Below are 51,409 nucleotides of genomic sequence, written 5' to 3' on the forward strand. Positions count from 1 at the left end.
TGCCGCGACCCAACGGAGCATCGTGCCGAAGAGCGGGACATCCTTCGCTCCGTCGTGCGGCCGCGGGACTGCGGCGAACGGGAGGACCGCGGGCATCGTGCCCTCCGGGTCCCACTGCCCGCAGAAGGTCCACTCCGGCGTGAGCTCGGCCGGAGTCGGAGAGAAGTCGGCGTCCTGCAGGTTGTCGGCGAACCAGGGGCGATCGCCGTCGTCTCCGCGGCAGCCGTGGAAGAAGGCCCGTGGCTCCCACGCATACGACTCGGGCGCGGAGGGCTGGTAGACGGGCAGGTCGGCCATCGCTCCCGAGAAGGCGCAGTCGAGGAGGTAGAACTGCCCGTCGCGATTGTTGCGCCCGAGCGGAAACCCGGGATCGCCGTCGAAGCGCGAGGCGCGGACGACGAAGCGGTGGTCGCGGTCCTTGCTCCCGTCGTGCCAGATCGCGGCGGTCAGGTTGTGCGCGACGAATCGGCTGTTCGTGACGAAGCTCGATCCGCGCGGGCAGACGAAGTCGACCCAACCCTCGAAGGTGCAGTACGCGTGGTAGGTCATCCCCGTGAAGGCGTTCCAGAGGCTCACCGTGTCGCCGCCGTCCGCGAGGACGTTCGCGTGGAGCAGGACGATACGCGTCGCGTTCCCGCCCGACCGGATCGCGAACTGATGGTCGTGGTCGCCGTGACGTGACCCGAAGTCGTTTCGGATCGTCAGGTTCGCGAGGATCAGGTCGGTCACGTCGTCGCCGACGTTCACGACGGCGGCCCCCCAGTCGTCCGGGTGCGTCGCGCGCCACTCGCGGCGGAGCTGGGCGAACTCGATCCGCGTCGCCTCGCGGTCCTCCCCGACGATCGCGACCCGGCTCTTCCTCACGAAGAGCTTCTCGCGGTAGACGCCCTTCCTCACGAGGACGACGCGAGTACGGATGGCCGAGGCGGGAAGGGCGTCGAGAGCGCCCTGGACGGTCGTGAAGTCGCCGCTCCCGTCCTCTGCGACGACGAGGTCGACCCCGGCGGGACGGGTTCGCGCGGGCGCGTCGCTCGCGGTCCGGGCTGCGATTGCGACGGGCGAGGTCGCGACGAAGAGGCCGATCGCCCCGGCCAGGACGACCCCGAGCGCCGCCGAGGGAGGTCCGGTCTGAAGCCGCGCGCGCATTCTCACTCCACCCGGAACCAGTCGACGTCGGTGAAGTCCGTCGGGGCGGGGTGTTCCAGCGGTGACGTGAAGAGGGCGAGCCGCGCCCCCACCCACGCCGCCTCGCGCGCGACGACCTCCCCGCCGATCGGCGTGAAGAGCGTCCCGTCCTCGCTCGTGGCGAAGCGCAGGCGGGCGCCGGTCTCGACCGTGACGCGAAGGTGCAGGCGGCCGGAACGGACGGAGCGGCGCGCGACGACGCGCTCTGATCCGCCTTCGAGAACGTCGACGCCCGAGGAGAAGACGGCCTCCCACCCGTCCGCCGTCCGGGCGACGGCGACGAACGCCGTGTCGCGCCCGAGGACGGCCAGGCCGCTCGCGGCCCCTGGCGTCTCGCCGCGGAGCTCGACGAGGGTTGTGGCGACGAGCCGCTCGGCGGAGAGGCGCGTGCGGAGGACGTTCGGCTGGTGGGCGAGCGCGGCCGGAGCGTTCGCCACGCGGGAGGCCGGGAAGAGCCGGAGCGCACCCGAACGCGCCGCCAGCGAGGACCAGCCGGGCGAGGGGTTGGCGTTCCACGCCCACATGGGGGAGAGCGCGGGGCCGTCGAACTCGTCCGAGACCTGAGGACTTGCGGGAGTCGCCGGGATCGCAGCATGCCCGCGACGTCCGGCGTCCGGCCGGGGGTGGACGAGAACGGGCTGGCCCTTCCCGTCGCCGTCGGGGTCCTCGCCGATCACCGGCCAGCCGTCCCGCCAGGCCACCGGCTGGAGGTGGGTGATGCGCCCGTACGGCCCGCGGTCCTGGAAGTGGACGAACCACCACTCGCCCGAGGGGGTGTCGACGAGACCCCCCTGGTGCGGACCGTTGACGGGCGTTCCGCCCTGGTCGAGGACGATCCGCTCCTCGAAGGGCCCGAGGACGCTCTTCGACCGCAGTACCGTCTGCCAGCCGCTCTTCACGCCGCCGGCCGGGGCGAAGAGGTAGACCCACTCGCCGCGCCGGTAGAGCTTCGGCCCCTCGATCGTCGGGTGGCGGGTGCCGCCGTCGAAGACCTTCACCCCGTCGTCGACGACGGAGAGCCCGTCGGTCGAGAGCCGGTTGACGGTCAGGATTCCGTTGAATCCCGCGCGGCTCTTTGCCCAGGCGTGGACGAGCCAGAGGGAACCGTCGGTGTCGCGGAACGGGCACGGGTCGATCCAACCGCGCGCGTCCTTCACGAGGCGGAGCGGCTCCCACGGGCCGCGGGGGTCGCGGGCCCGGGTGGTGAAGATCCCGAGGTCGGGGTCTCCGTACCAGACCTGGAACCAGCCGTCGTCGTACCTGATCGACGGGGCCCAGACGCCCCCGCCGTGCCGCGGGACGTCGTATCGGGGAGAGGGGAGCCGCGGCGCCGCGTGCCCCGCGACCGTCCAGCGGACGAGGTCCTTCGAGTGGAGGATCGGCAGCCCCGGCACCTCGTGGAAGCTCGACGCGACGAGCCAGTAGTCGTCGCCGACGCGGAGGACGTCGGGATCGGACCAGTCGGCGAACAGGATCGGGTTCCGGAACGTGCGGTCGACGCGCCCGTCCGCGGAGGCCGGTTTCGCGGCCGGCGGCGGAGCCGAGGACGACTCCTTCGGCGGGTCGGCGAGGAGCGCCAGGGCCGCGCCGAGGAGGAAGCCCGCCGCGACCCAGAGAAGCAGCCGCCCGCGGTGGCTCTCCCCGGTCGGGAAGGACGCCGGCGTGGCTCCGGAGCGCATGGCGAGAGTCTACCAGTGGTAAGACCATTGTGCCAGCGAGAATCGTGGGCTAGGATCGGCCGGCATGGCCGAGCACGCCCGTCGATCTCCAGCAACATGCGGTTTCGTGAGCCTTCGGGTGCTCGACGACGTGCGCAGGCCGGGTCCCGAGGGTCCGGCCAGGGCCTCGGGCGAGTCGCGAACGCGATCAACCGAATCGAGATGTGGATTGACCATTCCGGAAACGGGAGGCCCCCAATGCCCGGTCGTGATTTCCTCGTTCCCGCCCTCGTCCTCGTCCTCGTTCTCGTCCTCGGCGCCGCGTGCGGCGCGCCTCTCGCCGCCCAGGCCCCGGGCTCTGCCGATCCGGTCGTGACGACCGGGCGGAGCGAGGCAACGTTCCAGCAGCCGTCCCTCGCACCGGGCGTGGACTACACGCTGCCGAAAGAAGAGGAGATCAAGGCGGTCCTCGACCGGGTCCGCGGCCACTTCGAGAGGGCGACGCCGTACGCGATCCTCGATTCGGAGACGGGCGAGAAGGTCACCGACCTCGGCAAGCCGCGCAAGAGCGTCGGGATCGACAACCGGCACGGCGAGTACAACGACTGGACCTACTCGATGGGGGTCGTCCTCGCCGGGATGATCCAGGTGACGGAAGTGACGGGCGACGAGCGCTTCGCCGCCTACACGCTGAGGAACTTCGACTTCATCTTCGACCACCTCCCGTACTTCCGGGCGCAGGCGAAGGAGTTCGGGCCGCAGAAGGACGGCTACCGCCGCCTCCTCGACATGCACGAGCTGGACGACTGCGGCGCGATCGGCGCGGCGCTGGTGCGGGCCTACGGGCGGAAGAAGGACCCGCGCTACCGGGAGGGAATCGACCTCGTCGCCGCGCACATCGCGAAGAAGCAGCCGCGCCTCCCCGACGGGACGCTCTGCCGTCCGCGGCCGCAGCCCGTCTCGCTCTGGATCGACGACGCCTACATGAGCATCCCGTTCCTCGCGCAGATGGGGGCGTTCACGGGCGAGAAGGCGTTCTTCGACGACGCCGCGCGGCAGGTCATCGGGATGTCGGCGCGCCTCTTCCACACCGACGCCGGGCTCTACGACCACTCCTGGTACGAGAACGCGCTGCCGACCGACCCGACGTTCTACTGGGGGCGCGGCGCCGGCTGGATGCTCATGTCGATGGCCGAGCTCCTCTCCGTGATGCCCCAGGACCACCCCGACCGGCCGAAGGTCCTCGACCAGTACCGGCGGGCGGTCCAGGGGGTCGGCGCGGTGCAGGGGGGGACGGGGCTCTGGCACCAGCTCCTCGACCGGGAGGACAGCTACCTCGAGACGTCGGCCTCTGCGATGTTCACGTTCGCCATCGCCCGGGGCGTGAACCGCGGCTGGCTCTCGACGGCCTGGGCGCCGGTCGCCCAGACCGGCTGGCAGGCCGTCGCGCGGCGGGTGCGCTCCGACGGGCAGATCGAGGGGATCTGCGTCGGCACGACGGCGGCGTACGACGCGGTCTACTACTACAACCGCCCGACGGAGCTGGGCGCGATGCAGGGCTACGGGGCGACGCTGATGGCCGGCGCCGAGGTGATGACGATGCTGCGCTCCTTCGACGTCGAGAAGAAGCTGAACACGTTCCACTGGCGGGTGCGCAAGAAAGCCCGCGCGGAGGGGTTCGGGGAACCCGGCGTCCGGGTTCCCCGAGAACAAGGACAGCAAAGCCCCCGTGTCCCCGGTTCACCGCAATCGCGGGGCGAGCGCAGCACGGTGGGAAACTAGGAAGACCGCCGTGAAGCTCGAGCACGTCGCCCTCCTCGTCGCCGACCCGCCCGCCATGGCACGCTGGTACGAGGATCATCTCGGGATGAAGGTCGTGAGGAAGAGCGACGAGGCCCCTGGCTTCGCGCGCTTCCTGGCCGATGCGGGCGGGGAGTCGATCCTCGAGACGTACGCGTCGGACGTCCATCCCGTTCCCGACTATCGAGGCGTCGACCCCGCGCTCCTGCACGTCGCTTTCGCGACGACCCAGATCGCGGCGACACGCGGCCGGCTGATCGCCGCGGGGGCGACACCGGTGGGAGAGATCACGGAGAATGCTGCCGGGGACCGGTTCGCGATGCTGCGCGACCCCTGGGGGCTCGCGCTCCAGCTGGCGCAACGCGTGCGGCCGCTCGCCGGCTGACGCACAGGAGGAATGGTCGTGACGAACGGAACTTCGGGGATCGCGGAGACGGCAGACATCGGCCTCGTCGGCCTGGCGGTCATGGGCGAGAACCTCGTCCTCAACATGGAGAGCCGCGGGTTCACCGTCGCGGTCTTCAACCGGAGCGTCGAGAAAGTCGACGCCTTCGTCTCGGGGCGGGCGAAGGGAAAGAAGATCGTCGGGACGAGGTCCATCGCCGAGCTCGTCTCCTCGCTGAAGCGGCCGCGGCGCGTCATGCTCATGGTGAAGGCCGGAAAGCCGGTCGACGACCTCATCGAGCAGCTTCTGCCTCTCCTTTCGCCGGGCGACATCGTCATCGACGGCGGCAACTCGCACTTCCCCGACTCGATCCGGCGGACGAAGGACCTGGAGGCGAAGGGCTTTCTCTTCGTCGGGACCGGCGTCTCGGGCGGAGAGGAAGGGGCCCTGCTTGGGCCGTCGATCATGCCCGGCGGCTCCCCGGCCGCCTGGCCGCACGTGGCGCCGATCTTCCAGGCCATCGCCGCGAAGGTCGAGGACGGGACGCCCTGCTGCGACTGGGTCGGCAGCGACGGCGCCGGCCACTTCGTGAAGATGGTCCACAACGGGATCGAGTACGGCGACATGCAGCTCATCTGCGAGGCCTACCAGGTCATGTCGCAGCTCCTCGGGATGGGCGCGCCCGAGATGCACGAGGTCTTCGCCCGGTGGAACGAGGGCGACCTCGACAGCTACCTGATCGAGATCACGCGCGACATCCTCGCCTTCCGCGACGCGGACGGGAGCCCGCTCGTCGACTCGATCCTCGACACGGCGGGGCAGAAGGGGACGGGCAAGTGGACGAGCGTCACCGCGCTCGACCTCGGCGTCCCGCTCACGCTCATCAGCGAGGCGGTCTACGGCCGCTGCCTCTCGGCCATGAAGGACGAGCGGGTCGCGGCGTCGAAGGTCCTGACCGGTCCCGGGCCGTCCTTCACCGGCGACCGGGCGGCGCTGCTCGCCGACCTCGAGAAGGCGCTCTACGCCAGCAAGCTCGTCTCCTACGCGCAGGGCTTCGCGCTGATGCAGGCCGCCGCAGTCGAGTACGGCTGGAGCCTGAAGTACGGCAGCATCGCGTTGATGTGGCGCGGCGGCTGCATCATCCGTTCCGCCTTCCTCGGAAAGATCAAGTCGGCGTTCGACGCGTCGCCGGACCTCCCGAACCTGCTCGTCGACCCGTACTTCCGCGGAAAGGTCGAGGAGGCGCAGGCCGCCTGGCGCCGGGTCGTCTCGGCTGCCGTCCTCGGGGGCGTGTGGGTGCCCGCCTTCTCGACCGCGCTGAACTACTTCGACGGCTACCGCTGCGCGCGCCTCCCGGCGAACCTCCTCCAGGCCCAGCGCGACTACTTCGGGGCCCACCAGTACGAGCGCGTCGACCGGCCCCGCGGCGAGTTCTTTCACACGAACTGGACGGGGCGCGGCGGATCGACGGCGTCGTCGACGTACGGCGCCTGAGGCGTCCCCGGGGGAAGGCGCCTACTTCAGCTCCGCGAGCCATCCCGAGGCGAACGCGCGCGCGGCGTCGCAGGCCTCGCGCCCGGCGCGGTAGCACGTCTTCCACGCCCTCGGCTTCTTCTCGTAGTCGGCCCTCTCGAAACGGCGCGCTCGCGACACCGGCTTCGTCTGCGCGGCGAAGTCGACGCCGGAGGTCTCGTCGAGGAACAGCTTCAGCGCCTTCCTGAGCGAGACCCGCGGATCGGGCGAGAGGGCGGCGGGGTCGGGCGGCCGGCTCCTCGCCCTCTCGTACCTCGCCTTCTCCTCGGCGGCCTGCTGCGCGGCAGCCGGGCCGACGGTCGCGAGCTGTGCCTTCAGCTCCGCGCGCACCTGGACCATCGCGGCCTCCGCCTGTTTCCGGGCGTCGCCCTGGAAGTCCTTTACGGCCGCCTCCATCTCGGTCAGCCCCTTCTGCATCTCGGTGCGCATCGACTTCTCGATCTCCGCAGCCGAGCGGGGCGGGCGCAGGTCGTCCGGAAGCGACGACTCGACCTCCCTCCCGTATCGCGCCGCGAACTCGGAGGTGCCGACGAAGGCCTTCGCCGCCGCGCCGAGCGCGTTGACGACCGCGGCGCGCTGCCCGGCAGGCACGCTCTTCAGCTTCGCCGAGAGGTTCGGCACGTAGAGGGCCCCGTCCTTCAGGGAGTTCACGAGCGCGTCGGCCCACGCCTGCCGGTCCAGTCCGTACTGCTGGAACACATCGACCGCCGCCGCCGCTCCGGAAGCCAGCATCACCACGAGGAATGCCTTCGACGCCCACCTACGAGCTGCCATCTCGTCCCTCCACGGAGCCGTGTCCGTGTCGACCCCAGAGTGCCGGGCTCCAGCCAATCTACCGCAGATCCGGGCGGCAGGCCGAGCGCTCTCCGATCGCGCCGGGCGCGAACCCCGTCAGAGCGCGGACCTGAGCCGGGCCGCCAGCGCCGCGGTGTCGGCCTCGGAAAGCAGGACCCTCGGCTCGGGCATCATCCGGAAGGTCGAGCCGTAGTCCGGTCCGTCGACGTACTTGGGCACCAGGTGCACGTGCAGGTGGCCCAGCTTGTCGGAGAAGGCGCCGTAGTTGACCTTGGCGGGCCCGAAGGCCGACTTCATCGCCCGGGCGGCGTCCGCCACATCCTTGCAGAAGGCGTCGCGCTCGGCGTCGGCCAGCTCGAAGAGCTCGCTGACGTGGTGCCGGTAGGCGACCAGGCACCGTCCGGAGTAAGTCTGCTCCCTGAAGACGAACAGGCTGCTGACCGACAGGTCGCAGACTTCGACCATCAGGTCGGCCTGGCGCTGATCCGGTTCGCAGTAGAAGCACTCGGGGTGGCTCATGATCTCTTCGGCATCGGGCGCGACGGGGTCACGCCCCCAGCGCCGCTTTCTCTGGCAGCGGCTCGAAGCGCGGCGACAGCAGGTGGTGGATGACGAACGCCACGAGGTAGGCCGAGGCGCAGATCGCGAAGAGGATCGTGTATCCCTGCGTGGCGGGCAGCCGGTCGAGGAGCCAGCCCGAGAACCAGGGGAAGAGGATGCCGCCGATGGAGCCGGCCATGCCGCCGATGCCGATGATCGTCGCGATGTCCTTCTTGGCGAAGATGTCGGAGACGGTCGTGAAGAGGTTCGCCGACCAGGCCTGGTGCGCCGCGCCGGCGAGGCCGATCAGGAGGACGGCCGGCCAGTCGCCGACGCGCGTCGCGAAGAGGATCGGCAGGACGCAGAGCGCGTAGAGGAACATCCCGGCCTTGCGGGCCTTCGTCACGCTCCAGCCGCCCTGCGTCAGCTTCCCGGTCAGCCAGCCGCCCGCGATGGAGAGGACGGTGACGATGGCGTAGATCGTCACGAGGTGGACCCAGCTCTGCTTGATGACGAGGCCGCGGGTCTTCTTGAAGTAGTCGGGGAGCCAGATGAGGAAGAACCACCAGACCGGGTCGGTCATGAACTTCGCGATGATGAACGCCCAGGTCTGCCGGAGGCGGAGCGCGCCGCCCCACCCCATCGGCGTGCCGCCGGGCCGGGCCTCGTCGCGGTCGCCCTGGATGAAGGCCAGCTCCTCGGGGGACAGCCCCTTGCGCTTCTCGGGCTCCTCGTAGAACGGGAACCAGAGGAGGAGCCACAGGAAGCCGATGAGACCCGCGAAGATGAAGGCCCACCGCCAGCCGAGGTTGATGGCGATGATCGGGATGAGGGCGGGCGCGATGATCGCCCCGACGTTCGTTCCGGAGTTGAAGAGGGCCGTCGCGAAGGCCCGCTCCTTCCTCGGGAACCAGAGCGCGACGGCCTTGATGGCAGAGGGGAAGTTGCCGCCCTCGGCACCGCCGAGCGCCATCCGTGCGACGAAGAAGCCGGCGACCGAGCCGACCGCCGCGTGGCCGATCGCCGCGAGGCTCCAGAGGACGATGGAGACGGCGTAGCCGATCTTCGTCCCGTAGCGGTCGACGAACCACCCGAAGAGGAGGAGGCCGACGGCGTAGGCCCCCTGGAAGGCCGAGTTGACCATCCCGAACTGCTCGTTCGTCCACCCCAGCTCGATGTCGAGGAACTCCTTGACGAGCGCCAGGATCTGCCGGTCGATGTAGTTGATCGTCGTGGCCAGGAAGAGGAGGCCGCAGATGATCCAGCGGACGCGGCCCATGGGCTCGTTGGCAGCGGGCGCGGGCGCGGTTTCTGTGACGGACATCGGGCGTCTCCCTTCGATAGGTCCTGTCCGGGTCACGCCACGAGGTCGCGCTCGAAGGCGTCGTGGTCGGGAAGGGCGGCGAGCCGCTCGCGCGCCGCGGCGACGCGGGAAGCGGGAGCGAGCCCCGTCGTCTCGGCGAGGAACAGGATGTACCCGGCGACGCCCCTGGCGTAGAGGAGGCGCGCCTCGTCGCTGACGCCGTAGAAGCGGGCCCGCTGCGCGTAACCGGCCGCCCCGTGGTCGCCGAGGCGCGACGTCGAGCCGCCTGCCGCGAGGACGTAGAGAAAGTTGTACTCGAAGAAGAACATGTGGTCGGGCGACGGCACGAAACCGGAGAGAGCGGCCCGCAGCGCCTCCGGCGAGGCGAAGGCGCCGTCGCCTCCGCGTCCCTCGTGGGCGAGCGCGTGAAGGACGAACTCGCGCGCGTAGCGCTGCCGCACGGGGTCGGCGGAGAAGGCGCCCTCCACCGCGAGACTCCGGGTGAAGCCGTACCAGTCGTTCCAGAGAGCCGCGTCGCGCGGGTCGGTGGAGCGGGAGAGGGCGACGCCCATCTCGTAGGTGTAGCGGCCCGAGGTCTTGATCTCGAGCCCCTGCCGCGTGACGTCGCCCGCGACGCCGTAGTTTCCGGCGGACTTCCCGCTCCCCGAGTGGAAGCCGATCGAGACGCCGAACGCGCGGGCCACGGCGGTGAGGCTCTCCACCGTCCGGCGCAGCTCGGCGTCGTCGGGATAGGGGAAGTTCTTCTGGAAGCCGATGGCGGGGGCGACGTAGTGGATCTCGACACCGAGGGCCTCGGCGAGGGCGAGGCAGACGGCCAGGGTCTCGGGAGAGGTGCGTCCGGGGAGCTCGTCGATCGAGAGCTCGCGGAAGTAGCGTCTCCCGATCTCCGTCGTGAAGAGCTCGCGACGGACGCGGGCGTAGGCCTCGTCGCGGCGCACGAGCTTGCGCATCGCGGGCAGGAGCGTCGCGAAAAGCCGTCTCGCGGCGGCCTCGTCGAGCGAGAGGCCGAGCGGGGCGACGCGCGCGAGGACGCGCCCGAAGAGGCCCGCCGCGTCGAGCGCGGCGAAGGCGCGGGCGACGTCCTCGGGAGTCTCGAGGGGCGCCGTCGCCGACAGCTCCGGGGAGAGGTCGAACGTGATGTAGCTCGCGAAGGCGCAGCCCTGCGCCAGCTCTTCCTCGATCGCGTCGAAACGCCCGCCGATCGGCTGGTGGTCCGCGTTGAAGCCCCAGGGGATCCGCCGGCGGTGGAACCCGTACTTCAGGTAGGTCACGACGGCGGCGTGCGTCATCCCCTCGACCGACTGCCCCTGGTGCCCCTCGGGGACCGTCCCGCCGATGAACGGGAACGGGACCTCGACGAGCCGGTCCTCGAGCATCGCGTCGACGTCGTAGACGAGCTCGCGCGGGATCGAGTTCTGGTTCGCGGTGAGCGAGAGGCCGAGCTCCTTCATCGCCCAGGCGACCGCCGGCCAGTGGAGCGTCGTGAAGCGGGCGCCGATGCCGAGGCTCGAGCGGGAGAGGGTGCCCCGCGCCACGGGGAAGACGGTGCTGCCGGGGTCGTCCGCCAGGAGGAGGTTCTTGAGGGGCGCGAGCCCCTCCCAGAGGAGCGGGACGAGCTGGAGCCCGTCGCCGAGCGGGACGGCGGCCGGGAGCGGAATCGGACCGGCACCCTCCACGAGGAGGCCCGCGTCGCCCGTCCCGCGCTCCTCGACGACGAGGAGGCGCCACGGCCCGACGAGGAGCTCGGAGGCCGGGAAGAGGTCGACGAGCCCGGCGCTCCGCCGCACAGGACGGTCTCCCGCCGCGGCGTCGCGAAGGAAGGTGCCGAGCTGGGGGAGATCCGTCCGGACGGCCTGCTCGAGGGACTGGGGGTCGAGGCAGAGGTCGGGCGAGATGGCCGGGTTGCTTCGGATCCGAAGGCCCAGGCCGAGGAGGAAGCGGTTGATGGCCCGTGTGTCTCTCATGTTCACCTCGCCGGCGCGTCCGCGCGGCCGGTCAGATGCTCGTGGCGTGGAAGCCCCCGTCGACGACGATCTCGGCGCCCGTGATGAAGGAACCGGCCCGCTCGGAGGCGAGGAGGAGCGTGGCGCCGACGAGCTCGCGCGCCTCGCCGAAGCGCCCGGCGGGCGTGTGCCCGAGGATCGACGCGACGCGGTCGGGGGTCAGGACCTTCCGGTTCTGCTCGGCCGGGAAGAAGCCCGGGACGAGGACGTTCACCCTCACGCCGAGCGGCGCCCACTCGCGGGCCAGGTTCTTCGAGATGCTGTGGACGGCCGCCTTCGACGCGGAGTAGGTGAAGACGCGGGAGAGCGGCGTCAGGGCCGACATCGACCCGACGTTGATGACGCTGGCACCCGTCCCGTCGGCGCGGGCCCTCTCGACGAAGTAGCGGCCGAAGACCTGGCAGGCGAGAAAGACGGCCTTCACGTTGACGGCGAGGATCCGGTCGATCTGCTCCTCCGGGATCTCGAAGAACGGCGTCGCCGAGTTGATTCCGGCGCCGTTCACGAGGATGTCGGCGCGGCCCGAGCGGGCGAGGACCTCCGCGAGGAGCGCTTCGAGCGCCGGCTTCGACGTCGCGTCGCAGGAGGCGAACGTTCCGCGCCCCCCGGCCGCCTCGATCCTCCCGAGGCGCGCGCCGGCTTTCGACGCGTCGCGGCCGACGAGGACGACCTCGGCGCCGGCAGCGGCCAGCCCCTCGGCCATGGCGCCGCAGAGCTCGCCCGTGCCACCGACGACGACCGCCACCTTCCCGCCGAGATCGAACAGGTCGTTCATCGTTCTCCTTCCGGCCCCTCGCCCGGATCCCTGAACCCCGTGGGAGGAGGAGCGGCGAGATCATAACTGGTAAATCCACTTGGCGCACCCTGGATGTATGTGAGCTTACCGAAAATTTCGCGCGGGGAGGTGCCGGCGCGTGTCGTGGCCCCCGGGGCGCCGCTCCCGCGCGACGGGGATGGACGTGGGTCTCACGCGGCCCGAAGCGCCTCCACCCGCGGAGAATTCGAAGACGGATCTCGTTTCGTGGCAGAGGCGCCGGACTCTCCGCCTGGACGTTCATGGAGCCCCACTTCCTGACCATGTGACGCCGTCTCTTGACAAATGGTCATTCCACTAGCATCTTGGGCGGGCCGGCCGGACCATTCCGGGGTCCCGGGAGGCCGGCGGGCGGGACGGGAGCGCGCGACATGCGGATCGGACACGGACACGTGGATCGGCCCCTCTCGACGGAGGAGGTCGGGGCCATCGTCGGGCAGGCGGTCGCGGCTCTCGACCGGCGCTGGCGGCGCATCCTCGTCCTCGTTCCGGACGGCACGAGGACGATGCCGCTGCCGCTCCTCGTCGACCTCCTGGAAGAGATGCTCGGTCCCGCGACCGATGCCCTCGACTACCTCGTCGCCCTCGGGACCCACCGGCCGATGACCGACGAGCAGCTCGGGCGCCTGCTCGGCCGGCGGGTACGCAACGGCAGGGCCGGACGGAGCCGCGTTTTCAACCACGCGTCCGACGCCGGCTCGCTGACGCGCGTCGGGACGATCTCCGCCGCGGAGGTGGGGGAGATCACCCGGGGGGCTCCTGCACGAGGAGGTCCCCGTCCGCGTGAACCGCCTGGTGTTCGACTACGACGCCGTCCTCGTGTGCGGCCCGGTGTTCCCGCACGAGGTCGTCGGGTTCTCCGGGGGGAACAAGTACTTCTTTCCCGGCATCGCGGGGCCGGAGGTGATCAACCTGACGCACTGGCTCGGGGCTCTCCTCTCGAGCTACGAGGTCATCGGGTCGGGCTACACGCCGGTGCGCGCCCTCATCGACCGCGCGGCGGCGCTCATCGACCGGCCCAAGGCCTGCTTCTCGGCCGTCGTCACGCACGAGGGTCTGGCCGGGCTCTTCTTCGGCGATCCGCACGAGGCGTGGCTCGCGGCGTCCGAGCTTTCCTCCCGCGTCCACATCACGTGGGTCGGCGCGCCCTACCGACAAGTCGTCTCGGTGATGCCTCCGATGTACGAGGACCTCTGGACGGCAGCGAAGGGGATGTACAAGGTCGAGCCGGCCGTGGCCGACGGCGGGGAGGTCGTCCTCTACGCGCCGCACCTCTCCGAGGTGAGCTACACGCACGGGCCCGCGATCGAGGAGGTCGGCTACCATTGCCGCGACTACTTCCTCGCGCAGTGGGAACGGTTCCGCCACCACCCGTGGGGCGTCCTCGCGCACGCGACGCACCTCAAGGGGCTCGGGCGCTACGACGCGTCGACGGGCGTCGAGACGCCGCGGGTCACGGTCACCCTCGCGACGGCGATCCCCGAGGGGAAATGCCGGAAGCTGAACCTCGGATACCTCGATCCGGCTTCGGTCGACCTCGAGGCGTTGAAGGGCCGGGAGGGCGAGGGGATTCTCGTCGTTCCGCGGGCGGGAGAACGGCTCTACAAGGTCCGGCGGGACGCCGGGGCCTGACGAAAGGACGGAGGCATGACGCATCCCTCGGTGACGGCTTCCAGGGGACAGCGATGAAGAGCCCGCTCGAGATCCGACCCGGCGGCGCGTTCGACTTCGTCTCACTGGGGGCGCTCGTCCACCGCCTCGACCCCGGCCTCATCCCCTTCCGCAAGGCGACCGAGTGCCGCATCCACGTCAGCGGTGGCGAGTTCAACTGCGCCGCGAACCTCGCGGACTGCTTCCGGATGAAGACCGCCGTCGTCTCGGCGATGGTCGACTCCCCGATCGGCGGCCTCATCGAGGAGCGCGTGAGGGCGATGGGCGTCAAGGGGATCTGGCGCCGCTTCGAGCACGACGGCGTCACCGGCCCGAACATGGCGGCCGTCTACAGCGACCGGGGCTTCGGGGTCCGTCCGCCCGTCGTCTTCTACAACCGGGCCAACGAGGCCGCCGCGCTCCTCGCCCCGGGCGACGTCGACTGGGACGGCCTCTTCGCCTCGGGCGTCAGGTGGCTGCACAGCGGCGGCATCTTCGCCGCGCTCTCCGAGACGACGGCCGAGCTGATCGTGGAGGGGATGAGGAAGGCCCGCGCGGCGGGGGCCGTCACCTCGTTCGACCTCAACTACCGGGCCAAGCTCTGGAAGATCTCCGGTGGCGAGGGGCGGGCCGTCGAGGTGATCCGGCGGATCGTCGAGAACGTCGACGTGCTCGTCGGGAACGAGGAAGACCTGCAGAAAGGGCTCGGCATCGCGGGACCGGAAGTCGCCGCGACGTCGAAGCTCGACCCGGCCGCGTTCTTCGGCATGATCGACACCGTCGTCTCCCGGCACCCGGGCGTGAAGATCGTCGCGACGACCTTGCGCGAGGTCCTCTCGACGAACCGGCACCGCTGGAGCGCCGTGGCCTGGGTGGACGGCACGACGATCGCGGCCCCGACGGCCGATCTCGACGTCCTCGATCGCGTCGGCGGGGGGGACGGCTTCGCGTCGGGCTTCTTCTACGGCCTGCTCTCTGGCGAGACGCCGGAAGAGTCGCTGAAGCTCGGCTGGGCGCACGGCGCGCTTCTGACGACGTTCCCCGGCGACACGACGATGGCGACGCTCGAGGACGTTCGCGCCTTCGCGAAGGGGGGCTCGGCCCGGATCCAGCGCTGAGGTGGCACCGGAGCAGGCGGGCTCGGTCGGCCGTCCCGTCAGATGCCGGTTTTCAGCACCGCCCGGAGCACCTCGCCCACGCTCCAGGCCTGCGCGACGCAGCCGCCCGGGCGGTGCGGCGGGTCGCCGTCGAAGACCTCCGGGAGCTGACCGAGGCCGGGCCCGAAGAGGTGCTCGACGAGCGGTGCGAGCCACGCGGAGGCCGCCCGGCGGCTGTCGGGGGTGTTCCCGCGGACGGCGAGGTGGGCGTCGACGAGCGGACCGAGGAGCCAGGGCCATGCGGTGCCCTGGTGGTAGGCGGCGTCCCGTTCGACGGGCCCGCCCTCGAAGCGGCCGCGGTAGTCGGGGTGCGCGGGGTCGAGGGTCCGGACGCCGTACGGGGTGAGGAGGCGCTCTTCCACGACGCGCAGAACACTCGCGGCGCGGGCGCCGGTGAGGAGCGGCCGGTGGAGCGACAGCGCGAAGAGCTGGTTGGGACGGAGCGTGAGGTCGCGCGACCCGTCGGGCGCGACGACGTCGGCGAGGTAGCCCGCCCGCTCGTCCCAGAAGAGGGCGCCGAAGCTCTCGCGCGCCTGGTCGGCGAGCGCGAGGAGGCGCGCCGCGGTGAAGGCGTCGCCGAGGTTCGCGGCGTAGAGGGCGACGGTGCGCAGGGCGTTGTGCCAGAGCGCCTGGACCTCCACCGGCTTGCCGGTGCGCGGGGTGACGACGCGTCCGTCGACCTTGGCGTCCATCCAGGTCAGCTGCTGGCCGGGCTCGCCGGAGGTCAGGAGGGCGTCGACGTCGGCGCGGATGCCGAAGCGGGTTCCCCGCAGGTGCCGCTCGACGATCTCGACGAGGAGCGGGTAGACCTGACGGAGGAACGACTCGTCGCGGGCCGCCTCGTGATAGGCGCGCACCGCCTCGACGAACCAGAGAGTCCCGTCGACGTTGTTGTACTCGGGCTCGGTTCCCTCGTCGGGAAAGCGGTTGGGAACCATGCCACGGTCGACGTACCGCGCGAAGGTCTCGAGGACCGACCGGGCGACGTCGAACCGGCGCGTGGCGAGGAGGAGACCCGGCAGGGCGATCATCGCGTCGCGCCCCCAGTCCGTGAACCAGGGATAGCCGGCGATGATGGTCCAGCCCTCGCCGCGCTTCACGACGAACCGGTCGGCGGCCGAGCGCAGGAGTCGGAGGAGGCGGCGGTCGGAGCCGGCGCCTTCGACGCGCCGGCGGCGCTTCTCCTCGGCGGCCCGCAGCGCCGGAACGTCTCCGGCCGTGCGGTCGCCGAGGGTGGCGACGAGCGCCGCCTCCCCGCGGGCCGAGAGGTCCCACGTGCAGGAGAGGGGCGAGAAGAGGTCCTCGGTGAACTCGAAGCCGCGGTCGCGGTCGAGGTCGTACTCCAGCCCGCGGTACCAGAAGAACGTCTCGGAGACGCTCCCGGCGTCGTGCGCGAGGCGCAGGTCGGGGAGGTCGGCGCACGGGTGGAGGCGGATGGAGTCCTCCTCCCTCACGACCGCGGGGTCGCAGGGCGTCTCCGGCCCGCGCAGGTCGTGGTGGCCGCGGTAGACCAGAAGCGGCCGGACCTCGAGGCGGACCGGTTCCGCGGACTCGGATGTGAGCTCCCAGCAGACGACGGCGGTTTCCTCCCCGTGGACGAGGAAGAACGTCCGCTTCAGCTTTACGCCTCCGGCCTCGTACTCCCACGTCGGGAGCGGATCGATGCGGAAGGTGCGCAGGTGGAGGTCGCCGCGAGGGTGGAGCCGGCCGGCGTAGCGGTTGACCGAAAGGTCGTACCGCTCTTCGCCGACGACGAGCGTCTCCTCGAGCTTGCCGAGGAGAACGGCGCGCCCGGTCGGGGGCGAGGTGGCCGCGACGAGGAGGCCGTGGTACCGGCGTGCATTGCGGCCCGAGACGGTCGACAGCGCGAAGCCGCCGAGACCGTTGGTCTCGAGCCACTCGGCGTCCGGGAGGAGCGGGAGTCCGTTCATCGTCTGCGGTAACCGACGAGACGTTACACCGGGAGGGCGCCCGAGTGCACCCTCAGCGGACCCAGACCGTCGTCCGGAAGGTCTTTTCCGGCGGCGCGCTCCTGGCCGTGGCGTAGAAAGCGACGAGGTCGGTGACGCCCGGCCGGCGCGCGTGGAACGGGATCCGGACGCTCGCGCCGCCCGGCTGCTCTTCTGCAGGTCCCTTCCGCTCGAGGACCTTCTCGTCCACCTCCACCACGAACCACTTCGCCTTCGAGCCGGGTGTGAGGGCCAGGTCGAGGAGGAGCTCGTCGCCGCTGCGGGCCTCGAGAGTCTTGCCCTCCGAGGCGGCGTTCGCGAGCCAGACGCTTCTCCCCTCCCACGGGCAGCTGCACGCACCGAGGAAAAGCCCGAGGGAGAGCGCGGACGTGGCGAGGAGTCGTCTCATGGGTCGGAGTTTAGTCAGGTTCGGCGGTCCGCCGCGCTATTGTCAGGGGTCGTGAGCGCCCCTTCCCGTTTCTCCCGCCGCCACCGTGTCGTCGCGGGGGACCCGCCCGGCGCCGCCGACGTCCTCGCCCGCGTGACCGGACTCTCGAAAGGTGTCGTGAAGGACGCGATGCGCAAGGGGGCCGTCCACGTCGGCCGGTCGGGCCGTTCTCCGAACCGGCTACGCCGCGAGACGGCGACGGTGCGCCCCGGGGACGTCCTCGAGATCCACTACGACCCCGAGCTCCTCGCCCTTCGCCCGCCCGAGGCCAGGCTCGTGAAGGACGCCGTCCGCTGGTCCGCGTGGGGCAAGCCGGCAGGCCTCCTCTCTCAGGGGACGGAGTTCGGCGACCACGCCTCGCTCCTGCGCCAGGTGGAGAAGCTCCTCGATCGTCCGGTGTTTCCCGTCCACCGGCTCGACCGCGAGGTGGAGGGGCTCGTCCTCGTGGCGCACGACGCGACCGCCGCCGCGGCGCTTTCGGCCCTGCTGAGGGAAGCGAAGGTGGTGAAGCGATACCGCGCCGAGGTCATCGGGAACGTGGAGGCCCGCCGCGGGACGTCGGGGACGATCGACCTTCCCGTCGACGACAAGCCGGCGCGGTCGGCGTTCCGGGTCGTCTCCTGGGACCCCTTGCGCGACACGACGACGCTCGACGTGACGATCGAGACGGGACGGCACCACCAGATCCGGCGTCACCTCGACGCGATCGGCCACCCCGTCCTCGGCGACCCGCGCTATGGATCCGGGAACAAGAACCGCGAGGGGATGCGCCTCACGGCCGTCTACCTCGCGTTCCGGGACCCGTTCACGGGAAAGGACGTCGAGCTCTGGTACGGAGAGGAGCCGGTGGCTCCCTAGCCTCGCCGCACCCTCACGGCTGCTAGAAAGACCCCGAGAGCGTCAGGATCGCCCCGCGCCCGGGAGCGAGGACGCTCAGCTCGTCCGCGGAGTCGGCGTAGGCCTTGTCGAAGACGTTGCGCGCTGAAACCGTGACGGTGAGGAGATCGGAGAAGCGCCAGCCCAGGGAGAGGTCGAACCGGCCGTACCCGGCGACGACGATCTCGCTCGCGCCGGGCCTTTCGTCCCGCGACATCGCCAGGAAGCGCGCCCGCCAGAAGAAGCCTCCGAAGGGCTCGTGGTCGACCATCAGCTGGGCCGTGGGAGGGAGGATGTCGGGGGCCCACGTCCCGTCGTCGAGAATCCGCCCCTGCGAGAGCGAGCCGGAGAGGCGCACGACGAGGCGCGGCGCGACCCGCACGTCCGCCTCGAGCTCGATGCCGGTGATCTCGGCCTCCCCCCGGTTCCTGAAATGGAAGTCGTTCCCTTCGCGGTATCGCTCGATGAGGTCCTCGATCCGGTAGACGTAGCCCGAGAGGCCGAGGTTCACGACGCCGGCCCGGCCCCGCAGCGAGAGGTCCCACTGGTTCGACGTCTCGGCGGAGAGGTCGGGGTTGCCGACGACGAACCCGCGGCCCGAGACGCCGCGGAAGTAGCGGTCGGAGAGCGTGGGGTCGCGGAAGCCGCGGGAGAACTGCGCCGAGAGGTTCCACGCGCGCGCGAGGGCCCACGACAGCGTGGCGAAGCCGGACAGGGCGCCGTCCGAAGTGGACCGCTCGCCGTAATACCCGCCGGTGTTCTCCGTCGTGACGTGGTCGCCGCGCAGTCCCGCGGTGAGCGTGAGCTTCTCCCCCGCGAGGGGCAGGTCGCCTTCGACGAACGCCCCGAGGTCCGTCCGCGCCGCGTCCTCGACGGCGACCTCGGTGGCCGTCGTCGTCGGGCTGCCGGCCGCGTCGAACTCCTCGACGATGTTCAGGGCGACGAGGCCGCTGCGCCCGTTCACGTCCACGCCCAGCCGCAGCCCCGCCGCCCCGAACGAACGCCGGCCGAGGAGCCGGACGGAGAAGTCCTTCGCGTCGACGTCGGAGAGGGCGTTGCGGAGCGTCGTCGTCGCGGTCGGCCGGCGCTGCCGGTTCGTGACGATCCCGTAATCCCCGAAGAACGCCCGCAGCTCGAGAGACGAGAAGCCGGCTACTGCCGGGACGTCGAGCCCGAGGCTGAAGCGCGACGAGTTCTCGCTCGGGTAGAACGTCCGCGTCGTCGGGAGGTCGGCCTGGGGCTTGCCCATGTCGCGGACCTGGTCGAGCTGGTAAGAGGCCCAGAGTCGCGCCGGGCCCAACGGCATCAGGCCGCGCAGGACGAAGCCGCGGTCCCACACCGCGGAGTTGTCCTGCGTCCCGGCGGGGGACTCGTAGTCGCCCTGGCTCCGCTGGTAGAGATTCAGCGAGAAGGCGCCGCTTCCCACGGGGATGTTCGCCCCGACGCCCCCGGTCGCCTCCGGGCTCCCGCCGGTGCCGGCGGAGAGGCGGTACCGGAATCCCAGGACGTCGAGCTCGGGCATCGGCGTGCGGGCGTGGACGATCCCGCCGAGGGCGTCGGAGCCGTACGCGACGGAGCCCGGGCCGCGCACGACCTCGACGGCCTCGAGGGCGAACGGGTTGAGGTACGACGCGGAGGCCCCGGCGCGCCTCTCCGCCGAGACCCGTCCGTCGTCGAGCATCACGAGCGTCCGCCCGCGCGCCAGGCCCCTCACGACGGGGACGGCGCTCGACGACTCGTCGCTGTTCGACACGCCCGGGAGGCCCTCGACCGCCTCGGCGAGACGGTTCGGCTGCCGCTCGTCCAGCTCCCTCTTCGAGACGAGCGAGACGGGGTTCGCGGGGGGCGCGAGCAGGGAGGCGGCCGTCCCCGCGGAGACGAAGACCTCGGTGCTGCGGGCCGCGGGAAGGACGAGGTCGCGGAGGGAATCCGCAGGCGTCCGGCTCTCGACGCGGACGATCCCGAGCCACGCGCCGCTGGGGGAGAAGACACCCAGCTCGAACGGCGGTGGCGGCTCGGGCTCGAGCGTCACCTCGCCCTTCGGATCGGCCGCCACGGAGCCCGCACGGCCGAGGACCGAGACGCGAGCGCCGGGCACCGCCTTCCCGTTCTCGTCCACGACGCGATAGCGCGCCGCCGCGAGCGGGAGGGTGAGGAGCGCGAGCGCGAGCGCGAGGGCTGCCGGGGCCGGTCGGAGCGGGACGGCGAGAGCGTGGCGCATGGGGTCAGCGGGCGAGGATCCAGAGGTAGTACCCGGCGAACGCCGCCGAGAAGACGATCCCCGAGACGCTCCAGGCGGAGAGCGCCGGAGACGGACGGTGCTCGGGCGGGACCTCTGCTGCGTGGATCGCCCTGTGGTTCAGGAACGCGAGCGCGGGAGCCGTGAGGAACGAGAGCGACGTGGCGAGGTCGACGAGCGACTTGAACGCGGCCCCGCCGCGCAGCGCGTACCCGATGATTGCGAGCGACCCGGCGCCGAGGACGAGAAGCGAAGCCCAGTAGACGCTCCCGCGCGTCGTCGCCGCGCCGGGCGTCTCGGGGCCGCGCCACCGGGCGGCGAGACCCGCGAGGGCGCGTGGGAAGCCGTCGGCGACGGTGAGGGTCGTCGAGAACATGACCGTCCCGGCGGCCAGGCCGATGAGCGGCGCCGCCCACTCGCCGAGGTTCTTCGTGTAGAGGGCGATGACCTGCTGGGCGAAGACTGCGGCCCGGTCGTCGAACGCCTCCCCCGAGCCGTACATGACGCCGGCACCGAGGAGAACGAAGCAGAGGGCGAGGAGCACCGTGCCGACGTAGCCGACGTTGAAGTCGAGGACCGATTCCTTCACCCGTGGGGCATGCCCCGTCTGCTCGCGTCGGGCGAGGGTCCAGAGGGAATGCCAGATGGAGATGTCGAAGGCGGACGGCATCCACCCGACGAGGGCGACCATGAACGCGATGGAGCGCGGGTCCGTGAAGGCGGAGGCGTCGGGAAGCCAGGGAATCGTCGACCAGGGGATCTTCGGGATCACGAGCGCCGTCGCGGTGAACGTCGTGAGCGTGAGGACGAGGACGATGACCTTGTTGATGGCGTCGAGCCAGCGGTAGTGCCCCGCGAGGAGGAGCGCGCCGCAGAGGAGGAGCAGGAGGACGGCGACCCAGAAGGCCGGCGGGAAACCGAGGAGCGGAGCCGTCCACCCGAAGAGCGCCGCGTAGAGGACGGCCGTGACGAGCGTGACGACGGCCTGGATCGTGAACATCGTCCCGGCCGTCAGCAGACCGTAGAGAACGAGCGCCCAGCGGCCCTGTCGCCGGTAGCCCTCGAGGAGGCTCGTGCCCGTGGCCGCGGCGTAGCGCGGCCCGAACTGGAACGCCGGGTACTTGAAGAAGTTCGCCGCCAGGACGACGACGACGAGCCCGAGGCCGAAGCTGGCTCCCGCGCGCGTGCTCTGGACGAGGTGCGAGACGCCGACCGCGGCGCCCGCCCAGAGGAGCCCGGGGCCGAGGGCCTTCAGAAAGGAACGTTCTTCTCCGCCTGTCATGGGCCGGGATTGTTCCCCGGCGCGGGCCGGGGAACAACCCCGCCGGGCCAGCGCTACTTCTTGGCGACCTCGAGGAGGTCGACGACCTTCTTGACGCCGGGGACCGACTTCACGGCGTCACGGGCGATCTTCAGGCGCGCGTCGTCGGGCACGGTGCCACGCACGGAGACCGTTCCGCCGACGTTCTCGACCTCGAGGTTCTTCCCGTGCTCGCCGAGCTCCTTCTTCAGGGCGCTCTCGACGGCCAGCTCGAGCTTGCCGTCCGCGGCCTCCTCTCCGATCTTCCCGCCCGTGAGGGACTTCTCGGCCTTCGCCTTGACCTGGTTGTCGACGCTCGACACGCCGGGAACGCTCTTCGCCACCTCGGCGGCGAGCTCCTGCGTGTCGCGTCCCTTGACCTCGCCGACGAGCACGACCTTCTTCTCGACGACGGCAACCTTGATCGTCTTCGCGTCGTCGCCCAGCTTGTCGACGAGCTTCTGCTGGATCACTGCGTCGAGGGCGTCCGCCGCGAGGGCGGGACCGGCGACCAGGGCGGTGGCGAGAGCGAGGAGGACGAGGGAATTCCTGAGTTTCATCTGCTGCTCCTTCGGGGTCTTTCCCCGAAGTATCCCCCCGCGGAGACCTCGAAGGGATGCCCTGCCATGCCCGCTTCGGGCAGCCGGCGGGTCAGAACGCGTGGCCGAGGGCGACGTGGAAGACGGTCCGGCTCTCGCCCTCGCGCTTGTCGATGAGGTATCCCACGTCCACGCGGAGCGGGCCGACCGGCGTCCGGAGCCGGAGGCCGGCCCCCGCGGCCCAGCGGAGATCCGTGACGTCGATCCGGCCGAGCCAGGCGTTCCCCGCGTCGAGGAAGAGCCCCCCTTCGACGGGCCCGAGGAGCGGAGCCCGCAGCTCGACGTTCGCGAGGAGGTACGTCTCGCCGCCGAGGCTCGACCCGTCGTCCCCCTTCGGGCCGAGCTCCTGTTCCCTGAACCCTCGGTGCGTGCTTGCCCCGCCGACGTAGAACCTCTCGCCGACGGGGAGCGTCGTTCCCCCGTGGGCCTGCGCGTAGCCGAACCGGAGCGCCCCGGCGGCCACGATCGCGCTCCCGAGGCTCCGGAAATACCGGGAGTCGCCCTCCAGGCGGTCGAAGTCATTGCTGCCGCCGAGAAAGCGGCGGGAGACCTTGTCGCGGACGAGAAAGTAGGTGCCGGTCGTCGTCAGGAACGGGTCGTCGCGCTGGTCGAGCGAGACGCTCGGCGTGAGGGACCCGATCGTTTCGGTGACGGGCAGGAGGGCCTCGTCGACGTCCGGCTGGACGTCGAGGGGAAGCTGCTCCTCGATCTTGTAGATGAGCGTCACGATGTGTTTCGGGTCGAACTCCCACGAGAACCCGGCCTGGGCCCCCATCGTCTGCAGGGAGAAGCCGTCGTAGGTCGTGTCCCAGGTGTAGGTCCCCTTCACCGTGCCGAAGAGCCGGGTCCCGAAGAGGGCAGGCTGGCCGATCTCGAGGACGTAGCTCTGCCGCTTCTTGCCGACGAGCGCCGAGAAGGCGCCGTTCGTGGCGTTTCCGAAGAGGTTTCTCTCGCCGACGGTCCCCGCGAGCTCGAGGCCGCGCTGCGTGTTGATGTCGAGGCCGTACTCCACGTACCGCGTCGAGCGCTCGACGACGGCCACGAGGACCGATTTCTCGGGCGGGCTCGACCCCGGGACGGGTGCGCTCGTCACGGAGACCGTGTCGAAGACGCCGAGGCGGGAGAGGTGCGACTGGTGCTCTGCGAGCTGGATGCCGTCGAGCGGCTTGCCGGGGCGCTCGTCGCCGATGGAGAGGATCTTCCTCGTGGTCGTCTTGGTGTTCCCGCGAACGGTGATCGTTCCGAGCCGGTAGGCGGTCCCCTCTGCGATCTCGAACGCGAGCGGGACGCGGCCCTTCTCGTCCGGAGCGCCGGGGCGGGGCGTCACCGTCGCCTCGTCGTAGCCGCGGCGGGAGTAGGCCCTCCGGATCTCGCCGGCGGCCTCCGCGTCGCGGCCGGGCACGTAGGGCCTGCCCTCCTTCAGCTTCGCGATGCGCCTGAGCTCGTCGGCGTCGATCACCTTCGCACCCGGGAAGCTCAGGGTTCCGATCGTCCGAAGAGGGCCTTCCTTCACCCGGAAGACGATCGTCCGCTTCTCTCCGCTTCCTTCCATGGCCGCCTCGACGGTCGCGTCCGGGAAGCCCGAACGGGAGTAGAGGTCGACGAGCGCGAGTCGGCTCTCCTCGAGGATCTGAGGCCCGGGATGGGACTTCGAGAGGCCCAGGAGCTGCGGCTCGTGGAAGGGAAGAGCCTTCTCGAGCCTCTTCCGGGGAATCGAGACCGCTCCCTCGAAGCGGATCGTCTCGACGGCGAGGCGGAGGCCGTGGTTCGCGGTCAGGACGACGGCCTTCTTCTTCGCGTCCTGCCGCTCGGACGGCGTCACCGTCACGTCGACGTAGCCTCGCTCGGTCATCCCCGTCGCGGCGGCCCGGGCGAGGCGGTTGACGACGCCTTCGGAGAGCGGGACGTTCCGCCGCTTCCACGACGCGGTCACCTCCCTCATGACGGGCCCGTCGATCCCCTTCCCCTCGAGGCTCTCGCGCAGGCCGAGCTCAAGGGTCACCGCGACGGACCGTGCACCGTCCCCCTCCGGAGGCTCCTCCACGATCTGAAACGTCGCGCCCTTCCACCCCAGGCCCCGGAGACGCCTCTGCTCCTTCTTCAGTCCCGATTCGAGGTCCTTCCGGTTGAACCGGGAGAGCTTCGCGTCGAGCCTGAAATAGAGGACCTTCCCGCGCGTGGCGAGGCTGGTGAAGAACGGGAGGCCGTCGAGGTCGACGTCGAACGTCTCGAGGCGGGGGAGGGGCGTCTCGACGACGTCGAGCACCACCTCGACGGCACCCTTCGCGTCGGGCTCGCCGACCGTGACCGAGACCATCGGCGCCGGCAGGCCGGCCCGCGTGTACGCCTCGGCGACCTGGGCGGGGACCGACACGGCGGGGTCGGCCGGCAGGGCCCGCCACGTCTTCAGGTCGATCCGGTCGCGAAGGACGCTCTTGCCGAGCTGCTTGACGCCCCTCAGCTCGATCCTGCGCACCCAGACGGGCGGGGCCTCGGCGGCCGCGCCGTGCGCGAGGAGGAGGAGGGCGAAGGCCGCGACTGCGGCCCGGACGCTAGTCGAGATCACGCCGGATCCGGAAGCCGCCTGACAGCGAGCCGTCCTGGTTCTGCCGGAGGCGCCCGCGGGTGCGGGAGCTGAACCGCCATTTCAGCTCGAAGACGTCGGTCGTCTCGCCGCTCACCCCCTTGTAGTAGGTGGCGGAGAGCCCTCCGCCCAGGTCCTTGCCGACCGAGAAGAGGAACTCCTCCCCCTCGGGCGTCGTCGGGAGCGGGATCATCTCGAGGTCGGTCCGGGCGCCGAGCGCGCCGAGGATGGGGGCCGCGGCGCCACGCATGGCCATCCGGGCCGCCGCGGCGCCCAGCTCGGACGAGCCGGTTCCCCCGGAGCCCCCGAGGAGGACCGAGACGATGTCGGCCTGGCTCCTCCCCTTCGAGGACGTGAGGAGGAGCTGGGCCTTCGACGCCTTCCCGTCGATCCGGACGGTGATCTCCTCGTCGTTCTTCGTCGTCGTCGCGACGATGTCGAGGTCCGGGTCGATCGCGTGCGGGTCGGAGAAGTCGAGCCGGGCGCGGGACAGGTCGAAGCTCGACCCGAGGACGTAGAGCTCGCCTCTCGTGGAGGAGATCGACCCGAGGACGACGGGCTCCCCGATGGTCCCCTTCACGCGGAGGTTCCCGCCCAGCTCCGCATCGCCGAGATTCCCTTCGAGGTGGATGGCGTCCCGGGCGATGACCGCGACGTCGAGCGCGAGGCCCCGCACGAAGGGAGGAAGGGTGCTCTTCGAGGCGGTGGCCCTGCGCCCGCGCTCCTTGAACGCTTTCAGCAGTTCGCCGGCGTCGAGGCTGGGGGTGTAGACGACGTCGTCGAGCCGGACCTCGCCGGAGATGGCGGGCGAGGGCCAATCCCCCTTCGCCGCGAGGTCGGCTCCCGCCCGGACCTGGACGTCCTTGCCGGCCTCGAGCTCGAGATCGCGGGCCCGGAGCGTGGCGTCGATGCGGCCCAGCTTCCGCTCCGAGAGGCCGGCGCGGCCCGCGAGGGAGACCGTTCCGCCGCCGATGCGGGCCGTGATCCCGTCGCTGTGGATCTCGCCCGGCTCGAGAGTGACCGTCCCGGTCAGCTGCTCGACCGGCGTGGGGAAGTCGGGACCGTCGAGGAGCGCGTCCTTCACCGCGACGCTTCCCGTGGCGACGGGCCTGCCGACCGTCCCGGCGACGTCGAGCTTCGCCAGGAGGCGCCCCGAGGCCCGGTCGAGCGCGTCGAAGAACGGCAGGAGGATCGCGAGGTCGAGGGACGAGGTGAGCGAGAGGCGGCCGCTCCCGGGGCCCTCGAAGGGAAGGCCTCCGGTCGCCTCGAGCTCGAGGCCGGTGCCCGAGAGCCGAAGCGAGCGGACCTCGACGCGGGAGTGGTCGACGACGAGGCTCACCGGCTGGTCGGCATGGACGGCCCACTTCGGGTGCGTCGCCTCGAAGGCGTCGAGGGTGAGGTCGACCGCGACGCCGCCGAGGTCGGCGACCGTCCCCGCGCGCGCGCACCCGCCCCGTCGCTTCGCCGTGACGTCCGCGGAGATCCCGGCGGCGTGGAGGAAAGGAGAGAGGTCGAGCGCGTCGAGCGTCGCCGTGGCGTCGAAAGGCCGTGCGCCGGCGATCGAGCCCGTCGCCTTCACGCGGAGCCGGCCTCCGAGAGCGTCGCCGTCGACGGTGAGCGCCCCTCCCGCGAGGACGGCGTCCAGCCTGGCGTCCTCGACGCGGTACGCGCCCCACGAAAGACCCGCCAGCGTGACGGCGGCGACGACCCGGCCCTCGTCGGTCGGCGTCAGGGCGGCATCGAGCTTCGAGAGCGCCCCTCCGAGAGCCACGAGGTCCCGGACCTTCACGGTTCCCGTGAGCCCGGGGCGTTCGAGCTCCCCGGCCATCCGCACGTCCACCGACACGCTTCCACCGAGCACCCCGGACCTGGATTTGGGGTCAGTTCCGTTTTCCGTGGAAGCTGGCTTCGCCGCGCTTCTCGATTCGGGCGGGAGGAGCGGCTCGAACGCCGAGAGATCCGGGACCTCGAGACGGACGACGACGTCGAGGGCGCTCCCGTCGAGGTTCCCGCCACCCGAGAGGGTGCCGTGGCTTCCGTCGTCACCCTTCAGCTCGAGCCCCGCGAGGTCGATCCGCTCTCCACGAACGGTGGCCTCGCCTCCCGACGTCGAAAGCCGGCGGCCGGCCGCGGCGACGAACGCGTCCCCGAGGCTCACCGTCGCCTCGAGCGGGCCGTTACGGGACCGCTTCGCCGCGAGGTGGCCCGACACCTCGCCGTGGAAGTCGGCGAGGTGAGAGGGAAGGACAGCCGCCAGAGGGGAGAGGTCGAATCGCACGAGCGTGGCCTCGGCCTCGAAGCCGCCGCGAGCGGGCGCGACGGCCTTTGCCGTCAGCCGGCCGTCGGCCGTGCCGAGCCGCGCCTCGACCGTCGCGCCGAGGGCGGCGTGCGCGTCCACGTCGGGGAAGGGGTGCCTGCGGAACAGGATGCCGCGGACGCGCAGGTCGATCTCGGGGGACTTCACCCCCGGAAGGGGCAGGCGTCCGTCCCCCTCCATGCCGGCGGTGACGTCGTACGCGGCGGCCGAGCCGTTGAAGACCGTGAACGTCGCGCCGTTCGCCTTCGCATCGAGCTCGACGCAATCGATCCGCGCGCCGGCGACGGTCAGCGCGCGGGCGCGGAGACGGCCGTCCAGGACGGGGCGCACCACGGGCCCGCCGCCGCTCAGGTGCGCGGTCAGCTGGCCCTTCCCTTCGATTCCGAGCATCGCGAGCCACGGGCCGACGTTTCCGGATTCGACGTCGACGCGACCCTCGAACGTCCGCTGCCGATGGTCGTAGCGGCCGCTCAGCTCGGCGGTCGTCTCCCGTTCCGTCAGCTTCACCGTCTCGGCCGTCAGAATCCCACCGGACAGGCTCAGCCGGGCGCGGGCGTCCGGGGCGAGCGTGCCGCGGGCGGCTGACCGTGCCCCGGCGAGGGCGAGGTCGGCCGTGGCCGTGATCCCCTCGAGAACCGGACGCGCCAGGGTTCCCTCGACCGTGCCGCCGAGCGTTCCCGCGAGCTTCGGTGCTCCGGCTGGAAGGACGAGGAGCCGCGCGAGGTCGAGCTTCTCCGCCCGAATCGAGAACCTCACGTCCTTCGGTGCGGGGTGAACGGTCCCCGAGGCGTCGGCGTGGAGACGTCCCTGGCCGGACGCCAGTTCGAGGCTGCCCTTCCGGAGGATCCCTCCGGCCACTTCTCCCGCAAAGTCGACACTTTCGAACGTCCGGCCGAGCAGCGTGAGCGTTTCGGCCCGCGCCGTCGCGGTCGCCGACGGCGGCGCCGTCCCTGTTCCCGAGGCGACGATCCGGGCTTCGATCGTCCCCCCGAGGCCGAGATCCGGCGCGAGCCTCGCGGCGAGCGGGCCGAGCGTTCCCTCGGTCGTGAGGGTCGCCGTGTAGCTTGGCGTCCCGGAGAGGTCGCGGACCGCGGCGTCGAGCCCCGCCGCCAGTCCCGCATCCTTCGCGACGAGCCGGGCCACGAGGTCGAGCGCGTCCTCGCGCGTCGTCCAGCGGGCCGTGAGCGACGAGCCCCGCAGCGGCTCGTGTCCCGCGGCGGAGACGTCGATGGACCCCAGGGTCAGGGTGCCGGTCGACGTCAGGTCCCGGAGCCCCAGGCGTCCCTCGAGGGCGAGGTCGCTGCCGTCGATGCGCCGGGCGGCCTTGCCGCGGTCGAGCAGCTCGAAGGAGCCGTCCGTGAGCCGGAAGCTCCGCACGTCGACGTCAGGCCGGGCCGTCGGCTCCTCGTCTCTCGTCTCCGGGATCCGGAACGGCAGGATCACCCGGCCCTTCTCGTCGAGCGCGAGTCGCGCGAAGGGGCGCTCGACGATGGCGCCGAGGACGACGACGCGACCGCGGAGATATTCGGGTACGGATATGCGGATATGCGCCCGCGAGACGGAGATCTCCGTCCCGGCCCGTTCCCCCTCGCCCCTCAGGAGAAAGTCCCGAACCTCGAGCGTCCCCGTGAGGGCGTTCCACCGTATCGAGCCGGTGCCGACCGAGCCTTCGAGGATCCGTCCGGCCTCGCGAACGGCGGCCCGCGACGCCGCCCGCTGGACCGCCGGCAGGTGGAGCAGCCCGAAGAGGAGAGCGGCGAGGCCCAGGAGGACGAGTACGGCCCAGCCCAGCGCCCGCGCGGCGCGGCCGATCCACCGGCGGCGAGGCTTCTCGGGGTCGTTCATGGAGTCAGCCGCGAGGCGGCGTTCGTGCGGAGCTTACCGTCCGGGGAGGGCCCCGGCGCGCTGCGAGGATTCCCGTCAGGCTTGCGGCCTGACCTGGGCGGTCCACGGCTCCAGCCGAGTCCGCCTGCCGCCCCGGACCGCCCTACGTTTCTCCTCCCCGCCCGCTCTGCTGGATCAGCTTGGCGACGAGCGCCGTCCAGCCCGTCTGGTGGCTCGCGCCGAGGCCGCGGCCGTCGTCGCCGTGGAAGTACTCGTGGAAGAGGAGGAGGTCCCGGAAGGCGGGATCGGACCGGTGGCGCGCGTCACCGCCGAAGGCGGGACGGCGGCCGTCCCCGTCGCGGAGGAAGAGGGAGATGAGCCGGCGGGAAAGGTCGGTCGCGACCTCGTCGAGCGTGGCGCGGCGTCCCGAGCCGGTCGGCATCTCGACCGTGAACGCATCGCCCAGGAAGTGGTGGTACTTCTGCAGCGACTCGACGAGGAGGAAGTTGACCGGGAACCAGACCGGGCCGCGCCAGTTCGAGTTGCCGCCGAAGAGAGGCGTGGTCGACTCGGCCGGCTCGTAGCCGACGCGGTGCTCCGTGCCGTCGAGGCGGAGGACGTACGGCCGGTCGCGGTGGACGCGCGAGAGGGAGCGGACGCCGTGCGGCGAGAGGAACTCGCTCTCGTCGAGCATGTACCCGAGGACGGAACGGAGCCTCTCGCCGTTCACGAGGGAGAGGAAGCGCCGGATCCGGCCCCCCGGCTCGGTCCGCGTCTCGACGTGCGCGGCGAGCTCGGGACGGTTCTGGAGGAACCACTGCATCCGCCTCTTGAAGCGGGGGAAGCGGTCGACGACCTCCGACTCGAGCGTCTCGACGGCGAAGAGGGGAATGAGCCCGACCATCGAGCGCACGCGGAGCGGGAAGTGCCGCCCGTCGGGGAGGTGGAGGACGTCGTGGAAGAAGCCGTCCTCGCGGCTCCAGAGCTCGAGATTCTCGCTGCCGACGTTCGACATCGCCCGGCAGATGTAGACGAAGTGCTCGAAGAACTTCGAGGCGACATCCTCGTAGGCGGGGTTCTCGCCTGCCAGCTCGAGCGCGATGGCGAGCATGTTGAGGCAGTACATCCCCATCCAGCTCGTCCCGTCGCTCTGCTCGAGCCGCCCTCCGGATGGGAGCGCCGCGCTCCGGTCGAAGACGCCGATGTTGTCGAGACCGAGGAACCCTCCCTCGAAGACGTTCTGTCCGTCCGCGTCCTTGCGGTTCACCCACCAGGTGAAGTTGAGGAGGAGCTTGTGGAAGACCCGCTCGAGGAAGAGGCGGTCGCGGCGGCCGGAGCGGGCCGCGTCGATCTTGTAGACGCGCCACGCGGCCCAGGCGTGGACCGGCGGGTTCACGTCGCCGAGGGCCCACTCGTAGGCGGGGAGCTGCCCGTTCGGGTGCATGTACCACTCGCGGGTCAGGAGGACGAGCTGCTCCTTGGCGAAGTCGGGGTCGACGAGCGCGAGCGGGACGCAGTGGAAGGCGAGGTCCCACGCCGCGTACCAGGGGTACTCCCACTTGTCGGGCATCGAGATCACGTCGGCGTTGAAGAGGTGCGTCCACTCCGCGTTCCGGCCCTTCCGCCGGGAGCGGGGGGGCTCGGGGCCGGCCGGGTCGCCCTTCAGCCAGCGGGCGACGTCGTACGCGTAGTACTGCTTCGACAGCAGGAGGCCGGCAAACGCCTGACGCTGGACGTTGCGGGCATCGTCTTCGAGCCCTTCCGGCTGGAGCGCCGCGTAGAACGCGTCGGCTTCGGCACGGCGGAGCGCGAAGACCTCGTCGAAGTCGTCCCCCGCGCCGTCTCCGGCGGGGAGCTGGTCCGCCAGGCGGAGCCTCAGCGCGATCGCCTCGCCCGGGCCTGCTGAGGCGACGTTCCACGTCGCCGCCTTCGACCCGACGCGGGCGGGATTCGCGACCTCCGCGCGGCCGTTCACGACGACCTCGTGGAAAGCGTCCTTCACCCACGGGCTCTCGTTCGGCACGCCCCAGAGCCGCTCGGCGTTCGACTCGTTCTCGGTGAAGAGAAGTTCAGGCTCTCCTTCCGCGAGGAGCCACCGCGTCCCGTAGAGGGGATGCTCCGTGGTGAGGACGGCCGCGCGGGCGCGCGGCGGCGCCTCGCGAATCCGCGGGCGGCGCGCGTCGAGGCCCCAGCTCCAGGTGTTGCGGTACCAGAGCGTCGGGAGGAGGTGGAGCGTCGCGGGCGCCGGGCCGCGGTTCGTCGCCGTCACCTTGACGAGAAGGTCCTCGGCCGTGGCTTTCGCGTATTCGACCATCACGTCCCAGTGGCCCGCGTCGAAGGTTCCCAGGTCGGCGAGCTCGAGCTCCGGCTCTTCGCGCCCGCGCCTGCGGTTCCCCTCGACGAGCCGCGCGTACGGGTATTCCGCCTGCACGTACTTGTAGAGGAGCTTCATGTACGAGTGCGTCGGCGTGGAGTCGAGCTGGTAGTACAGCTCCTTCACGTCTTCCCCGTGATTTCCCTCGTGCCCGGTCAGGCCGAAGAGGCGCTCCTTGAGAATGGGGTCTCTCCCGTTCCAGAGCGCAAGCGCGAAGCAGAGGGCCTGCCGCCGGTCGGATACGCCCATCAGGCCGTCCTCGCCCCAGCGGTAGGCGCGGGAACGCGCGTGGTGGTGCGGGAACGACTCCCAGGCCGTGCCGCCTTCGCTGTAGTCCTCGCGGACGGTGCCCCACTGCCTGTCGGAGAGGTACGGCCCCCAGCGCTTCCAGTGAGTCCTACGGTCGCGGGACGCGGCCAGGCGGGTCTCTTCGGCGGTCGGCGATCGGCGTTTCAACGTTCTCCCCCTGACAGCCGGGATTCTCGCCCGGCGGGAGCCGTTTCTCCTTCTTGCCGGGCCGCAGAAGTCTTACAGTTCCGCCCAATTTCGTTGAAGGGGCCCGTTAAGGAGGATCCGCGATGAAGGTGACGCTGCGATCCGAGAAGGTCGTGTCGGACGAGAACGTGAGGAAGGAGACCGGGAGGGGCTTCGCCGAGTGGTGGAGGGTCCTCGACGCCTTCGGTGGCCCGGCGAAGGGCCGGCGGGAGATCGGCGGCCTCCTCTTCGGCGAGCTGAAGGTCGACGCCTGGTGGTCCGCGACCCTCCAGGTCGAGTACGAGCGGCACAAGGGGGTCGTCGAGAAGGACGGCAAGGGGAAGGGCTACACCATCTGCGCGACGAAGTCGGTGAAGGCGGCGCCCGAGAAGTGCTGGGAGATGTGGGCGACCGGCAAGGCCCTGGACGCGTGGTTCGGTCCGAAGAACGTCCTCGACCTGAAGGCGGGCGGCTCCCTCTCGAACGGGGACGGGAACGCTGCCGACGTCAAGGGCGTGACGCCGGGGAAGACGATCCGGCTGATCTGGAAGGACGCGAGCGCTCCCGGGACGCCGGTGGAGATCAAGTTCCAGCCTGCACCGGGCAAGACGACCGTGATGGTGACGCACGACCGGCTCCAGACGCGCGAGGAGGCCGACGGACTGCGCGCGGCGTGGGGCGAGGCGCTCGACAGGATGAAGAAGCGCGTCGAGGCGGGCTGACCGTGCTCCGCCGGGCGAGCTATCTCCTCGTCACCGCCTCAGTGGTCGCCGCTCCCGCGACGGCCTCCGAGCCGCAGGCGTCCCCGGCCGCTGGGCTCGAGCGGCGCCTCGCCCTCGCGGCCACCGCGGCCGCCGAAGCGACGCTCCGCCTCCACGAGACGAACGCGGCGAAACGGTGGCTCGGCGAAGTACCGGAGCCGCACCGAGCCTGGGAGTGGCGCCACCTCACGGCCCGCGCCGACGAGAGCGTCGCGACGATCGCGGCGCACGAGGGGCGCATCCTCGGGATCTCGATCTCGCGCGACGGCAAGCGCCTCGCGACCGCCGGGGCCGACAAGACCGCGCGCCTCTGGAACTCTTCGACAGGGAAGCTCCTCGCGACGTTCTCCGGGCACGGCGCGGCCGTCTGGAACGCCGTCTTCTCGCCCGACGGCGCCCGCCTGGCGACCTCCTCCTCGGACGGCACGGTGCGCATCTGGGACGTCGGCACCGGGGCGGAGGTCCTGAGGCTCGACGGGGTGGGGAAGGGGATCGCCGCCGTTTCCTGGAAGCCGGACGGGACGGAGCTGACGTCCGTCTCGTGGGACCGGACGAAGGAGCGGGGCGCGTGGGGCGTCGTGAAGTCGTGGGACCCCCGGACGGGCGCGCTCCTGCGCTCGCTCGAGCACGGCGTCAAGCCGGTCACCTGCGCGGCGTACAGCCCCGACGGCACACGCTTCGCCGCGGGAACGTGGGACGACGACGTCGCCGTCTGGGACACCTCGGCGTGGGGAGCGCCCGTGCGGCTCGTTCCGCCGAAGGACGAGGCGTACAAGGCCGTCCAGGCGGTCGCCTTCTCACGCGACGGCAGGAGCCTCGCCGTCGGCGCCAAGGACGGGACGGTGCGCGTCTGGGACGTCCTGACCGCCAGGCTCGCCACGACGCTCATCGGGCAGGCCGAGGGGCAGGCACAGTGGATCAACGGGGTCGCGTGGATGGAAGCCGGACTTCTCGCGGCCGCCGGGAGCGACCGGACGGTGCGGCTGTGGAACGTGGGCTCGGCGAAGCAGCGAGCGGTTCTCCACGGGCACGAAGGGCCCGTCACCGCCGTCGCCGCGAGCGCCGACGGGTCTCACGTCTTCACCGCTTCGGGTGACGGCACCGTCCGCACCTGGGCGCCCTCGGTCTCGCCGACGCGTCTCCTCCGCGCGGAGGCGAGCGGCTACGACGTGACCTTCTCGCCGGACGGCGGCCAGGTCGCCTCGACGGGCTGGGGAGGGTGGGTCCGCATCTGGGACGTCGCGACGGGCGAGCCGCTCCGGAGCTGGAAGGGGCACGAGGAGTCGGGCGTGAGGGCCTCGTGGAGCCCCGACGGGAGATGGCTCGCGACGACCGGGAACGACGGGCGCGTCGTCCTCTGGGACGCGGCGAACGGGGCGATGAAGGTCGAGTTCGAGAAGCTCGCCGCCGGCCGGAGCCAGGGCCTGGCGTTCACGCCCGATTCGCGGCTCCTCGCCTCGCCGTCGGAGAAGGGCCTCGTGAAGGTCTGGAGCGTCCCCGACGGGCGGCTCCACGCCACCCTCGAGCATCCTGGCCGAACAATCGCGCACGTCGCCTTCTCGCCGAACGGCGCGCTCCTCGCGGCGGGAGGGACCGACGGCGGCGTGGCACTCTGGGACTGGAGGAAGGGGGCCATCGTCCGCCGGCTCGAGCAGCCGCCTGGGACGCTCCAGGTCGCATTCGACCCCGCGGGGAAGACGCTGGCAGCGGGCTCCTCCGCGCGGGCGATCGTCCTCTTCGACGTCGCGAGCGGGAAGGAGCTGCGTCGGCTCGAGGGACACGGCGAGGCGGTCCACTCTGTCGCCTTCTCGCCCGACGGCACGCGCCTCGCATCGGCCTCCAGCGACGGCACGCTCCGACTCTGGGACCCGGCCTCCGGCGCGAACGTCCTGACCGTCCCCGCCGAGACGACGGTCTACGCCACGGCTTTCAGCCCCGACGGCTCCCGGCTCGCGATGGTCCCGCTCGACGGCACCGTCGTCCTCCTCGATTCCGTGCCGGCGGCGCGGAGGCTCGCGCGGTAGCACGTTCCGTGTCGTTACGGAGGCCTCTTGCCGTTCTCACCGGGCGGTCTCCCGGAACCGGTCCGCCGAGCGGGCCTTCGCGCGGGCCGCTTCCACCTCTCGGTTCCTCGGCTCCGCACTCGTCACGAGCGACGAGAGGAGCTGGCGCGCGGCCGCGGCGACCTCGTCGACGGCCCGGCCGAACGCGGCCTCGTTCGCCCGCGACGGCTTCGTGACGCCGCTCAGCTTCCTCACGAACTGGAGCGAGGCGTCCCGGATCTCCTCCTCGGTCGCCGGGGGCTCGAAGTTGTGGAGCGTCCGGATGTTCCTGCACATGTCGCCTCCCCGCCGCCCGGCCACGGGGGCGGCTGGCTCCCGCGATCGCGGGGTCCTGTCGGAGCGGGCGTATGGCCCGCGTCAGCGCTCGGAAGCCGCCAGCTTCGCTTTCCGATTCCGTCTTGCCAGCTCGAGCTGCTCCTTCACCCGGAAGCGCACGATCCGGCTGATCAGCGCGAGCGGCATCGGTTCGTCGAGCGGGAACTGGACGGAGCCCTTCGCTCCCTTCCACGCCGAGAGCTCCCTGCTGAACTTCTCGATCGCCGATGGCGTCGGGTAGAAGCCGACGTGCCTGGTGTAGGCGGCGAAATGGACCATGTTGCCGTTCAGGGTGAAGGTCGGCATCCGGTACTTGATCGCTTCGCCCGCGGTCGGCGCCGCCGTCCGGATCGTCTTCCGCACGTCTTCCAGGATCTTCCGGACGCCAGGCGGAAAGGTCGCGATGTACTCGTCGATGCTCTTCGGTTCGGGTGCGTCGGTCTTCACTGTTCTCATCCTTCGGAAGCGCGAGCTTCATCGAACCTCCGAGAGAGCTGGAGCTGCCGCTTGGAGACCTTACCGAGCGCTCAGGGCCGGTGCGATGGAGTACTCGAAGTCGTAGAAGTGCTCTCCGTCTTCGATCCGGATCGCCATCGTGCCCGAGAGCCCGGTCAGCTTCCCGGTTCCTGAGTCGGGCACGACCGTGACGGCCAGGGAAGGGGCCCCCCGGGTCATCGTGCCCGTGTGCTGGAGGACGAACGTGCCCTCCTGGCCATGCAGCGTGCCGGCGACGTGCTCGATCGCGACGTACCCGGCCGAGCCCTTCACACTCGTGCTCGCGGCGAGCATCTCCCCCCTTGACGTCGCCTCGAGCTCCCCGTGGAGCTTCTTGGCGATGGACATGCGGGCGACGCCCGGTCCCGCTTCGGTCGCCTGCGGCGTCAGGACCACTTCGAACGTTCCGGTCGCGCGACGGCTCACTGGACCCTCCTTCCGGGCGGCCGCCGGGGCCGGCGACCGTGGCTGGGAGACCGCCGGTAAGGCGAGACTCGCGCCGAACGCGATGGCGAGGAGAGACAGGGGCAACGACGGAGAGACTCTCGGCATGGCGGACTCCTGCCGGAATGGTAACGGCGACCGGCCGTCAGACGGGCTTGAGGCGGGCCGCGAGCAGGCCCGTCGCCGCGGCGAGGTCGAGGTCCGCGACGAGCAGGCCTTCCTTGCCGTACTCCTGGTGACACAGCAGAGTGCCGTCGGGCCGCACGACCGCCGAGGTGGTCGGAGATCCCGCGCTCGCGTAGTTCACGCTCGCGAAGTAGCAGGTGTTCTCGGCCGCGCGACACAGCGCCGCCTTCTCGTGAAAGGTGTTCGCGGGGTCCGCGAACGTCGCGGGCACATAGCCGCCCGGCTCGGCCTCGTGGAGGTGCGGGTGGAAGACGACCTGGGCGCCGCGCCGGGCGGCCCAGCGGACCGTCTCGGGATATCGCCATCCCTCGTGGCAGATCGCCACTCCAAACGTCAGCGGGCCGATCTGGAAGAGCCGCCTCCCGGAGCCAGGGGAGTACAGGCCGTCCTCGGACGGGTCGAGCTGGACCTTGTCCTGGAAACCGTCGAACGTCCCGTCGGGAGCGATCACGAGCGCGCTGGCCCGCAGCGCGCCGTCGACGAGACGTTCGGTACCGAGGACGACGGCGACGGAGGACTTCGCCGCGGCGGCGGCGATCGTCGACCACGCCAGCTCGAGGAACTCCGCGCTCGGCGGAGGCACCCGCTTGCCCGATCCCCTGTAGCCCGGAACGAAGCATTCGGGAAAGCAGACGAGGCCGGCGCGCTCGGAAGACGCCCGGGCGATCGCCTCCTCGGCGAGCGCGACCGACTCCCCGGGACTTTCCGGGAATCGAATGTTGGCCAACGCGATTCGAAAGGACTGCATGGCGCTGGACCTTAGCTCCAGTCGGGAGGGGTGCGCCACACCAGCGTGCGCAGCCGGAGGCCCGCGCCTCGACCCCGGAGCCGTCGTCGAGCGTCAGGCGTCCAGCGCGTCGGCGAGCGCCCCCAGAAGGTGCGCGCCGTCCCCCTGCCACGCGCTCCCGTGCATGCACGCGAGCGTCTTCGGCTGCGCCGCCACGAGGGGCGCGAGGAGCGCGCGGACGTTCCTCGCGTGCGAGAAGTAGTCCATCGGCTTCCGGAAGGCCTCGGAAGGCCCGAGGATGTCGGACGTCGTCAGGGGCGGGTTGGCGGCCCCCCCCTGGGTGAAGAGGTCCCCGCAGAGGAGGGTGGCCGTCGTCTCCTCGAAGAGGTAGCCGCACTCCCAGGCGTGGGGGAGGTGGGGCGCGTCGATCCAGCGGAGGCGGTGCCGGCCGAGCGAGAGCGTCTCGCCGTCGGCAAGGGCCCTCGGCGGGCGGTCGAACGCGTCGCCGTTGATCATGGCGCTGACCCCGCCGCAGAGCGGGACTGCAACGGGAGCCACCGTGAGGAGGTGTGGCATCGCCCCGCACTCGTCCGACTCGAAGTGGGAGTAGCCGACGAAACGGAGCCGCTCCGGCGGGAGGACGCTCGCGATCGCCTCGGCGACGAGCGGGAAGATCGTTCTCGGCCCCGTGTGGAAGAGGAGCGGCTCGTCATCCGCGACGAGATACTGGTTGAAGGAGAAACCCCCGGGGACTGCGGGGAACGGGGTGCTGATGCGGTAGATGCCGTCCGCCACCTCGTCGACCCGGGTGCCGGAGACGGTGTTCGTCACGCCCATGAGACCTCCTTCTCCCCGCGACCGGCGCGGGCTCCGTGGTTCCGGGCTCGGGCGGCGCGGGAGCCTCCGCGTGCCGCCGCCCTCACGCCCCGTCTTGGATCTCGGCCTCGACGAGCTTGGCGAGGAGCACGAGCGACTCCTGCCAGCCGAGATAGCAGGCCTCCGTCGGGATCGCGTCGGGGACCCCTTCCTGCGTGATTTCCAGCTCGGTCCCGCAGGAGACCTTCTTCAGCGCGACCGTCACCTGCATCGCGCCCGGGAGATTCGGGTCGTCGAAGGCATCCGTGTAGCGAATCCGTTCGCCGGGGACGAGCTCGAGGTACGTCCCGCCGAAGGAGTGGCTCGACCCGGTGGTGAAGTTCGTGAACGACATCCTGTGGGAGCCCCCCACGCGCGCGTCCATCGCGTGGACCTTCCCGGTGAAGCCGTTCGGCGGGAGCCACTTCACCATCGCGTCCGGGTCGAGGAACGCCCGGTACACGCGGTCGGGCGAGGCGCGGAGGACGCGGTGGAAGCGGATGGTGTTCGGCATGTCGGGGCTCCTTTCCGTGACAGGGGCCTGCCTCAGGGGCGAGCCGCCCTCTCCAGGATGACGTGCGTCGCGTGCTCGGACGCGACGTGGCGCGTGCAGGCGTAGCCGAGCGCGCGGAGGTCGATCTCCTCGAAGAGCCGCTCGCCGGCGCCGAGGAGGACGGGGGCGATCGCGAGGTGCAGCTCGTCGACGAGCCCCTCGCGCAGGTACTGCCGGATCGAGGCCGGGCCGCCCCCGAGGCGGACGTCGCGGCCCTGCGCCGCTTCCCGCGCCCGCTCGAGCGCCTCGTGGATCCCTCCCGTCACGAAGTGGAACGTCGTTCCGCCCTCCATCGCGAGCGGAGGCCGCGCGTGGTGCGTCAGGACGAAGACCGGGACGTGGTAGGGCGGGTCCTCGCCCCACCAGCCTCTCCAGCTCCCGTCGGGCCACGGGCCGCGGACCGGGCCGAACATGTTCCGGCCCAGGATCCAGGCGCCGACATTCTCGAACCCGCGCGCGACGAAGTCGTCGTCGAGGCCCGTCGTCCCGCCATCGCTGCCGAAGACCTTCCGCCGGAGCGTCCGGGTCGGGAAGGCCCAGGCGTGGAGCTGGGCGCCTCCGAACCCGAGCGGGTTCTCGAGGCTCTGGCGGGGCCCGGCGCCGAACCCGTCGATCGAGATCGAGAAGGAAGCGACCCTCAGCTTCGTCATCGACGTCACCTCCGAGGCACGTTCGAGGAAAGAGGTTCCCGTGGGAGATCCCGCTTCATCCCGTTTCCAGGGCCCCCGCCGTCGGCCGGGCTCCTCTCGATCGATGGGGCGGTTGCGAGCCTATCTCAGGTGGCTTCTCCTCGGGGAGCCCGCGCGGTGAGGAGAAGGGCTCCCTTCGGCCGCTCCGGAAGGGCCCTCGACCTGGCGGCGCACCCTCCCCACGGCGGACTCTCGGCGGGGAACCCGAGGGTGTCGGGCGATCGCTATAGTAGAAAATCAAGACCTGACCCCATTCTCTCCGAACCGGAAGGGCGCGGGCTGCGTATCTCCGCTCCGGGAGGTGGCGAAATGAGCCACGGCATGCGGAACAGGGCGGTCCTCGCGGGAATCCTCGGAGCGCTGCTCCTCGCGCCCTCCGCTCTCGGGCAGGCCTTCTTCCCCGGCAACGACGAGATCCGGCGCCGGCTCGACGAGCGCCTCGCGCGCGGCGGGGGCGTCGGCGTCGTGGTCGGGCTCCTCGATGCCGGCGGGACGCGACGTTTTGTCGCCGCGGGGACCTCGGGGAGCGGAGTCCCTCTCGACGAGCACGCCCTCTTCGAGATCGGCTCGATCACGAAGACCTTCACCGCGACCCTTCTCGCCGACATGGTCGCGCGCGGCGAGGTCGCCCTCGACGACCCGGTCGCGAAGTACCTTCCCGCAGGGACGCGTGTCCCGGACCGAGGGGGGAAGGCGATCACCCTCGCGACGCTGGCCACTCACACGTCGGGGCTTCCCCGGATGCCGACGAACTTCCGGCCGGCCGACCCGAAGGACCCGTTCGCCGACTACACCGTCGCCCGCCTCTACGAGTTCCTCGCCTCGTACGAACTGACGCGGGACCCGGGCGAGTCGTGGCTCTACTCCAACATCGGCTACGGCCTTCTCGGCCACGCGCTCGAACGGCGGGCGGGCACGCCGTACGCGACGCTCGTCGCCCAGCGCCTCCTCGGCCCGCTGGGGATGAAGGAGACGTCCGTCGGCTTCTCGCCGGCACTCCAGAAGAGAGCCGTCCAGGGCTTCGACGACGCGTTCGCGCCCGCGCCGATGTGGGACCTCGGGACTCTGCCCGCCGCAGGCGCGATCCGATCGACCGCGGCCGACATGCTCGCCTTCGCGGCGGCGAACCTGTTGCCGGGCGGCGACCGGCTCCACGGAGCGATGCGGGTGGCGCACGTGCCGCGCGTCCCGATGAAGGAGGGCCAGCAGGTGGGCCTCGCCTGGATGGTCGGGAGACCCGGCGCGCGGACGATCACCTGGCACTGGGGCGGCACCGGCGGGTTCCGGACCTACCTCGGGCTCGACCTCGAGGCCCGCCGGGCGGTCGTCGTCCTGACGAACGCGTCGCAGATGTGGAACGACTTCGGGCACAACCTCCTCGACCCGGAGGCCCCGCTCGCGCCCGCCTCGGCCGACGGGCTCTTCGCGAAGCTCGTCCGCGACGAGGGGCTCGATGCGGCCCTGGCGCGCCTGCGCCAGCTGAAGGCGAAGGAGCCGTCGGCCTGGACGTTCGAGGAAGCCCACTTCAACGCGGCGGGATACCGGCTCCTCGGGGAGAAGCGCGCGGCGGACGCGGTGAAGGTCTTCACGCTGAACACCGAGCTCTTCCCGCTGAACGGCAACCCCTGGGACAGCCTCGGCGAGGCCCTTCTCGCCGCCGGCGAGAAGGAGAAAGCGATCGCCGCCTACCGCCGCTCCGTGGAGCTCGACCCGAAGAACGTCAACGGCATAGAGGCGCTCGAGAAGCTGACGAAAGCGCCCTGACGGGCTGCGACGGCCGAGGCTCCTGGACTCGCGGTTCTGGGATCCCGGTGCCTCAGCTCACGCCCCGAACTCCGCCGGCGTCAGCTCCTGGAGGTACTTCGTCAGGAGGCGGTGCTTGGCGAGGCGCGCCTTGCCGGACTTCTGGTAGAGGGCGAAGCGGTCCTCGAGGGGACGGATCGTTGGAAAAAGCGGGACGAGGGCACCGCGGTCGAGCTCTCCCTTGACGCTGTAGCTCGGCGCGAGAAGGACGCCGAGGCCGCTCGCCGCGGCGGTGATGAGGCCGCGGAGGTGGTTGATGGCGACGACGCGGCCGAAGGAGGGGCGGCGGCTCTTCGGGAAGGCGCCGAGGAAGCGCTCCCACCAGGCGCACCCCTTGTCTATGGAGAGGACGGCGCAGCGGGCGAGGTCGGCCGGCTCCTCGATCCGGTGCGCCGCGAGGTAGTCGGGCGCGCAGGCCACCATGAACGCCTCGCGGAAGAGGGGCGTCCTCTCGAGGTCGGGGCTGGCGTGCGTGACGCAGTCGATGGCGAGGTCGAGGTCGTCGCGCAGGAGCGGCGTCAGGAGGTCGTGCGAGAGGACGAAATCCATCTCGATCCCGGGGTTCGCCTCGAGGAACGGCCGGATGTGGCGCATCAGAACGCTCGTCCCGAACTCCACCGTCGCGCCGAGGCGAATCCGCCCCTCGGCGCGCTGCCGCTCGCGCCGGAGCTCCTCCTCGGCGGCCTCGAGCGTCGCGAAGACCCGCTCGCACGCTTCGCGGAGGATCTCTCCCTCGGGCGTCGGGACGACCTTCCGTCCGCGCCGGTCGAGGAGCCGGACCTTCGCAGAGCGCTCGAGCTTGGCGACGGCGTGGCTGACCGCGCTCTGCGTCAGGTGGAGGCGAGTGGCCGCGGCCGAGAAGCCGCCGAACCGGGCGACGGCGTGGAAGGCGCGGAGCTGCTGGAGGTCGAGCCCTGCCATCCATGAATTGTATCGATTGGAGGAATGAGGACAATGAGCCCTGTTTCTTCGAAGGTCCGTCGCATGACTCGCCCGCGGGTCTCGGCCTCGAAGAGCGAGACGGTGCACTGAACGCCCAACCCATCGTCCGCCGCCCCGGGTTCCCCGCGAGCAGCTTCCGGGAGACGGAGCCGCCCGCGCTCCCGCCTCACCTCTCGAAGTCGATCCGGCCCACCTCGTCCCACGGGACGTAGGTCTTCTTCCCTCCGGCCAGGACGAAGATCCCCGCGTTGCGCTCGGTGACGTCCGCGGACTCCTCGAGGACGAGCTCCTCCTTCGCGCCGCGGAACGTGACCCGCGTGCGGCGTCCGCCCGAGGGGGCGACCGAGGCGATCTGAGCGAACGGGATGCTGTACGTGATCCCGTCCTGGTCGCCGTCGAGCATCTCCCACCCGCGGCTCTCGTCGACGTCGAAGACGACGTTTCCCCTGTGGGTCTTCCCGTCGCGCGTCGTCACCGTTCCGCGGAGCGGTCCGAGCGCCGGGAACTCGTCGGTGCCGGGGCCCGAGCCGCCGTCCTCGAAGTCGACCCTCTCGAATGCGGACCACGGGACGAGGACGCGGCCGAAGCGCGGGTCGTCGACGAAGAGGCCCCGGTTGTCGTCGTCGACGTCGTTCGTCCCGCGGAGGACGACGTCGCGCCCGTCCTTGAGGAAGACTCTCGAGGCGCGCCACCCCTCCCGCTCGATCGCGCGGATCTTCCCCATCTCGACCTTCATCTTCCCGTCGTCCGAGCTGCCGTCGAGGACGTCGGTGGCGAGGCACTCCTCCTTGTCCCACTGCAGGGTCCCGCGGAACGTCCCGGCCTCCGTCTTCACGGTGCCGAAGAGCCGCGCCGGGACTCCCGTGAGCTCGGCCGGGGCTGGCCTGAACTCGATGCGACCGATCTTGTCCCACGGGACGCGGACCTCCCCGAGGGAGGCGTCCCAGACCGTGATCCGCGCACCGACGTCGTTGGAGCCGTCGCCGAACCGCACCTCCTCGCCGTCCTTCGTCACGAAGGTCCCGCCGCCTGCGCCCGAGGGAACGATCGCCTTCAGGTCGCCAAAGCGGACGACGAGCTGTCGGTTCGTGTCCGACCAGCGAATGCCGACGGGGATACCGAAGACCCTCATCGGCTCGCTGGAGTCCCGGTGCTTGCGCGGGATCTCGCCGACGAGAGGTCGCTCGTCCTTCGTCGCGTTGAAGTGATCGGTCCAGAACGCCTCCTCGTTCCCCCACCGGAGGCGCCCCTCGTACTTCGTCCCGCTCTTCGTCAGGACGTTTCCATAGAGGTACCCCTTCGCGTCGGACCCGCGAAGCTCGGGCGCGGCGGCGAAGGCGAGGGAGAGGATGGGGAGGAGGGCGAGGCTTCGGGCGGACTTCATGGCGTGTCTCCTCGGTTCAGGAAGCGAGCGGGATGGGCGTGCGGCCGCCGCGCACGGGCTCGCCGTCCTCGGTGTCGCCCTCCCCGGCTTCGGGGCCTTCGGTCGTGGGCGCATGGGGCTCCGCGGGCTCGTCGAAGCCCTCCCGGCGGAGGACGAACCTCAGGACCCGTTCGGTCTCGCGGTGGTAGCGGCTGTCGGCCGAGAGGATCTCGGCGATAAGGGAGAGGAAACGTTCGTCGGTCATCCGGCCCCGGGCTCCCTCGACGACGATCTCGCGCCCGGCGGTCGGCGAGGTCGTCGGGGACGGTGGGGTCGGGGAGGGCTCGCGGAACCGGGCGACGCCGAGGGCGGCCGCGAGGACCACCGCGGCGGCGAGGCCGAGGGCCTTCAGCGATCGCGGGGCGAAGAGCCTCCGGGAACGCGCGGCAGGGGAGGGCCCTGCGCCGGCGATCCGTTCCCAGGCGGCGTCTGTGGCGGGCGGAGCCGGCGCCGCGAAGAGGCGTTCGGAAAGACGTCGTGTGCCAACGTAGAACAGGCGGCACGACTCGCAGGAGGCGAGGTGGTCGACGGCCGGGAGGCACGCGGGGAACGGGAGCTCCCCGTCGAGGAATGCGGAGATCTCCAGGGCGTGAGCGTCGCAGCGCTCGGACGGGGCCAGCGGCATCATGTCGGGCTTCCTCCCCGGTAGGGGCCCAGGGCGTCGACGAGGCGTCGCCGGGCGCGGTAGACGTGGACCTTGACCTGGGCGAGCGTCGTGCCGGTGGCCCGCGCCACCTCCTCGTACGAGAAGCCCTCGAGGGCGGCCAGCTCGAAGGCCCTCCTGTGGGCGGCCGGGAGGTCGGCGAGGGCTCGAGTGAGGGCGTCCGAGAGGAAGCGGAACGACGCTTCCTCGTGGGGCCCCGGACGGTTTCGCCGGGAGACCGTCGAGGTTGCCGGGAGCGGTTCCCGCAGGCGCTTCGACGGGTCGTGGGCGACGGAGCCGGTTCAGGGAAAGGTGCTTCGCGGTCGCCATGAGATAGGACCGCAGGTTCTCGATTCGCTCGGGCGGCCCGGACCGCATCACCCTCAGGAACGTCTCCTGGAGGAGGTCTTCGGCCTCCTCGGGCGGGACACGGCGCTTCAGGAACCCGAGGACGGGGCCGGAGTGGGCGGAGAACGCCGCCCTCCACTCCGACGGTTCGCCATTCTGGAGCTCGAGAGCGTGCATCTGGACTCCTAGGACACCCGGGGCGCCAGAAAGTTACAGCGGATCGCCGGCCGGGAGACCGGGCGGCGCCGGGCAGGCCGGTACGCGAGGAATCACTACCTCAGCCGCGTCGCGCGGGCGAACTGGTCGTCGAAGCGCCGGGGATAGGGGACGAGGAAGCGCTTCGCGCGAAACGGCGCCGTCTGACGTACGGCATTGAAGCCGGCCGCCGTGACGATTCGCTCGGCCCCGGCGTAGAGAGCCGTCGCGGGGAAAGCGTTGCGCCACGACACGTCCGGCGGAAGGTCCCGCGGCCTTTCCGGAGAGGCGACCACGATGCGTGCCTCGCTGCCGGCGGCCCGAAGAAGCTCCCGCGCGCAGGCGACGAGGTCGTTCGTCTCCTCGTCGGGGCCGCTGTGAACGACGAGGGCGTAGGGGTACCCGACAGGCTCCGCCGGGGTGGAGGGAGGGTCGACGAGGTCGAGGTGACGGGTTTCGACCGAGGCCGCCTCGAGCGCGCGCCGATGGTCGTCGTGCAACTCCTCGAGGACGAAGGTCTTCTCGAATCGGGGGAGAAGAGGGGAGGTGTCGGCCGAGTACCGCTCCCAGCGGAGGAGACGGGCGACGTGCCAGAGCGCGAGGCCGGAGGGGAGGCTCCACTCGGCGAGCTCGCCGAGGAGGCCGGCCGGGAAGGCGTCGACGACGAGGCGGCTCGCGCCGAGGTCCGCGATCGCCCGCTCGAGGAATGCACGAAGGCCCTCGCGGTCGCCGTCGAGCTCCGCCGGGACGTGGACGACGGGGAGGCCCCCGGTGACCCGCGGGTCGCCCGCGAGCCGCGACGAGGTGAAGAGGGTCGCCTCCCTTTCGAGGCCGAGGGTGTGGAGGAAGGCGCGGGCCCGCGTCAGGTGCCCGAGCCCGCCCCCCATCGCGTAGTAGAGGAGCATCGGCCCCGGCGTCAGCGGCGGCGCGCGAGGATCTCCGCCATCAGGATCGCCCGGTGCTCCTCGGGGATCCGGTCGAGCGCGAGGACCCCGAAGGCCGCGGACCGCCGCCGCGGGGAAGCGCATTCCCACAGCCTGGCGCCGGCGGCACCCTTCACCTTCGTCTTGTCCGGGTAGAAGCGCACCTCGGCGATCTCCTTGTCGGACGCGTCGACGACCTTGACCTTGTCCTCGTACTTCGTCTTCAGCGACCAGGGGTTCGCGTTCTCCTCGTTGTCGCTGACCTTGATCTTGTCCTCGGCGATCTTGACCTTCCAGAGGAGCTTGCCGTCGGTGGTCCGGAGCTTGAAGCCGCCGTCGCCCGCCTTCACCTCGAGGAGCTGCGGGCCGCCCGAGGCGCGGCGGTACTTCCGCTTGTCGCCCTTGGGGTCGCCGACGAGGCGGTCGCCGTTCGGAAGGACGATCTCGAGCGCATTCCCTTTCTCGACGACGGTGATGCTCTTCGATCCACCGGAGGAGCGGACGACGACGGTGTTCGGGTCGGGTGGGGAAACGGGCGTGACGGCGGCGGCCGGGAGGGCGGCGACGAGAAGGGACAAGGCGAGGAGGAAGGTGGGACGGGTCTTCATGGCTCAGCTCTCCGTGTGCGCGTTCGCGGTGGCCGGCCGGAGGGTGCGGCCGGCGGTTTCCGTCAGGAGCTTCACGTACCGCGAGGCCTCGGCCTCGTGGTGGAAGTCGCGGAGGATCGTGGCTCGCAGGCGCTCGCCCATGCGGCGCAGCGCCTCGAGGGGCATTCCGGCGAGCTCGACGAGCGCGCGGCGGCACTCGTGGACGTCGCCGGGAGGGAACGTCAGGCCGTTCTCGCCGCCGGTGAGGAGGTCGGCCATGCCGCCGGCCGTCGAGGCGACGGACGGGACGCCGAGCGCCCCGGCTTCGAGGAGGACGTTCGGCATGCCGTCGTAGAACGAGGATGACGACGGCGTCGCACGCGGCGTAATAGGGGAGGAGCTCGAAGCGGTCGACGAACGGGACGTGCGTCCACGAGACGGCCGACGCGATCGACGAGAGGTGCGCGATCATCTCCGGCTCGGCGTCGCCGACGATGAGCAAATGGAGCCGTCCGTCGACGCCCGCGCGCCGGAGCGCGTCGAGGAAGAACGCCCCTCCCTTCTTCAGCTTGAGGTGGCCGAACATCCCGAGCACGCGCTTGCCCTCGCTCACGTGATCGGCCCGCCATCGCGCGGCCCGCTCGAGGTCGTGAGGACGAGGGACCATTCGGCCGGGTCGATGCCGTTGGGGATGAAGCGGACGTCGGCCGCAGGGTAGAGCGCGGAGACCTTCCGCAGATGGTCGCGAGAGACGGTGGCGACGGCGGCGGAGCGGGCGAGGGCGTCCCTCAGCGCCCACCCGCGCCGGAGCGAGAAGAGGCCCGTGTCGAAGTCGTTGCCGCGCAGGAGCGTCACGAGAGGAACGCTGAGCCATGCCGCGAGGGCAGGTCCGGCGAGGACGGGCGTGGCCCTCCGAACGCGACGACGTGGGACGGCGCGTCGGGAAGGCGGCAGACCTCGTTCCAGAGGAGGTTGATCGCGTGCGACGGGTCGTCGTCGAAGGGGAACGCGAGAAGGACACCCCCCTCCTGCCGCTCCAGCCGGGGCCTGTGCTCCTTGCGCCCGAAGTGTGCGACGTCGACGGAGAGGCCCGCGGAACGGAGGAGCGGACGATCCGGTCGCACGACTGCGCCATCCCGCCCCGGTCGGGCGGGTAGTTCTCGGTGAGGACGAGCGGCCGCAACGTCAGCTGTCCCCGAACCCCGCGCCGCCGTCGTCAGTCTCGGTTTCCGCCGGCCTCCGTCTCGTCGAAGGAGCGGGTGTCGTAGCTGTCGTAGTAGCGGTTGTAGTGCGAGCCGGTGTAGAGCGGGTGATAGCCGGAGGAATAGAAGCGGTGGCGCGCGCCGTAGGTCCACTCGTCGTCGAGGGCGGGGTCCTCGGCGGCACCCTTCGGGTGAGTTTGCTCCTCGCCGGGCTGCTGCGCAGAGCGCGCGTGGCAGTCGAGGCACTGCGAGAAGCCGCTCGCCGGCGAGAGGTGCCGGGAGCAGACCGTGCGGCCGCACCCGGAGCAGGAGCCGGCCGGCGCCCCGTCGCAGTCGCGGAGGGAGAAGAACCCGCTCTTGCACTCGCAACCCGTCATGACGCGCTCCCCTCCGCGACCGCCGGCCGGACGCGCTTGTAGGCCTCGGAGATGATGTCGAAGATCTCCCGGGGATCGATCGGGTCGATCGATTTCGCCTTGACCCGTTTCGCGAGGCGGAAGGTCGTCCGCTTCGCCTCGCGGACCTTGACCTTCTCGCCCTCGTCCGCCGGGAGGTTCGTCACGGCGTACTCCTTGTGCGGGAGGGCGACGGTGACGGAGATCGTCGTGCGCTTCTCGTACTTCGTCTTCGTCTTGATTTTCCTCGCGGTCCTCTTCGTCCGCTGGCTCTCGACGACTTCGTCGGTCACGTCCCATTGCAGGAGGCTCCCGTCGACGAGGCGGGTGCCGCCGCCGAACCACGGGTCGACGTACGTCGTGTCGACGACCTTGTGGTAGATGCCTCGCTCGTACGGCTTCCCGGTCCCCCGTCTTCTTCGCCTTGGCCGTCGGGGACGAGAGGTCGAGCCGCACGTTCATCGTCGCGCCCGGCTCCATGTCCTCCTTGAGGACGGCGAAGACGGCATCGCGACCTGCCGGAAGTTGTTCGAGAGGTCGAGCTTCCGGAGTCTGAGGACGGTCACGAGGAGGAAGACCGCACCGCCGAGGGCGGCGACAGAGAGCGGGAGCAGGAAGAACGAAACGTTGGCCGCCACGACGAGGAGGACGAGCGAGAGGACGAAGAGAGCCGCCGTGGAGCAGCCCATCGGCATCCGCTCCTTGTCGCTCAGCCGGTCGTACTCGGCGATCGGCCGCAGGAGGTCGATGAGACCCGGGGTTCGCATTCGCCGGAGACCCGCTTCGTCTCCAGAAGCGCCTTCTGCTCAGGCGAGAGCGACCGGAACGCCTTGAGAGCCTTGAACATGCTCGTCCTCCGGGGTCGGGTTCGTGACCGGTGATGCCGCTGCGGCGGGCCGCAGCGAGCGGTAGACGTCCTTGAGAAGGGGCGACGGAGCGGTCCCAGGAAAGCTCACGTTCGGCCTTCTCCCGCGCGACCGGGCCATCTCTTCCCGGAGCCCGGGAAAGTGGAGGAGGAGGCGGATGGCTCGAGGCGAGCTCGGCGGGCCGGTCGGGAGCGACGAGCCGCCCCTCGACGCCGTCCGTGACGATCTCCCTGACCGGCGGGAGGTCGGAGGCGACGACCGGGACGCCCGCGGCGATCGACTCGAGGATCTTCAGCGGGGCGCATCCCTGTTCCACGTTGCGCGAGCAGGCGCGGAGGGTGACGGAGAGGAGGGCGTTCGAGAGCCACGGCGCGAGCTCCGACTGCGGGAGCCTCAGCGCCAGGGACCCGTTCACCCAGCCCGAGCTTCTCCGCCAGCTTCTCGGCAGCGCGCCGGGCGCGACCGCACCGGAGCCGCAGACGACGAGGCCGGAGCTCTTCCGGGTCGGCGAGGCGGGCAAATGCACGCAGGAGCGGTCGACGCCCTCTCCGCCCGGGGACTGGAGCGCGGCAAGTAGATCAGGTAGGCATCGGGGCCTCGAAGGGACGGGGGGCCGTGGGACGGGGTCCGCGCCGTTCGTCACGACGTCGATCTTCGAGGAGGGGACGCCCTGCTGCGACGAAGCCACGCGTCGTCCGGGAAGGGGTGACGATCCGGTTGGCGGCGTCGAGGCAGAAGCCCTCGGCGGCACGGATCTTCTCGAGGTCCGCGGGGCGATCGAGGGGCGTACGGCAGCTCCGATGGATGGAAGGCGTTGACCTCGAAGACGGTCGCGTACCGGTGGGGACCCTCGAGGATCGGGACGCCGGACCACGGGTCTCGGAAGTGGCGAACCTGCGAGGTCGTCGCCCGCCCCGTCGAGAAGACGCGAGAGGTGCTGTCCGAAGGCGACTGCCCGGTCGAGGAAGTTCGGGAGGCGCACAGAAGCGGACGATCTCCACGTCCTCCTCGACCTGGTGGACGGGGAGCCGCTCGTCCCCGACGACGTAGAGGAGGCCGCCGCCGTACTCCTCGCGAAGACGCGCCGGGCGAAACGGGCGATGTGCGTCGACGCGCCTTTCGGGTCGGAAAGCGATCAAACGCCGCATAGAGCGCGCGGGGGCGGTTCACGAGGACCAGGAGTTTGTGGGGCGGGCAAGTGGAGGTCGGAGGAGCGGGCAAGGGGCTGGGCGGTGGAACGGGATCTGTCAGGAACGGGAGCTCGGCGCGGCGCCTCGCGCTGCTGGGGAGGGGGGAGAGGGGTGGAAAAGTCCCTCCCGCCGAGCACCTCGCGTACCTGGGGGCGACGGAGCGGACGTGGAGTCGCGCTGCGGGAAGGGGACCTCGATCTCTGCCTTTTCGAGCCTCCTCGCTCACGGCCCTCTTCAGGTTCGCTGAGGACCTTGGGGAATCTTCCAGCATCTTCACCCAGAGGCGGAGCCTCCAGTCCGTGGGGGCTCTCGCCGAACGACTGGAAGAACGCCTCGGGGAGCGGGTCCGGGAGACGCCCGCGTCCGTCGCGCGGCCGCGAGGAGCGCCTGCGCTGTGATCTCGAGAGGCGAGCCGTAGGCGACGCCGACGGGGACGTCGAAGCGCCGGTTTGGGTTCGAGCCGGTCAGTTGGTGACGGCCTTCGAGATCAGGTCGGCGTACCGGACGATGACGTCCGCCCGTCGAGCGTGTGGACCGTCGCGCCCGGATGCCGATCTGCGTCACGTCCCCGCTGCGCCGGCGACGTCGACGGCGTCCCCGACCTCGATAGGACGCTGAAGGAGGATAAGCGAAGATGAAGTTGCTCACGATGTTCTGGAGGCCGAAGCCGACGCCGACCCCGAGGGCGCCCGCGGGGGCGAACGTCGTCAGGTCGATGCCGAAAGCGGCGCCAGACGCGGGACGAACCCGCGAGTACGAGGTAACGGGTCGTCCCAGATCGCGACGGCCGTTCCTCTCCGGAGGTCGAGCCGCGGCAGGACCTCCTCCGCCATGAGGAACTGGAGGAGCCGGGAGGCGAGGACGCGACCAGAGGACGAAGAAGCCGAGATGGGACCGGCCGATGTCAGAGACCGACCCGAAGGTGTCTTTACGGCGAGGACCGCGTCGAGGATCCGCCGAAGCGGGATTCCGAGACCAAATGCGCGGATGGAGAGAACGCCGCAGCTGCGATCGCCGAGACTTCTGGGGCCTTCCTGCACGTCGCATAAACGAGGTCGGCGTTCGACCGGACCATGTAACAGGCTAGGCCGGGCCCGGGCGAGCGTGCGGAACTGGGCGGAGACGACGAGGTAGATACGCGCGATCGGGATGATCCGCGAGGGTGCCAGGCGCGCCGTCGCTCAGGATGGTCATGACCCGACCCACCCGAGGAAGCTGCCGGAAGTAGCGCGACTCCGGGCAGAACGACGAGGAGCCGGGTCTGGCAACAGGAGCGTCCACACTCTGTCTCCGACCGCGGAGCCCGACGAGGCAGCCCCGGTGAAGATGGGAATCCGAGGAGGACTGCGAAGCTTAACGGTCTGGAGGATCAAACCAAGGCAGTCGGTCACGGGGAGGGCCGTCATGGCGCTCGTGAAGGGGAGCGAGGGCGAGCGAGGCCGCGGAGACGCAGACAGTGCGCTGACGTCCGGGACCGGGCATCCTCGTGACGACCCATGCTGCCGCCGGCGCGGAAAACCGGGCGAGGTCGTAGACGACGAGGGGGGCCTCGGGCGAGAGGTGACGAGGGGGCGAGACCGTGACCGGGGTCGCGCCGCGGCGGGCGGGACTCTCCATGACCCGTAGGGTCGCGACCGCAGCAGGTCGCTCGCCGCGCGCTATCGCCGCTCCCGGACGGAGACGGTGAAGAAGAACGATCGTCCCGCCGAAGAAGATGATCGTGACGAGGAGGAGGCGCTGCAGGTTGGGTTAGCCTGCTGGGACGCGTCAGGACGTCCCGGACAGACGATCCCGCCGTGGCGGTCAGGGCCTCCCCACCCGGGAACCGGAGGTTCCAGATCCGGTTCCCTCGGCCGACGCGAGAGAGCTGCCGGCGCGACTCGACGAGGCGCGACTCCATCTCGGCCTTCATCGCGGCAACGCTTCCGCGGGCCTCGGCGGAAACTTGTCGACGAGCACGAGGATGTCGGTGCCAC

40 protein-coding genes and 1 pseudogene (1 of these 41 running past the window's edge) are annotated in these 51,409 nt (G+C 71.0%); 9 read left to right on the plus strand and 32 right to left on the minus strand.

What is annotated here, in order from left to right; all coding sequences use genetic code 11:
* Both pelA and IPN03_11730 read right to left on the minus strand, forming a co-directional pair.
* On the minus strand, nucleotides 1–1,146 hold the beginning of the coding sequence (gene pelA / locus IPN03_11725) for a pectate lyase (protein ID MBK9374370.1). 1,956 nt of this gene lie to the left of the window's left edge; 1,146 of the gene's 3,102 nt are visible here — the first part of the coding sequence; its start codon is at nucleotides 1,144–1,146; its stop codon lies beyond the left edge, outside the window.
* A gap of 2 nt (nucleotides 1,147–1,148) precedes the next feature.
* A complete protein-coding gene (locus tag IPN03_11730; GenBank protein ID MBK9374371.1) occupies nucleotides 1,149–2,864 on the minus strand; it encodes a glycoside hydrolase 43 family protein in 1,716 nt (571 codons plus the stop codon).
* A 237-nt stretch (nucleotides 2,865–3,101) separates the two neighbouring features.
* Here IPN03_11730 and IPN03_11735 point away from each other — a divergent pair, with 237 nt between their 5' ends.
* The 3 genes from IPN03_11735 to gnd are packed head-to-tail and all read left to right on the plus strand — an operon-like array spanning nucleotide 3,102 to nucleotide 6,522.
* The gene (locus tag IPN03_11735) at nucleotides 3,102–4,625 is read left to right on the plus strand and encodes a glycoside hydrolase family 88 protein (protein MBK9374372.1); all 1,524 of its coding nucleotides are present in this window, start codon (nucleotides 3,102–3,104) and stop codon (nucleotides 4,623–4,625) included.
* Nucleotides 4,626–4,635: 10 nt separating this feature from the next.
* Nucleotides 4,636–5,028, plus strand: a complete 393-nt coding sequence (locus tag IPN03_11740; protein ID MBK9374373.1) for a VOC family protein — start codon at nucleotides 4,636–4,638, stop codon at nucleotides 5,026–5,028.
* Nucleotides 5,029–5,040: 12 nt separating this feature from the next.
* Nucleotides 5,041–6,522 carry a decarboxylating NADP(+)-dependent phosphogluconate dehydrogenase gene (gene gnd, locus IPN03_11745; GenBank protein MBK9374374.1) on the plus strand — a complete coding sequence of 494 codons (1,482 nt, stop codon included), beginning with the start codon at nucleotides 5,041–5,043 and terminating at the stop codon, nucleotides 6,520–6,522.
* 21 nt (nucleotides 6,523–6,543) lie between these two features.
* On the opposite strand, the gene IPN03_11750 is transcribed toward gnd, so the two are convergent.
* The 5 genes from IPN03_11750 to IPN03_11770 all read right to left on the minus strand — a co-directional run bounded on the left by IPN03_11750 (nucleotide 6,544) and on the right by IPN03_11770 (nucleotide 11,998).
* Nucleotides 6,544–7,335, minus strand: coding sequence for a hypothetical protein (locus IPN03_11750; protein MBK9374375.1), 792 nt, complete (start codon nucleotides 7,333–7,335; stop codon nucleotides 6,544–6,546).
* 117 nt (nucleotides 7,336–7,452) lie between these two features.
* A complete protein-coding gene (locus tag IPN03_11755) occupies nucleotides 7,453–7,878 on the minus strand; it encodes an HIT family protein (protein ID MBK9374376.1) in 426 nt (141 codons plus the stop codon).
* Nucleotides 7,879–7,903: 25 nt separating this feature from the next.
* Nucleotides 7,904–9,220: an MFS transporter gene (locus IPN03_11760; GenBank protein MBK9374377.1), complete on the minus strand. Its 1,317-nt coding sequence runs from the start codon at nucleotides 9,218–9,220 to the stop codon at nucleotides 7,904–7,906.
* 32 nt (nucleotides 9,221–9,252) lie between these two features.
* On the minus strand, nucleotides 9,253–11,184 hold the full coding sequence (locus IPN03_11765) for a hypothetical protein (GenBank protein MBK9374378.1): 1,932 nt from the start codon (nucleotides 11,182–11,184) through the stop codon (nucleotides 9,253–9,255).
* Between the two features lie 31 nt (nucleotides 11,185–11,215).
* On the minus strand, nucleotides 11,216–11,998 hold the full coding sequence (locus IPN03_11770; GenBank protein MBK9374379.1) for an SDR family oxidoreductase: 783 nt from the start codon (nucleotides 11,996–11,998) through the stop codon (nucleotides 11,216–11,218).
* A gap of 410 nt (nucleotides 11,999–12,408) precedes the next feature.
* On the opposite strand from IPN03_11770, the pseudogene IPN03_11775 reads away from it, so the two are divergent.
* Nucleotides 12,409–13,669, plus strand: a pseudogene (locus IPN03_11775) (DUF2088 domain-containing protein).
* A gap of 53 nt (nucleotides 13,670–13,722) precedes the next feature.
* Nucleotides 13,723–14,805, plus strand: a complete 1,083-nt coding sequence (locus tag IPN03_11780) for a sugar kinase (protein MBK9374380.1) — start codon at nucleotides 13,723–13,725, stop codon at nucleotides 14,803–14,805.
* Between the two features lie 38 nt (nucleotides 14,806–14,843).
* Here IPN03_11780 and IPN03_11785 read toward each other — a convergent pair whose 3' ends face one another.
* Both IPN03_11785 and IPN03_11790 read right to left on the minus strand, forming a co-directional pair.
* Complete coding sequence (locus tag IPN03_11785) at nucleotides 14,844–16,775, minus strand: glycogen debranching enzyme family protein (GenBank protein MBK9374381.1); 1,932 nt, start codon at nucleotides 16,773–16,775, stop codon at nucleotides 14,844–14,846.
* A 52-nt stretch (nucleotides 16,776–16,827) separates the two neighbouring features.
* A complete protein-coding gene (locus IPN03_11790) occupies nucleotides 16,828–17,202 on the minus strand; it encodes a hypothetical protein (protein MBK9374382.1) in 375 nt (124 codons plus the stop codon).
* A gap of 51 nt (nucleotides 17,203–17,253) precedes the next feature.
* On the opposite strand from IPN03_11790, the gene IPN03_11795 reads away from it, so the two are divergent.
* Complete coding sequence (locus tag IPN03_11795) at nucleotides 17,254–18,099, plus strand: RNA pseudouridine synthase (GenBank protein ID MBK9374383.1); 846 nt, start codon at nucleotides 17,254–17,256, stop codon at nucleotides 18,097–18,099.
* Between the two features lie 22 nt (nucleotides 18,100–18,121).
* On the opposite strand, the gene IPN03_11800 is transcribed toward IPN03_11795, so the two are convergent.
* The 6 genes from IPN03_11800 to IPN03_11825 form a co-directional block, all read right to left on the minus strand.
* Nucleotides 18,122–20,338, minus strand: a complete 2,217-nt coding sequence (locus IPN03_11800) for a TonB-dependent receptor (protein MBK9374384.1) — start codon at nucleotides 20,336–20,338, stop codon at nucleotides 18,122–18,124.
* 4 nt (nucleotides 20,339–20,342) lie between these two features.
* Entirely contained in the window at nucleotides 20,343–21,638 is a 1,296-nt protein-coding gene (locus tag IPN03_11805; GenBank protein MBK9374385.1) for a divalent metal cation transporter, read from the minus strand.
* A gap of 53 nt (nucleotides 21,639–21,691) precedes the next feature.
* Nucleotides 21,692–22,216, minus strand: a complete 525-nt coding sequence (locus IPN03_11810; GenBank protein MBK9374386.1) for a BON domain-containing protein — start codon at nucleotides 22,214–22,216, stop codon at nucleotides 21,692–21,694.
* A gap of 91 nt (nucleotides 22,217–22,307) precedes the next feature.
* Entirely contained in the window at nucleotides 22,308–24,821 is a 2,514-nt protein-coding gene (locus IPN03_11815; GenBank protein MBK9374387.1) for a BamA/TamA family outer membrane protein, read from the minus strand.
* On the minus strand, nucleotides 24,808–29,001 hold the full coding sequence (locus IPN03_11820; protein MBK9374388.1) for a translocation/assembly module TamB domain-containing protein: 4,194 nt from the start codon (nucleotides 28,999–29,001) through the stop codon (nucleotides 24,808–24,810). Before IPN03_11820 ends, IPN03_11815 begins: the two co-directional genes overlap by 14 nt.
* A 142-nt stretch (nucleotides 29,002–29,143) precedes the next feature.
* A complete protein-coding gene (locus IPN03_11825; GenBank protein MBK9374389.1) occupies nucleotides 29,144–31,810 on the minus strand; it encodes a glucosidase in 2,667 nt (888 codons plus the stop codon).
* 122 nt (nucleotides 31,811–31,932) lie between these two features.
* Here IPN03_11825 and IPN03_11830 point away from each other — a divergent pair, with 122 nt between their 5' ends.
* Nucleotides 31,933–32,550, plus strand: a complete 618-nt coding sequence (locus IPN03_11830; GenBank protein ID MBK9374390.1) for an SRPBCC domain-containing protein — start codon at nucleotides 31,933–31,935, stop codon at nucleotides 32,548–32,550.
* Between the two features lie 2 nt (nucleotides 32,551–32,552).
* Nucleotides 32,553–34,613, plus strand: coding sequence for a WD40 repeat domain-containing protein (locus tag IPN03_11835; protein MBK9374391.1), 2,061 nt, complete (start codon nucleotides 32,553–32,555; stop codon nucleotides 34,611–34,613).
* Between the two features lie 36 nt (nucleotides 34,614–34,649).
* Here the strand turns inward: IPN03_11835 and IPN03_11840 are convergent, their stop codons facing one another.
* The 7 genes from IPN03_11840 to IPN03_11870 all read right to left on the minus strand — a co-directional run bounded on the left by IPN03_11840 (nucleotide 34,650) and on the right by IPN03_11870 (nucleotide 38,877).
* On the minus strand, nucleotides 34,650–34,928 hold the full coding sequence (locus IPN03_11840; protein MBK9374392.1) for a DUF2277 domain-containing protein: 279 nt from the start codon (nucleotides 34,926–34,928) through the stop codon (nucleotides 34,650–34,652).
* A gap of 81 nt (nucleotides 34,929–35,009) precedes the next feature.
* Complete coding sequence (locus IPN03_11845) at nucleotides 35,010–35,423, minus strand: DUF1801 domain-containing protein (GenBank protein ID MBK9374393.1); 414 nt, start codon at nucleotides 35,421–35,423, stop codon at nucleotides 35,010–35,012.
* Between the two features lie 60 nt (nucleotides 35,424–35,483).
* A complete protein-coding gene (locus tag IPN03_11850) occupies nucleotides 35,484–36,014 on the minus strand; it encodes a DUF3224 domain-containing protein (protein MBK9374394.1) in 531 nt (176 codons plus the stop codon).
* Nucleotides 36,015–36,051: 37 nt separating this feature from the next.
* On the minus strand, nucleotides 36,052–36,840 hold the full coding sequence (locus IPN03_11855) for a carbon-nitrogen hydrolase family protein (GenBank protein ID MBK9374395.1): 789 nt from the start codon (nucleotides 36,838–36,840) through the stop codon (nucleotides 36,052–36,054).
* A 93-nt stretch (nucleotides 36,841–36,933) separates the two neighbouring features.
* The gene (locus IPN03_11860; protein ID MBK9374396.1) at nucleotides 36,934–37,656 is read right to left on the minus strand and encodes an MBL fold metallo-hydrolase; all 723 of its coding nucleotides are present in this window, start codon (nucleotides 37,654–37,656) and stop codon (nucleotides 36,934–36,936) included.
* 82 nt (nucleotides 37,657–37,738) lie between these two features.
* Nucleotides 37,739–38,188, minus strand: a complete 450-nt coding sequence (locus IPN03_11865) for an SRPBCC family protein (GenBank protein MBK9374397.1) — start codon at nucleotides 38,186–38,188, stop codon at nucleotides 37,739–37,741.
* 32 nt (nucleotides 38,189–38,220) lie between these two features.
* Complete coding sequence (locus tag IPN03_11870; protein MBK9374398.1) at nucleotides 38,221–38,877, minus strand: dihydrofolate reductase; 657 nt, start codon at nucleotides 38,875–38,877, stop codon at nucleotides 38,221–38,223.
* A gap of 348 nt (nucleotides 38,878–39,225) precedes the next feature.
* On the opposite strand from IPN03_11870, the gene IPN03_11875 reads away from it, so the two are divergent.
* Nucleotides 39,226–40,680 carry a class A beta-lactamase-related serine hydrolase gene (locus tag IPN03_11875; protein MBK9374399.1) on the plus strand — a complete coding sequence of 485 codons (1,455 nt, stop codon included), beginning with the start codon at nucleotides 39,226–39,228 and terminating at the stop codon, nucleotides 40,678–40,680.
* A 57-nt stretch (nucleotides 40,681–40,737) separates the two neighbouring features.
* Here the strand turns inward: IPN03_11875 and IPN03_11880 are convergent, their stop codons facing one another.
* The 10 genes from IPN03_11880 to IPN03_11925 all read right to left on the minus strand — a co-directional run bounded on the left by IPN03_11880 (nucleotide 40,738) and on the right by IPN03_11925 (nucleotide 49,345).
* Nucleotides 40,738–41,640, minus strand: coding sequence for a LysR family transcriptional regulator (locus IPN03_11880; GenBank protein MBK9374400.1), 903 nt, complete (start codon nucleotides 41,638–41,640; stop codon nucleotides 40,738–40,740).
* A 187-nt stretch (nucleotides 41,641–41,827) separates the two neighbouring features.
* Nucleotides 41,828–43,045: a hypothetical protein gene (locus tag IPN03_11885; GenBank protein ID MBK9374401.1), complete on the minus strand. Its 1,218-nt coding sequence runs from the start codon at nucleotides 43,043–43,045 to the stop codon at nucleotides 41,828–41,830.
* A 16-nt stretch (nucleotides 43,046–43,061) separates the two neighbouring features.
* Entirely contained in the window at nucleotides 43,062–43,712 is a 651-nt protein-coding gene (locus IPN03_11890) for a hypothetical protein (GenBank protein MBK9374402.1), read from the minus strand.
* The gene (locus IPN03_11895) at nucleotides 43,709–43,996 is read right to left on the minus strand and encodes a hypothetical protein (GenBank protein MBK9374403.1); all 288 of its coding nucleotides are present in this window, start codon (nucleotides 43,994–43,996) and stop codon (nucleotides 43,709–43,711) included. Before IPN03_11895 ends, IPN03_11890 begins: the two co-directional genes overlap by 4 nt.
* A gap of 351 nt (nucleotides 43,997–44,347) precedes the next feature.
* Entirely contained in the window at nucleotides 44,348–45,175 is an 828-nt protein-coding gene (locus IPN03_11900; protein ID MBK9374404.1) for a hypothetical protein, read from the minus strand.
* Nucleotides 45,176–45,186: 11 nt separating this feature from the next.
* Complete coding sequence (locus tag IPN03_11905) at nucleotides 45,187–45,801, minus strand: hypothetical protein (GenBank protein ID MBK9374405.1); 615 nt, start codon at nucleotides 45,799–45,801, stop codon at nucleotides 45,187–45,189.
* A gap of 3 nt (nucleotides 45,802–45,804) precedes the next feature.
* Entirely contained in the window at nucleotides 45,805–46,125 is a 321-nt protein-coding gene (locus IPN03_11910) for a glycosyltransferase family 4 protein (GenBank protein ID MBK9374406.1), read from the minus strand.
* 264 nt (nucleotides 46,126–46,389) lie between these two features.
* Nucleotides 46,390–46,746: a glycosyltransferase gene (locus IPN03_11915; GenBank protein ID MBK9374407.1), complete on the minus strand. Its 357-nt coding sequence runs from the start codon at nucleotides 46,744–46,746 to the stop codon at nucleotides 46,390–46,392.
* Nucleotides 46,632–46,904 (minus strand): hypothetical protein, encoded by a 273-nt coding sequence (locus tag IPN03_11920; protein ID MBK9374408.1) that lies wholly within the window; start codon nucleotides 46,902–46,904, stop codon nucleotides 46,632–46,634. Before IPN03_11920 ends, IPN03_11915 begins: the two co-directional genes overlap by 115 nt.
* 92 nt (nucleotides 46,905–46,996) lie before the next feature.
* Nucleotides 46,997–49,345, minus strand: a complete 2,349-nt coding sequence (locus IPN03_11925; protein ID MBK9374409.1) for a glycosyltransferase — start codon at nucleotides 49,343–49,345, stop codon at nucleotides 46,997–46,999.
* Between the last annotated feature and the right edge of the window lie 2,064 nt (nucleotides 49,346–51,409).

This window comes from Holophagales bacterium (assembly GCA_016719485.1).
Classification (GTDB): Bacteria; Acidobacteriota; Thermoanaerobaculia; order UBA5066; family UBA5066; genus UBA5066.

Coding starts and splice junctions, on each gene's coding strand:
- IPN03_11865 (MBK9374397.1), bottom strand. CDS start 38,188: ATGCCGAACACCATCCGCTTCCACCGCGTCCTCCGCGCCTCGCCCGAC.
- IPN03_11885 (MBK9374401.1), bottom strand. CDS start 43,045: ATGAAGTCCGCCCGAAGCCTCGCCCTCCTCCCCATCCTCTCCCTCGCC.
- IPN03_11900 (MBK9374404.1), bottom strand. CDS start 45,175: ATGCTCCTCTACTACGCGATGGGGGGCGGGCTCGGGCACCTGACGCGG.
- IPN03_11810 (MBK9374386.1), bottom strand. CDS start 22,216: ATGAAACTCAGGAATTCCCTCGTCCTCCTCGCTCTCGCCACCGCCCTG.
- IPN03_11880 (MBK9374400.1), bottom strand. CDS start 41,640: ATGGCAGGGCTCGACCTCCAGCAGCTCCGCGCCTTCCACGCCGTCGCC.
- IPN03_11770 (MBK9374379.1), bottom strand. CDS start 11,998: ATGAACGACCTGTTCGATCTCGGCGGGAAGGTGGCGGTCGTCGTCGGT.
- IPN03_11790 (MBK9374382.1), bottom strand. CDS start 17,202: ATGAGACGACTCCTCGCCACGTCCGCGCTCTCCCTCGGGCTTTTCCTC.
- IPN03_11870 (MBK9374398.1), bottom strand. CDS start 38,877: ATGACGAAGCTGAGGGTCGCTTCCTTCTCGATCTCGATCGACGGGTTC.
- IPN03_11890 (MBK9374402.1), bottom strand. CDS start 43,712: ATGATGCCGCTGGCCCCGTCCGAGCGCTGCGACGCTCACGCCCTGGAG.
- IPN03_11910 (MBK9374406.1), bottom strand. CDS start 46,125: ATGCCGAACGTCCTCCTCGAAGCCGGGGCGCTCGGCGTCCCGTCCGTC.
- IPN03_11860 (MBK9374396.1), bottom strand. CDS start 37,656: ATGGGCGTGACGAACACCGTCTCCGGCACCCGGGTCGACGAGGTGGCG.
- IPN03_11875 (MBK9374399.1), top strand. CDS start 39,226: ATGAGCCACGGCATGCGGAACAGGGCGGTCCTCGCGGGAATCCTCGGA.
- IPN03_11820 (MBK9374388.1), bottom strand. CDS start 29,001: ATGAACGACCCCGAGAAGCCTCGCCGCCGGTGGATCGGCCGCGCCGCG.
- IPN03_11765 (MBK9374378.1), bottom strand. CDS start 11,184: ATGAGAGACACACGGGCCATCAACCGCTTCCTCCTCGGCCTGGGCCTT.
- IPN03_11780 (MBK9374380.1), top strand. CDS start 13,723: ATGAAGAGCCCGCTCGAGATCCGACCCGGCGGCGCGTTCGACTTCGTC.
- IPN03_11750 (MBK9374375.1), bottom strand. CDS start 7,335: ATGGCAGCTCGTAGGTGGGCGTCGAAGGCATTCCTCGTGGTGATGCTG.
- IPN03_11805 (MBK9374385.1), bottom strand. CDS start 21,638: ATGACAGGCGGAGAAGAACGTTCCTTTCTGAAGGCCCTCGGCCCCGGG.
- IPN03_11785 (MBK9374381.1), bottom strand. CDS start 16,775: ATGAACGGACTCCCGCTCCTCCCGGACGCCGAGTGGCTCGAGACCAAC.
- IPN03_11830 (MBK9374390.1), top strand. CDS start 31,933: ATGAAGGTGACGCTGCGATCCGAGAAGGTCGTGTCGGACGAGAACGTG.
- IPN03_11800 (MBK9374384.1), bottom strand. CDS start 20,338: ATGCGCCACGCTCTCGCCGTCCCGCTCCGACCGGCCCCGGCAGCCCTC.
- gnd (MBK9374374.1), top strand. CDS start 5,041: ATGGTCGTGACGAACGGAACTTCGGGGATCGCGGAGACGGCAGACATC.
- IPN03_11760 (MBK9374377.1), bottom strand. CDS start 9,220: ATGTCCGTCACAGAAACCGCGCCCGCGCCCGCTGCCAACGAGCCCATG.
- IPN03_11730 (MBK9374371.1), bottom strand. CDS start 2,864: ATGCGCTCCGGAGCCACGCCGGCGTCCTTCCCGACCGGGGAGAGCCAC.
- IPN03_11840 (MBK9374392.1), bottom strand. CDS start 34,928: ATGTGCAGGAACATCCGGACGCTCCACAACTTCGAGCCCCCGGCGACC.
- IPN03_11905 (MBK9374405.1), bottom strand. CDS start 45,801: ATGAAGACCCGTCCCACCTTCCTCCTCGCCTTGTCCCTTCTCGTCGCC.
- IPN03_11855 (MBK9374395.1), bottom strand. CDS start 36,840: ATGCAGTCCTTTCGAATCGCGTTGGCCAACATTCGATTCCCGGAAAGT.
- IPN03_11735 (MBK9374372.1), top strand. CDS start 3,102: ATGCCCGGTCGTGATTTCCTCGTTCCCGCCCTCGTCCTCGTCCTCGTT.
- IPN03_11845 (MBK9374393.1), bottom strand. CDS start 35,423: ATGAGAACAGTGAAGACCGACGCACCCGAACCGAAGAGCATCGACGAG.
- IPN03_11850 (MBK9374394.1), bottom strand. CDS start 36,014: ATGCCGAGAGTCTCTCCGTCGTTGCCCCTGTCTCTCCTCGCCATCGCG.